Genomic DNA, 57,671 nt, shown 5'->3' with positions numbered 1-57,671 from the left:
TGAAATTCAAGCAACTAAACTGCTCAAATACGAATTCGCCCCAGGTCGAGAACGTTTGCATTTAGCTTTTCTTCATGGGGCTACACGTCAAGAACTTCGGGCACAAGGCTGGAGCCTAAGCGCATAGCGCCTAGCTCCGACATCCTTGCCACACACGTTTGAATACGTTGAGTGCTCATTCTTCAAAAACAACTTTGAACGGTCCTGCTATCAGCCGATAGCGGGGCTGTTCTGCGTTTGAACAAGGTGCAACACGTCAATGTGCGCACCCTAAACCGTAGAACTTTCTCACCCTAAAACTGTGGAGAACCCCGCAGACAGTTCAAAACACCTCTTTGAGGTGATTGCCCTATCCACAAATCGCTCCCATACAGTGCATTCTCACGCCAAAACCGGAACACTCAAAGTACCAACAGCCACCAAACTCCAACGGCTCAGGAAGAGAACACCGCATGAAAAGAGCATCACATTCGCATGAAACAATGCTTCTGAAAAAATTCCGTCCCCAATATGACACAACTACATCGGAAGATTTAGATACTTCACGAAAAATTACTGTCTTAGACGAAAAAACTGTGCACGAGATCTTCCATCTAGGAAAACTCGAACCATTACTTGATGAAGAAGGCTTGAGCGACATCTACGTCAACGGCCCACAAGAAGTGTGGATTGAAAAATCAGGTTCCCTTCAACACACCACCATAAGGTTTGACAACGAAGAAGAAATACGAGCTTTAGCGACCCGACTCATTGTCTCCGGAGGAGGACGGCTTGATGAAAGTAACCTCAGCACCGACATCACAAACTCGCGAGGACACCGTATTCATGCAGTACTACCACCGCTGTGCGAACGAGGGACACTCCTATCTATTCGAGTACAACCACCTCAACGGTTTTCCCTCACAGAGCTTGAAGCACAAGGGATGCTGACCTCACAGCTTACAAACGTTTTACGCTATATTCTTTCCCTCCGCGCCAATTTCTTAATCAGCGGTGGCACAGGAAGCGGAAAAACGACGCTGCTCAACGCAATGCTCTCAGAATGTCAGGACAACGAACGCCTCATCATGATTGAAGACTCAACAGAGCTGCGCCCTACACATCCACACACTATCTCTCTCCAAACCCGCCAACATAACAGCGAAAACAGGGGAGAAGTCACTCTCAGCACGCTCATCCGCCACGCTTTAAGAATGCGCCCTAGCCGACTAATCGTTGGAGAATGCCGTGGTGCAGAACTGACCGATATGCTCACCGCCATGAACACTGGACACACAGGAGCTGGAGGAACTATCCACGCAAACTCTGCTCAGGCAGTTCCTGCACGACTAATGGCAATGGGAGCCATGGGAAAAATGTATGAGAACGCCTTATGCTTGCAAGCAGATACTGCAATTGATTACATCATCCATCTGAGCCGTCGTGGGCGACAACGAATCTTGAGTAATATCTCAACCCTAGTTTTTGCACAGGGGCAACTCCGAACCTGCTCACTTTATACGGCACCTTCTGAAGGAGAGAACACCAGCGGAACATGGTCTGAAGAAGGTCATCTCTTTCTGAAAAAATATGCCAAATGGCACGACCGTATGCTTCAAACCACTGCACAAAACATCACTTCTGAGCATGACATGACGCAAACAGGTACTTTGATTGTTCAAAGGAATGCTCTATGTGGCAAAAATTGATGAGCACTTCCCCTTATCGAAGGACGAACTATCTTTTAGAGAGCACGCAACCAAGCGTCCAAGAACAAGAATTATGGCCAGATATCACCTGGCGTATGAGCTCTCTACTACGTGCAGGACTACGCCTACCTAACATCATCAAAATAGTGCATCAACACCTGACGAAAATGTTGACGGAACATCCTCTTCACGCTCAAAAACATGTTGTATTCCTAAGGCGAGAACAACGAGCTTATTACTTTGCCTTAGAAGATGCCGCACAACTATTGCAATGTATGTACCAGAGGGCATGTGCGGGATTACCGATGGTAACGCTTCTGCAAGATTTATCTCCGGCACGTTCTTACTCTCATCAACGGTGTATAGAACTGATTTCCTGCTGGTATATCGCGGAGAAAACAGGTGCGCCTATTGCTCAGGCTATAGAACGCTTAGCGCGTTTTTATGAAAGTGAAATAGATCTTGATCAGTCACGGAGTTCAGCAATGGCTGCTCCACAAACAACAGGGATGATTCTCTCTTGGCTTCCTGCCCTCGGTATTGCCTTAGGAATGTTGATGGGTGCTAAACCTCTAGTGATTCTTACACAATCATCTGGAGGGCTTTTGATAAGCCTCATCGGTTTATGGCTGGCTTTAGCCGGACGTTTGTGGACATCTAGACTCATCGCCCAAGCACAGAAAGGTCAAAAATGTTCTTCAACAATCCACTAAGGAACAGATCCCCCACTGCTGAAAATAGCTCAAGGCCAACCTCACGATGTCAGAGAAAAAGCGTGTTGATGTGTTCTTCTCAGAAAACTCAGGAAGCTTTTACTGTGCCAGATGCTTTAATCATCGATTTATGCACCGTGATGTTAGAAGCAGGTTTGGGACTACATCGCGTACTTGAATATATTGTTCAGCTCTATGAAGAAGTTCTTCACCAAGAAGATGAGGCCCAAGAGATACGGCAGGTTATCCAGCAGCTTTATCTCGGTCATTCATGGGCTATGAGTTGGCAGAGTGTACCAGACAGAGCACCTTTTACTGTTCTTGAACAAAGTTTGGGTTTCTTATCGGAAACAGGTGCTCCAAGTGCTCAGATTCTTCAAGTGGTATCAGATAGGTTGCGTCGTCAAGCATACCGTTATGCGGAGCAACAAGCTCACCGGCTAGGTGTACGACTTGTTCTGCCACTAGGGCTATGTTCTTTACCGGCTTTTATCTGTTTAGGTGTGATTCCTTTGCTTATATCTTTAATTCCGTCCTTGGGCTTTTAACCCATTTCCCCTTTTCAACCTTTATCTATTCAAGGAGAATATTATGTTCATGTCAGAATCGAACTCTACCCACGAACAACCTCTTTCGCCCGCTGCCCATCGAAGAAACCAAAAGTTAGAGGACTCTGTAGACATCCTTCATGATGGTGAAGCAGGCGCAACGACTGCAGAATATGGAATTGTCATGTTAGCGGCAGTTGGTTTTGCTGGTTTACTTGTTGCCATTTTGAAATCTGACGACGTGAGAGCCTTGCTCTTCGGCATTGTTCAGAATGCCCTGTCTACGGGTATGTCTTAGGCCTAAAGTGGCAGGTTCGTAGAGAAAAAAGAAGACTCTTCTACGAGCCTGTCACGGCAACCGATACAACAAAACGGTGAAAATATCATTGCAGGGAGAAGCTGAGACATCTATGAAACCCTCTCATACCGAAGAAGGTGCGGTAACCGCCGAATTTGCGGTGGCATTACCTGCCGTTATTTTTGTGCTGACGCTCGTTTTAGGTGCGTCTTCTCTTGGTCTTAGCCAAATGCAATTAGAAGACTGCGCTCGCGTTGCTCTACGGGCTGTTGTACGGGGCCAAAATCATGATGATATTATGCGGGTTGCTCATCAGAATGCTCCTCATGCAACAATTCGTCTAGAACAGCAGGGATATAACTACACGGTGCATGTGAGCCGTCCTGCCCCTGGGGTCTTAGGAGAGCTAACTGGATGGGTACTTGAGGCGGAAGCTCAAGGTACAGCAGAAAAAGCGTGGGCCAATGATGATGAATAAAAGAATTATCTGCCCACATAAGCTGACACCTGTCGTCAAAGATTTTTCAGACAGGGGTTCAGGGACGGTTCTGGCAGTGGGAATAATCTGTATTTTGCTGATGGTGTTCACGGGAGTTACCGGTATTGCATCTGTTTATCACAGTAAATATCAGGCAATGCGTGCAGCAGATATTTCGGCTCTCGCTGCTGCAGATACGTTGCGAGGCTTACGTGCCGGTGATCCATGTGATACCGCAGAACGTGTTGGGCAGGCACATGGTGCGGTATGGGTTCGTTGCGTTATCGTTGAGCATCAGCCCGGTTCTGTCGACGTTCGGGTGCGTGTGCCAATAGGAGGAGTTTTTTCTTGGCTTCAGGAGGTAGAAGCGACAAGCCGTGCTGGTTCTCCTGAGGTGTTGAAAAACCTATAAATTGCTCGTATGTTTTGTTCGTTCAGTTACAACATCACAGCCCCGTGAGTGTCTAAAATGAAGATGTGGCTCAAGAACGAATTATTTTATATTACTGCTTCGCCCCAGTTGGTGACCCTACTGCTGTGATGCTATGGCAGCGTGCACTTTGCGAGAAACTCGGTCTGACCGGACGTATCCTTATCTCTAAGCACGGTATTAACGGTACTCTCGGTGGCGATATTAACGCTCTTAAACAATATGGGAAGACGACCCGTCAGTATCCTGGATTTGGAAAACTTGAACTTAAATGGTCTGATGGGTCTGCTTCTGACTTTCCTCGTCTATCAGTCAAAGCTCGAGACGAAATTGTTGCTTTTGGTGCACCTGATGAACTCGTTGTTGACGAGAATGGTGTTGTCGGGGGAGGTGTTCATCTCAAGCCCGAAGAAGTTAACAAGCTGGTTGAAGAGCGCGGAGACGAAGTGGTGTTCTTTGATGGACGCAACGCTTTCGAAGCTAAAATCGGTAAGTTTAAGAATGCGGTTGTTCCCGATGTGAGAACTACGCACGACTTTATTCGTGAAATTGAATCTGGTAAATACGACGACCTTAAAGATAAGCCGGTAGTTACTTACTGTACTGGTGGTATTCGTTGTGAGATTCTTTCGGCTCTCATGAAGAACCGCGGGTTTAAAGAGATTTATCAGATTGACGGCGGTATTGTCCGTTACGGTGAAAAATATGGAGACTCTGGTTTATGGGAAGGGTCAATGTATATTTTCGATAAGCGTATGCACGTAGAATTTTCGCCAGATACTGTCACCATTGGAGAATGCGAACACTGTGGTGCTCCGTCTAACACTTTTGAAAACTTAGATGTTGAAGGACAACGTGACCTTGTTCTCTTATGCGCAGACTGTTCTGAGAAAGCTCTCGGAAAATCAGCTTTAGTAGACGCATGATGTGCAGATAGTGCACATGTTCCCCAAAAGGTGTTCAAAGCCTAAAAGTTCTTTGGCTTTGAACACCTTTTGGTTATGGTAGGTATTTTTAGGAAGAGAACTTAAGGACATGAAGAATATGGCAGATCCGTCGCTTATTGAATACGACGCCTTTTTGGTTGCTGGAATAAATGTTCCATTAACTCCTGGATACGACACTCGAGATCTTTGGCAACAACTCTATGATCGGTTGGGCTCAGAAAAATGTCGTTCTTTAGAAAAAATGCAACGCGTTGGTGTCATCATGCCTGATGCTGAAGATCAAGGGCTGACATATACTGCTGGATATATGGTTCGTAGCATTGCTGAGGTGTCTGCTTTAGGGCTTACCGGTGTGATTGTTCCTCGTTCGATGTATGCCACCGTTCTTATCAATGGGGCAGAGCAAAATGCCATAGATGAAGGATTTGATGTTCTTGCATCACAATTCATTCCTGCTAAAGCCTTGAGTCCAACGGGTGTCCGTCTTGAAGTGTATGGGCCAGCAGATATGGATCCTTCAGATTACCGGATGTACGTGTGGTCGGGTGTGACAGGGATGAGTGCTACACCGGAAGATGTATTCGCAGAGAACGTCGTGTAAGAGTTGAGAACGGTGATAAAAGAAAGTCCCAGTAGGGAGCTATCACATATAGGTGAGTAGATCCTACTGGGACTTATTGTTTCTTGGCGGCGCGTATGCCGTTCAAGATTTAGGCTTCTTCAGCCTTACGAAGATCTTCTTGCAGCTTAGCGATGATTTCTTGAATAACTTCTGGAGCGAAACCTGTGCCAGCGTCGAGCTTTGCTTGCCAGTCTGCAATAGATTTCTTGATATTTTCTATATTCTGTGCATCTGCCATACCGATAGTGTACGTTAAACCACAACTATTCTTTAGTGTCAGAATACTAATATTGAAAAAATTTTCTTAATATTTTTCTGACTAGGTGTTTTATAAATAATTCTTAACTTCTTTCGTGTCTTATAAGGTATTAAAGTTATAGAACAAGGTTATTAAAAAGTTAATAATAAGATCTCTCCTTGTTGAAAAATGATATACCTGTTACTCCACAAAGAGAACATCTTAAAAATAAAACATTTTTGTTCTTTTCTTCACGAAAACATCTACTCACCGGTACGGAAAAACACACAAAATCTCAAGATATGCCACAATGATGAACGTGATGACCGAAAACTTTTCCCAAACGATAAACGCCCCTCATAGCCATGACCTCAGCGCGATAGAAACCTTAGCGCAAAGATTAGACCAAGCACGTTACTACAACGACGCAATCACAGAACTTTTAGGGCTATCAGCAACAGAAGCCATCACACGCGAACAAATCATTCCCGGAAAAATTCGCATTGAACAAATCCTCAGCGACCAACACGCAACCACAGAAGAACAATCGTTAGCGTACCTTACCGGATTCTTTATGCTAGGACGCCAATGCACCGAAAAAGAACTAAACCAAGCATTAGGAGAGAACTCCCTACCTCTGCTGAAAACTCTCAACCTCGTTGAAGAACCAACACCACAACAATACCGTGCACTGATCGACCTAAGACCCCACGGTGCAGACGACGGCACCGAACTATGGGTTAGCTCCGATGTAAGGGCATACCAGCGTACTGGCGCCCTGCGTAAAGACCACGTTCTAGGTATCGGGCAAGCCTCTTTAACACTAGCTCAAATCACCGAACGCACCCCCATCAAACGTGCCTTAGACCTTGGTACCGGATGCGGTATTCAAACCTTCCACCTGCTTTCTCATGCAGAACACGTCACTGCCACCGACATCTCCGAAAGAGCTTTAGCCTTCACCCGCTTCAATATCTTGCTCAACGCCGAAGAACTTCACGTCGATCGGCATCATCTGCAGAACAGAGTCAAACTACTTCAAGGTTCTCTCACAGAACCCGTACAAGGGCAAGAATTCGACCTCGTGGTCTCTAACCCGCCTTTTGTTATTACGCCGCGCAAAGCAGAAGAAAAACCAGAAGACCAATTCACCTATCGTGACGGTGGTCTTGCCGGAGACCAACTCATCCAAACCCTCTTAAACCAGCTGCCAACAATCCTCGCCCCGAACGGGCGAGCTCAAATGCTCGCTAACTGGGAAATTTGGGAAGACTCCAAACACTGGGACCATCGAGTGCGCCAATGGACCAACAACGAACTTGACGTATGGTGTATCCAACGAGAAACCCTCAGCCCCGAACAATACGCCGAAACTTGGCTCAAAGACGCCAGCGAACAACGAGACCCACAACATTACGAACAAGCCTACAAAGATTACCTGCTTGACTTCGCGCAACGACGAGTAACCGCCATCGGGCTCGGCATGTTATGGCTTCGAAAACCAGCATCTTCCACACCAAAACAACAACAACCACTGCAACGCTATGAAGAAATCACCTACCCCATACAACAGCCCCTTGCCCCCTTCCTGACCGAAGCCGTAGAACTCTACGACCAGCTAAACCAGCTCACCTCAGAAGAACTCCTCAGCGCCCATCTAGAAGTCGCACAAGACGTTACAGAAGAAAGACACGCCCGACCCGGAGCGGAACACCCCGGAGTGATTTTATTGCGCGAAGGAGCTGGGCTCCGTCGAACAATCCTCGAATCCACTGAACTTGCTGGCTTCGTCTCTGCCTGCGATGGCGAGCTTAGCGTCCAACAAATACTCGGTGCGCTCGCAGTACTACTAGGCTGGGAAGACAACACTCACCAAGAAGAACTTCTTCAACAAATCCGTGAACTTATCGAAAAAGGATTCCTCCGCTTTACCTCAGCAGATTAGACTGGCGACATGGCAGAACAAACGAACCCTCCGCAACTTTTGACAACTCTTGAAGAACAGACGTGTTGGGATCTCATCAACTCTCACAATATCGGTCGGCTCTCCCTACAAATGGGGCACCGTATCGATATCTTCACCGTCAAATACGTGGTGGAACACGGGCACATATTCTTTCAAACACGTGCAGAAGAGACCTTTTCCTCTATTGTGGTCAGCAGGCAAGTAGCCTTTGAAGTCGGTGAAGTACATCAAGATATTGTGAAATCAGTCATCATCCACGGAACCGCACAATGGTACCCTTACGATATTGACCTCACTGCCGAACATAAGGCTCAATCTTCCCTCGCAGACCCACGTATTATGAACTGGGTGGAGGTCATCCCCGAAGAGATTTCTGGACGACAAATGAGCATCGTGCCGCTTGATGCAATGAACAGATAACTACTTCAAAAACTTTTGAAAAGGTGCTGACTCGTGAACAATGTCAGATAATCTGCGCTATTGTTATGCTGAGTCATCATTGACATCGAACATCATCTCAAGAACTTACGACACACAGGTCAAGGAGCAAAGTGCCAACCAAGGCTCAAAATACAGCAGAACATGGTAAATCCCTGCTCATTGTAGAATCACCCTCTAAGGTGAAGACCATTAGCGGTTACTTGGGAAGCGCCTATGAGGTGGAATCCTCCATGGGGCATATCCGAGACCTCCCTCAACCATCTGAACTTCCTGAAAAACTCAAAAAAACTTCAGTGGGTAAGTTTGCTGTAGACCTCGAAGACCACTTTGAACCGTACTACGTTATCAACGCCGATAAAAAGAAAAAAGTTGCTGAGCTCAAAAACAAGCTTCGAGACTCTGACGCGCTCTATCTCGCAACCGACGGTGACCGCGAAGGAGAAGCTATCGCATGGCACCTACTACAAGTTCTTAAACCCACTGTTCCTGTCTACCGTCTCACCTTCCCTGAAATTACAAAAGAGGCCGTCAACCGCGCATTTGACGAAATTCGTGACATCGACAATAACCTTGTAGACGCTCAAGAAACACGACGAGTACTCGACCGCCTCTACGGTTACGAAATTTCACCAGTGCTCTGGCGCAAAGTCTCACCAGGGCTATCCGCTGGACGTGTTCAATCCGTAGCAACTCGACTTGTGGTCGAACGCGAGCGCGAACGTATGGCGTTCTGTTCTGCTAACTATTGGGACCTAAGCGGAACGTTCCATACCTCAGCTGAAGAAACATTCTCCGCAAAACTGGTTTCAGTCGACGGCGCCCGCGTTGCCACCGGTAAAGACTTTAACGACGACGGCTCATTAAAACCTGCGGTAGCGACGAAAGTGGCACACCTTGATGAACAGAAAGCCCGTTCTCTTGCCGAGCAACTTGACGGCTCCGCTTTTAGCGTTCGAAGTTTAGAGACTAAACCGTACACGCGTCGTCCTGCTGCACCTTTTACCACCTCAACCTTGCAACAAGAAGCAGCCCGTAAACTGCGTTTTTCTTCTCGCTCGACGATGCAGGTTGCTCAGCGTCTTTACGAAAACGGCTATATCACCTACATGCGTACCGACTCTGTTGCTCTTTCAACACAGGCTATTTCTGCTGCTCGTGCTCAAGCGACAGAACTCTATGGCTCTGAGTATGTTCCTTCAAAGCCTCGCGTGTACGCCTCTAAATCAAAGAATGCGCAGGAAGCTCACGAAGCGATTCGTCCTGCCGGTGATTCTTTCCGCACACCGGCAGAAGTTCAAGGTTCACTAAGCCAAGATGAGTTCCGCTTATATGAGCTCATCTGGAAGCGTACAGTGGCTTCTCAAATGGCTGACGCTAAGGGCTCTACTGCTTCAGTTCGTATTTCTGCTACTTCTCGTGACGGACATAAAGTAGAGTTCGGTGCCTCCGGTACAGTCATTACGTTCCGTGGTTTCTTAGCCGCCTATGAAGAAGGGCAAGACGCGTCACGCAATGCTGAAGATACTGCCTCAGCTAAAGAAGATAAGCGTCTACCTCAATTGGCTGAAGGAGATGCGCTAACAGCTCAAGATGTTACAGCTCTTAGCCACGATACTTCTGCTCCTCCTCGTTATACGGAGGCTTCTCTTGTCAAGGCTATGGACGAGCTAGGTATCGGACGTCCTTCAACCTATGCTGCTGTTATCTCAACAATTATTGACCGAGGTTATGTGGAGAACCGTAGTGGTTCTTTGGTTCCTTCGTGGACAGCTTTTAGCGTGGTGCGTCTGCTAGAAGAACATTTCAGTAAATATGTGGACTATGAGTTCACCGCTCAGATGGAAGAAGACCTCGACGGTATTTCTCGTGGTGAGCAACAGCGCGCTACATGGCTTGAACAGTTCTATTTTGGTGGTGGCGATAAACGCGGGTTGAAACCTATTGTCGATAACCTTGGTGATATCGACGCCCGTGCTATTAACTCTATTGAAGTTTCTGATGGCGTTAACGTTCGCGTGGGACGTTATGGGCCGTATCTCGAGACTGAGCCAACCGTTAACGAAGAAACCGGTGAACTTTCAGATCCTATTCGTGCAAATATTCCGAGAGATCTTGCTCCAGATGAGCTTACGGCTGAAAAGGTTCAAGAGCTTCTCGAACAGGGCAAATCTGACGGTCGTGAATTGGGTGTAGACCCCGAGACGGGGCGTACCATCGTTGCTCGTGACGGTCGTTTTGGCCCGTACGTTACCGAGTTGATTCCTCAGATGTCTGAGGAAGAAATTCAGGCGTGGATGGATGCTCAGCCGGTGGAATATTATAAGAATGGTCGCCCGAAGCCTAAGAAGAAACCAAAACCAGAGAAGCCTCGTACAGCCTCTTTGTTCTCTTCAATGTCTTTGGCAACAGTGACTTTAGAGCAGGCTTTGCAGCTGATGAGTCTTCCTCGCCTGCTTGGGCAGGATGCTGAGGGCGAAGATATCACGGTGCAGAACGGTCGTTTTGGCCCGTATCTGAAGAAGGGGAGCGACTCTCGTTCTATTGGCTCTGAGGAAGAAATTTTTACGATTACTCTTGAGCAGGCGTTAGAGATTTATTCGCAACCTAAACAGCGTGGTCGTGCGGCGGCGAAGCCTCCTTTGGCGGAGCTGGGTGTTGACCCTGTTTCTGAGAAGAAAATTGTGATTAAAGATGGTCGTTTTGGTCCTTATATCACTGACGGGGTAACAAACATTACTGTTCCTCGTGGGGACACGATTGAGTCCATCACTCATGAGCGCGCGGTTGAGCTATTAGCTCAAAAACGTGCCAAGGGGCCCGTTCAGCGTAAGCGTTCTACGACAAAAAAGACTGCTACGAAGAAGAGCACCACCAAGAAAACTACAGCGAAGAAAAGCACCACAAAGAAAGCTAGTACGACGAAGAAAACTTCTGAGGCCTAGCCAAGGAGTATCTTTGTAAGCCCCCTGATGCAAAGGACCACCTACGATGGCAGAGAACAGAGCCCCTCATATAGGTATCGCATTGTCTACGTCCTGCCTTTTCCCACTGGGGGTGCCTGAAACATTTTCTACTGCCGCAGATTTGGGGTATGACAGCATTGAGGTGATGGTGACCGGAAATGCTATCTCTCAAGAGCCAGATGATCTTCGTGATCTTATTCAGAAATATCAGATTCCGATATCTGCTATTCATGCTCCCACCTTGTTGTTGACTCAACAAGTGTGGGGGCGTGCTTGGAACAAAATGCAGATGGCCGCAAAAATGACGAAAGCCGTTGGAGCTGATGTCATCGTTGCCCACCCTCCATTTCGGTGGCAGCGTCTGTATGCTAAAAATTTTGTTCACGGTGTTCGTGAAATATCTGAGCAAGAGAACGTGAAAATCGCTGTAGAAAATATGTATCCGTGGAGCGCTGGTGGTGCATCTGTGCAGATGTATTCCCCAGGGTGGGACCCAACAGAGTTTGATTATCAGTGGATGACATGGGACTTTTCGCATGCTGCAGCTGCTGGGGTTGATTCTTTAGAGTACGTCAAGAAAATTGGAAACCGTCTAGGACACGTGCACTTGACAGATGGTAGTGGCACAAAAGTTCTTGATGAACACCTACGCCCTGGATATGGTACTCAACCGGTAGCGCAAACTCTCGAGTATTTAGCTCAACAGCAGTGGAACGGCGTGGTTTGTGCTGAGGTCTCGACGCGTGGCGCTCGCGGAGCTGTTGAACGCGATGAGTGGTTGTATGAGACCCTGCAATTTGCTCGTCGCCATTTGGGTCAGATGTGAACATCTGAGCTCTGCAAATAGCCATTGGGTGCGTGTCTTATGGTGAAATATCGGTGTGAGTGCGCTGTTCTTATGTTCTTGCTCGGCTAAGCTGTGTGGTAGTTACGTCAAGATGATATGACGTGAGCGTTTTTTCTGACACTAGCTCAAGGAGTACATGATGAGTGCAATAGTCACTTTTTGCGGAACAGGGTCGATGAATGGTGCTATAGCTTCTGGATTGATTTCCGGTGGCTATGATTCTTCATCGGTACGAGTAACCGTATATTCTCAGGACAGTGCCCAGCGTCTTTCGTCAGCATGGGGAGTAGAGGGTTCTGAGGGGATTAGAGTTTTTTCGGTGGCTGAAGATCCTCAGGCTAATCTTCGGGCTGTTACTGGTGCGCAGGTGGTCATTCTTGGTGTGAAGCCTTATGCGATATTAGATATGGCGCGTGAGATTGCTCCTGCTTTAGAGCCTGATACTTTGGTGATTTCGGTGGCGGCAGGTGTATCTTTGGATGCGCTATCTGCTGTGTTGCCTGTGGGTCAGCCGGTGATTCGTTGTATGCCGAACACCCCTTCTCAGGTAGGTTGTGGGGTGCTTGCGGTCTCTTGTGGTGCTTCTGTCTCTGAACCGCAACGTGAGCTGACGTTGAAAATTTTAGGTTCGGTAGGGAAAGTCTTTGAGGTTGCTGAGCATCAGATGGACGCGGTGACGGCTGTATCTGGTTCTGGCCCCGCGTATTTTTTCTTGTTAGCTGAGATGATGATGAAAGCTGGGGTGCAACTCGGTCTTGACGCTGAGCTGGCTGAACAGCTAGCGGTGCAGACTGCTCGTGGTGCTGGTGAGCTTCTGGGTGCGCACGGGGATCCTGTGGCTTTACGCCGTGCGGTAACGAGCCCCGGCGGTACGACGGAGCAGGCTATTGAGAGTTTTTGTCAGAATGGGCTGGAAGAAATGACTGAGCAGGCGATGCGTGCTTGTGCTCAAAAATCGGCTCAGATGACTCGTGATTATTCGTAGAAGAGTAAAACAACGTTGTGCGGTCAAAGAAAACGCGTATTACCGGTTGATAACAAGTTGTTTTGAGGGCGTTGTGAATCTTTTCTGTCTTAAGAAGAACGTTTACACGTTAGTAGAATAGTTAGATGAAGCTAAGTTTGCGCTAACAAGAATACCAACATGAGTGCTTTGACCTTTTGACGAGTCGATGATTTGCAACAGTTATAGGAATAATATTTGGGTGTCGAGAGGGCTTTTTGAACCAGCCTTTATAGATTCCCTTGCGTTGCAAGGAATAATAGCGAGATGACTGCGGTCGATGAGCTGGCTATGAATACACTCAAAACTATATTGGTTGTTGTTTTCTTGTCCCATTGGGCAACTAGATAGCACAGGCCTAGACCTGTGCCCATCATGAGTCCGGAGATGACTGCAATGATGGGTAGGCCTGTTTTAACGGATGATATCAAAAGGAATAGTCCGTTGAAGGAAAGAATGATGGATAGGCTCAATATTCTGACGCGTTGTGTATCGAAACGGCAGATAGCGTTGTATAGGTTCCTCATGATGACCTCTAAATCGTGGATTGTCTGAACGTAATATCTATCAGTGCCACGTACCGCCGATAGCGAGAATTATTCCAGTTACGACTTCGCTAACGGGAGGGAGGGGTAAAGCACCTAGTTACAGCGTACTAGATATTTGCAATACCTCTTTCTTTTGTGCTTTTTCTGTAATCGTTCATGACGAAAGATATCTTGAACAGGTTGCTTTACTTTATTCTGATGATGGCGTTGGTGTCGTTGCACTGGATATCAGAAAATGTGGTGAGTTGAAAAACTTAACAGAAAAACGCCGGCTGTAGGGAATCAGCCGGCGTTTTCCAGAACACCAATATCTTAGAGATATTAGTATTATCAGCACGCTCACTTAGCTGGTGGTTTAGGGGGGACCACCTTGTTGCTAAATGCGCAAGCTGTTTTGAACGGGTTCGCAATCCGTCCAGTAATCACTCGCACCTTTAGAGGTGACACTATCATAAGCATGTTTCCTTAAATATGCCAACCTCAACCCGCAAAAATGTGACGATTACCAAATAAAATGTCTTCTAGCTGTAGATTATTTAAATAAAACTCCTAGTAAAAGCCCATAAATGCCTATTTTTCGGTTACGGACGAGCCGCAAAACGCTCAATAAGATCTACCTGCCCCGACACAATTAAAAGGTCTCTAGAGGTAACTTTTGTCTCCGGCGTTGCATACGTGAAATCTTCTCCAGGGGACTTCACACCCACAATCGTGACACCGTATTTTCCGCGTACATCAGATTCTGCCAAGGTAAACCCTTGAGTCTCCTTCGGTGGATACATTTTCACAATCGCGAAGTCATCATCAAATTCGATGTAATCCAAAAGACGACCCGAGACAAGATGTGCAGCCCGTCGACCAGCATCAGCCTCAGGGAACACCACGTTATGCGCCCCGATACGAGAAAGAATCTTGCCGTGCGCTGGGGTAATGGCCTTAGCCCAAATACGTTCAATTCCTAAATCAACAAGATTAGCGGTAATCAACACCGATGCTTCAACAGAAGTGCCCACCCCAACAACAGCTGACGTAAAGTCGCCAGCGCCAAGCTGTCGGAGGGCATCAATATCTGTGGCGTCAGCTTCAACGACGTGAGTGAGCAGACCCGCCCATTTTTGAACTTTGACAGCATCTTTTTCGACCGCCAAAACTTCTTTATTCTGACGTCTTAGCTGGGCAGCGGTAGAGGCACCAAAACGCCCTAGCCCAATTACTAATACGGGTGCATTATGAATGGTGCGTTTAGCCAATGATCGGTCTTTCTTCTGGGTACTTATAGAGTCGACGGCGAGAGCGCAAAGCTAAGCCGGTTGCCACAGTAATAATACCTATGCGCCCAATGAACATCAGTACAGACAGAACATAGATGCCAGCCGGAGGGAGTCTCGCTGATAGCCCCACCGATAACCCGCAGGTTGCATAAGCAGAAATTACTTCAAAAATTACCATATCGAGAGGCTCCTCCGTGAGAAACACGATAATAGAGGTGCCTAAGAAAACAATGATGAAGCTCATCATAATCACAGAAATCGCGATACGAAGTACTGAATCCGGAATGGTGCGGTTGAATGCAATCACAAATTGGTCGCCGCGCGCTTCTGCAAGAACTGCCAGAATTACCACGGTAATTGTTGTAATTTTGATGCCACCAGCGGTAGAAGCGGGGCCCCCACCGATAAACATCAATGCATCACTAATGAGCAATGTAATAGGGTTCGTATCGCTCATCTCTACGAGGTTAAACCCTCCAGAACGTGTCATGACTGAAGCAAATATGGCGTTAATAATTTTTCCGCCCAGAGACATCTCACCGATGGTCTTATCATTAGACCATTCGAAGAAACCCCACAATAAAGCGCCAATAAAAAATAATGCGACGGTTCCGATGATGGTCAACTTGGTGGTGAGGTTCCATCGGCTAAAGGCGAGAGGATTCTGTTGCATAATCAAAATAACGGGGAAGCCTAGAGAGCCAATAAAAACTCCCACACAAATGGGAATAAGAATCCATAAATCGTGAGAATATGGGACAAGACCTTGAGAGTGTGCGGTAAAACCGGCATTGTTGAACGCTGAGACAGAATAAAAAATGCTATGCCAGATACTGTTCTTAACTGATTCTCCCAACAAGATAAAACGCGGTAAAAGAATGAGCGCGATAGTTGCCTCAATAAAAATTGAGGTCACGGCTACGGTGCGTAATACGGAGCCGAGTTCTCCGAGCTTTCCGATATTCATTGCTTCTTGGGCAATGAGTTTAGAACGTAAGCCCAGTTTTTTACCGACTGCCATAGCTAGCAGAGAGGTCATTGTTAATGTTCCTAGACCACCAATTTGGAACGCCAGAAGAATCATTAACTGACCAAAAAATGACCATTGATCAGCGGTTGATACTGTGGTGAGTCCCGTCACGGTCACCGCAGACGTTGCGGTAAAAATTGCGTGGTGAATGGCTACACTATGACCGTCTTGAGAAGAGATAGGCAACGCGAGCATTGCGCTAAAAAATACAATAACCAATGCGAAGGCAAGAATCGCTACGCGCGAAGGAGAGGTACCAATGAGGGCGTCGACAAGGTCACGTAAACGAATGAGCATTGCCGATAAAGTGTGTGTACCCTCGGTCTCTTTAGGGTGTGCAGATGTTGATTCTCGCAACGCTGCTCTCTTTCTTCGGATGAAGGGACTATATGTAGCTTAGTCGTAATGTTTTCACTCAGCCGGATTATCCTTGTGATATAGGCTAAGAACCTGCAAAACAATAGATGCTTTTCTTTCTGAGTTTGAGAACCTTGAGGGGTAAAAACACGAGTGGAAATCTGCTAATAACACTGGTCAAAGCCTATATTTATAGGGTGGAATACATGGTTTTAAGCTCAAAATATGCTGAATCCTGCTGAGAATTCTCACTCTCTTAGTGTCGATACATTCGCCCACAGGTATATATGTCATGATGTATGTATGATTGATGACGTTTTTGCTGTAATCGCAGACCCTACCCGTCGTCAGATCCTACGAGTTCTTGCCGCAGGCAAACGCCCAGTTGGGGATCTGGTAGATGAGTTAGGCGTAAGTCAGCCTACGGTCTCTAAACACCTCAAAGTCCTAAGAAATGCTGGACTCGTTGATACCCAAGCTGTGGGGCAGAAACGTTTTTACTCGCTCACACCGGAGCCACTTGAAAATGTTTTGGAATGGATTAGAAGCCTCAACCAATGCCACACCCAAACACTGAACATTCTGACCCCTTGGAATAAAACAACAGACAAAGAGCAAACCGATGAGGTCTCAAACACTGTTGAACCAGCGCAAACAGCTACAAATAATAGTGAGCATACAGATCAACAATCTGACCCCGAACCAGTAGCCTCAGCTGCTGAAAAGACTCCCGTTGAGAAAACAGAACAAGACTTAGCGTCCTCTGACGTATCACACGAACAGCAAACACCTGATGAAGAGTGCACACCTGATATTTTTGAATTCGGTGAACTTGGAGACCCCCGACAGCGGGTACGCACATCAGAATCTCATAGCGCTATTAGTTTTACTCCGTTAATGCCCTTTGTTCCGCGTCCACTAGACCCTCCACCTGAGGATCTTGACGAACCAGAGAAGAACGAAGAACAACCCACCTCCACGGAGTATGCATCTTCTAACACCTTAGAAGAAACCACCGAAGAACATCCTCCAGCTTGGAAACAACAAGAATCAGAACACCTCACAGAATCTGAAACAGAAGATTCTCAGGTGCAGGTTCTTCCAGCGCTCCCCACTGCCGCTGAGATTTCTTCAGAAACGCAGAATAACTCCGCACAGGACTCGCGCGGATTATTCGCAACCTTGACCCGTTGGGGTCGTCGCCGTCCTCACTAGAATCACTATTGAAAGAATACGTAGAAGCTATCCATGTCTGTGTACCAGAAAATTCTTAACTGGCTTGAAGCAGAGCTTTTTGAAGGAAGACTGCACCTCGGGCAAAGCTTGCCCGATGATAGAAAACTTGCCGATATCATTCGTGCAAGTCACTCAAGTACCCGTGAAGCACTCAAATACCTTGAAACAATGGGGGTTTTGAGACTCTATGAGGGAAAGCGAAAAACTATCATTGCTCACCTCGTCAGCGAGCCTGCAGCCTCCGTCACCCCCGCTCTACGTCTACATATGGCAAGCTCTCGCTATCCGGTTCGTGACCTCATCCAAGCACGTATTCTGCTTGAAACATTCGCCGTTGAGAACGCAGACCCTACAAACCCAGCGATGGACGAGCTAGAACGCATCCTCGAAAAGATGCAATACGAGGGGACCACGCCTCACACCTTCCATCAACTAGAAGTAGATTTTCATATCGCTCTCACGAAACTCTCTGGTAACCAGCTCATAACAGGGCTTATGACGGCTCTGAGAACTTCGCTTACGGACTATCTACTCTCGATTATGGGACGTGTCCCTCTTTGGAGCGCGACAGCAACTCGACTACGCGCAGAATACCGTGCGCTACTTGAAGCTATCCGATACCGTGACACAACGCTAGCGAAACAACTACTCATCGCCAATATCGAACGCCAATACACTGAGGCAAGTCTTGACCTCAATGAAGAAACCGCTGTTGCTCATGAACTGCCAGGAACAGTGGTAGCAATGGAACCTATCGAAATTGATGATGACGACCTGATTCCCGATCACTGGGAAGAAGCTATCGCGCCTTCGCTCATCGAAGCTCTTGAAAATGTTGGAACTACACCGGCAACTACTGCAGAAACAACGAGTCCACAGGGGGATACTGCTTCAGAGAATCTTGAGAGTGAACCTTCCTCTGAACGGCCGAAAGTTCAAAGGTGGACTCTTGCACAAGAGTACGCTAAGGAACAACGCAAAGATGAGGTTTCTGCCGAAGAACAAGAACTGGGAACCTCAACTGAAGAGCACACCTCAATAAGTACCGGTGAAGAAAACAGCTCAGAGATTTCTGCGCAAGAAGAAACTCCCTCCCATAGCAAAACATCTGAAGCAGATAACACCTCAACCGCTGAACACAGCTCTGAGCATTCTTCTGCCGCTGTATCGGAGGAGAAAAAATCTGTTGTCCAGAACGATCCTCAACCACCTGTTCACAATGTTTTGCGTGCTCCAACAGCAGGACGTACACGTAAAGTACGAGGAACAGTAAGCGTTCCTGTCCATGCGACGGTTATCAAACCTATTTATCGCACCCCACACGGTGAAACGCCCATAAAAATACGTAAAAATGGCGATACGTCTTGGACGCAGCCCTCGTCAGACACTTTAAGGGCAAAACCGGTGGCACGAAAAGTTGTACCCGGATCACACCCGAGAGTTGAAGAACCTCAAGAGTCAACTTCGCAGTATCTGTCTTCTTCTGAACCAGAGAAAAAAGGAAATGCCATCGGTCGTTGGCTAGGTTTCGGTGTGCGCACTCAACAGGTTCAACTCGCTGTTGAACAAAAAATAACAGAACAAGCTAAAGACAATAGCGCAACACCATCTGCTGACACGCAGACTGCAGGTACCCAGTCTCAACTACAGAAAACTCAAACTCAAGAACAAACATCTGAACAATGTGCAACGGATGTCGTCTCTTCCGAAAAAAAGAGTATTTTCACAAAGCTCACTTTGAGAAAGGGGCGCAAACACGTCGCAGCTATTGATGAAATCGAAGAAAAAGCAGAATCATTATCTGCTGATGCTGACCCTCAGATGCTAGCACCCGAAGGATATGAGCTAGCACTTGACGACGCTAAAGAGCCTCAAATTATTGATGAGACACCGCGTCTATCACGAAAAGAACAGCGTGCCCTAGAAGAAGAACATTATTCTTCTTCCGCGGACTCCAGCTCTGAAGAGCCTCACGAACCGCAGAGCTCAACAACGCATACTGAAGAACCAGAGCTGAGCACCAAGGTGTACACCATTAACAAAAAAATTCAAAAGAAAAAGAAGAAGAAACGATAACATCTCAGCTTCCCTAAAATCTGAGGTCTGCATCTCATTCTTGAAGGTGCAGACCCAGATTTTAGCTTTTTATCCGAGAAAATGTTCATGAATCTGGTTCAGAATGCGGAAAATCTCGAGAATGCTTGTACTCTATACAGAGAGCGTTTTCTTCCGTTCAGGCATTTTTATGCCTGAATTGGTCTTTAAGAAGCGTTTATACCGGTATAAACCGCGCCCGGATAGCTAACATCTCATATCTACGATGGGTAGAGATGCCGGGTATCGAATGTAAGTGAGGTGAATCCTATGGGTTCAGTTATCAAAAAGCGTCGTAAGCGCATGTCCAAGAAGAAGCACCGTAAGTTGCTTCGTAAGACCCGCCACCAGCGTCGCAATAAGAAGTAAGTTCTTATGAGCTTTATGTGCCTCGTCCTCAACTGCTAACAGTAGGGGCGAGGCACTGTTTTTAACACACCTCTTATGACAAACCCATGCCCAGAAAAGACCCCAGATGAGCGAACAACTACCCGCTAAAACACCGATTGACATCACTTTACTCACCAAACCAGGCTGTCACCTCTGCGATAAAGCTCGTCACGTCGTTCATGACGTCACCGCACGCCTCGGGCTCACTTTCACCGAACTCAACATCGAAAACTCTCCAGAACTCAAAGCCCGCCACGCCATCGAAATACCGGTAGTTCTCGTCGACGGAGAAGTTAAAGACTTCTGGCAGATTAATCCACGACGCCTAGAGAAAATACTGCACCAAAAAATTACCCAAAATCACCAACGTTAAGAAATAACTCACCACTTGTTCTGACAATTCACAGGTTGCAGAATTGGGAATGAGACAAACTATTTGAGAGACTAGAACAATGAGCTCACTTCAGGTTAAAGTCCACCTTATGCGTCACGGGGAAGTCGAAAACCCTCAACGTATCGTCTACGGGCGTCTACCCAATTACCATTTGAGTCAACGTGGACGCCACATGGTTCGTCTAACTGCCGAAGAACTCGCACGCCAAGCACACAACGGCGCGAATATCGTCTACCTTGCCTGCTCACCACTAACACGTACCCAAGAATCAGCTGAACCGATTACCGAACTCCTCGGGCTAGAAGCACACCACGACCCTCGCGTAATCGAAGCAGAAAACTATTTTGAGGGGCTCCACGTCAACGCCCAAGAATTGATCACTCACCCAAAACACTGGTCTAAACTCTATAACCCATTACGTCCCTCTTGGGGAGAACCTTACCGAGAACAAGTCAAACGTATGGCACAAGCCGTACGCCAAACTGCTCAGCACGCCTACGATATCGGGGGAGAGAACGCCGAAGCTGTCATCGTCTCTCACCAACTTCCCATCTGGCTAGTACGACGTAGCATCGAAGGGAAAATGCTCCCTCACGACCCCAGAACTCGAGAATGCAACCTTGCCTCACTCACAACCTGCACATTTAGTGATTTAGACGGCAAAGAACGCCCACAGATTAGCTATAGCGAACCCGCCGCAGCACTCTACAACGGTGTTATACAGCTACCTGGAACGTGACAGAAAAAACCTTACCTCGTTTTTCCCCGAAGCCTAAGACCTTGAGCACACCCGAAAGAACACCATGCTAGACCCCTACCAAAGACCATATGAACAGCGACTGTCACGCCGTCATCTGCTGAGCTTAGGAGCCGCCGCCAGCCTCCTAAGCTTAAGTGCATGCTCATCGTCTGATTCTCTTTCTGCCCAAGCAGATGCGGGGGACTCCAAAGGATACATTGCAGGAGATGGGTCGGTCACAGAGTTTCCTCCAGAAAAACGAACAGAACCCGTACACTTTACCGGAACACTCTACGACGGCACCGAAATCACTGCAGAATCATTACGCGGAAAACCCTTACTACTGAACTTCTGGTATGCCGGATGCGCTCCTTGCCGAGCAGAAGCCCCCACCTTAGCTAAACTTCACAAAAAATTTGCGGACAAAGTACATTTCTATGGTGTCAACGTCCGAGACGAAAAAGCAACAGCAGAGGCCTTCGAACGTCGCTTCTCCATTGAATACCCAAGTTTTGAAGACTCAACCGGTCACGTCCTCTACGAACTATCACAAGTTGTCCCCGCACAAGCTGTTCCCACCACGCTCATCATTGACGCACAAGGACATGTCACCTCAAGAGTGTTAGGACAAATTGACGAATCCATCGTGAGAACACTCCTCGAGGACGCCCAAAAATAGTGAACACTTTCGGAGAAATCATTATTGACGGGTCGCTATGGTTAGCCATACCCCTAGCCGTATTAGCAGGTCTGGTATCCTTCGCCTCCCCTTGCGTGCTACCCCTCGTGCCAGGGTACATCGGGTACGTAACAGGATTATCTGGACACACCAAAAACACCAGTACCCGATACGCACTAGGCGCCGTCGCCCTGTTCATCCTTGGCTTCTCAACAATTTTCATTCTCTTGAGCGTGGTTTTTGCACAACTAGGTGCAGCCCCCTGGATCCGAGGGCAACGCTGGGTTGAAATACTCCTTGGTATGTTTGTCATCCTGCTCGGGCTGGTCTTCTGGGGCAAAATTCCTTGGCTACAAAGAGAGCGCAAACTCATCCACGCCCAAGCACCCACAGGGCTTTGGGGCGCACCACTATTGGGAATAACCTTTGGTCTAGGGTGGGCACCATGTATCGGCCCAACCTTCGCCGCAGTACAAACACTGGTCTACCTCGATGGGGCTAATACCGCAAAAGCAATAACTCTCACCTTCGCCTATTGCTTAGGGCTAGGCATCCCCTTCTTGATCGTCGCATTAGGTATTCTCCGCGGAACACAACGCTTACGGTGGCTTAAGCAACACCATCGAGGCATACAACAATGCGGATCCATACTACTGATTCTGATCGGGACACTCATGATAAGTGGCTTATGGAACTCCATCATCGCTTGGATACAAGCCACACTACCTACCTACGAACTACCAATCTAAAGCTAAGGGCACACTATGGGAGAACAAACAACATCTCAAGCACCAGCTCTTGGAGTTTGGGGAATGACAAAATGGGCGTGGACACAACTCACAAAAATGAATACCGCACTATTTCTGCTTCTTCTTTTAGCAGTAGCTGCAGTTCCAGGATCACTCTTCCCACAACGAATACAAGACCCCGTTAAAGTTAACGACTACATCGAAAACCACCCCACGTGGGGACCTATTGCAGATAAAATCCAGCTCTTTGACGTCTTCAGCTCCGCATGGTTTTCCGCAATATACCTTTTGCTCTTCATCTCCCTCATCGGATGCGTCCTACCACGAGCCAAAAAACACTACCAGATGTGGTGTAAACCCCCAGTACGCACACCCAAGAACCTCTCACGACTACCCGTACACCGCACCTTAGAAATACCCGTACCCCTCGAAGAATTTACCGCAGAAGAAGCAATCAACGATGCTTCCCGCATCCTCTCACGACGCGGATACAGAGTAGAAACCCACCCTGAAGAACACGGTCGCTACTCTGTCGCAGCAGAACGCGGGTACTTACGCGAAGTCGGAAATATTCTCTTCCACCTATCGATGATTGGTATTCTCATCGGTATTGCTATCGGATCTTTACTGGGATACCGAGGACAAAAAATCTTGGTTGAAGGAGACACCTTCGTCAACTCCCTCATCAGCTATGACTCTTTCACACCTGGAACAAACTACAACCCAGACTGGCTTACACCCTACTCGATAACACTTAAAAAATTTGAAGTTCAATACGATAGACAACATGAATCTGCTAGCTACGGCTCTGATATTGGGTACAAAGCAACCTTCAGCGTTACCGACCGCTCTGGAGAACACCGGAATGAAACACTCGAAGTGAACGAACCACTCTCCGTCGACGGTACCGATATTAACCTTGCCGGTAACGGTTATGCACCCGTTATCAAAGTGACAAACCCCGACGGAACCATCGCTTTTGAAGGCCCCGTCGTCGGACTCACCACTGACCCTAAATACAACTCATCTATCGTGCTTAAAGTTCCTGACGCACACCCCGACCAGCTCGGATTCGTCGGAATGTTCCTCCCCACAGGAGGCTACAATAGCGCTGGAGTCCCTGTCTCTCTTGATGCTGGGCCCTACAACCCTACACTCGTCCTACAGTCCTACTATGGCGACTTAGGGCTAGATAACGGTACCCCACAGAACGTGTATATTCTCGATACCTCAAAACTGACCGAAATGAACTCGATGGCCCAACAAAACGGTATCATCCTCACAGCTACGCACACCGAAGAAAATCTGCCAGATGGACGAGGAAAAATCAGTTTTGAGGGGTATAAGCGTTATATTGGTGTAGACATTCACTATGACCCTGGAAAAGGTATTGTTTTCTGGTCATTTGTTCTAGCCTTCACCGGACTGATTATCTCGTTATTCGTCCCTAGACGTCGTGTCTGGGTACGTGCTTATCGAGACGGCCAGAACCTCACCGTAGAATATGCTCTACTAGCACGAGGAGAAGACCCACGACTCCTACCGGAAGCTGATAAGCTCACAGAAGCTTTCGCTCACTGTTGGGAACTAGAATTTAGTGAAGCAGAAGACACCGAAGCATAAAACACTTCACCCCCCCCCATACCTGAAGGAAGAACTAGCAGATGATTAACGCATCCCTCGCTCAATGGAGCGAGCTGTTCATGTACATCTCAGCAATTATCTACATGATAGCGTTTATCCTATTCACCGCAGATATTGCCTCTCACTCGCGTACTGTCCGACAACTAGAACAACAGGACAACACCGCAGATAAACCTCTCGAAGCTGCCACAACAGCGCACAAACGTGCCTCCTATATTGACAGCAGTGAGAAAGGCACGGGCGCTCGCGGACTTGGCTATAAGCGCGCTGCAGAACGCAAACTTGAAGGTAAAGTTGCCGATAGTTCAATGCGTTGGGGTACTGATACGAGCCCCCGCCGTGCCGCTCGTATCGCAGTTGCCATCATGATTATCGGTGCATTAGTTCATGCTGTTGGTGTAGTGACTCGTGGTATTGCTGCTGATCGTGTTCCGTGGGGAAACATGTATGAGTTCTGCACAACTGGTGCGTTAGTTGTTTCTACCGTCTTTTTGATTCTTCTGATTTTCCGTGACGTACGTTTTGTGGGAATGTTAGTGTCGGGTCTTGCCCTTATTATGATGTGCGCGGCAACGATTGCGTTCCCTACTCCTGTTGGACATCTCAAACCTGCTTTGCAGTCGTATTGGCTTGTTATTCACGTTTCTATTGCTGTTCTTGCTTCGGGTATTTTTACTATTACCTTTGCGATGGCTATCCTTCAGCTTCTGCAGTCTCGTCGCGAAAAAGAAATTATTGCTGGGAAGAAGCCTTCGATGCCGTTTATGACGATGGTTCCTTCGTCTCAGACGCTAGAGAATTTTGCGTTTCGTCTTAACACTGTTGGTTTTGTGATGTGGACGTTTACTCTGGCAGCTGGCGCTATTTGGGCGCAGAAAGCGTGGAGCCGTTATTGGGGCTGGGACGTTAAAGAAGTATGGACCTTCGTGATCTGGGTTGTCTATGCCGCCTATTTGCACGCTCGAGCAACACGCGGCTGGTCTGGTGCACCTTCTGCATGGCTCTCTATCGTGGGCTATCTATGCATCATCTTTAACTTTACGGTAGTCAATATTTTCTTCTCCGGTTTGCACAGCTATTCCGGCCTATAACTGGTACTACCTATAGGGTTTTTATCCGTGTTTAAAGCTGTTGGGCTACCACTGATGTAAGTGGGTAGCCCAACAGCTTTAACTGAAGGTCTTGATGAGGCTACTGCTCAGCAGAATCCTCGTGAGTGTCTTCACCATTCGTATCTTCTGGGGGAGTAGTCTTGTCGTCTTTTTCTCTCATCTGACGTTTGGCACGCGCTTCAAGATATTTGAGGAATTCCTCATCATTATCGGGAGCTTTAGAGGAAAACTGTGAGCTGGCATGTTTTCCAAAGAACAACCATAATAAGGCTCCAGCAAGAGGGAAGATAAGGATAGCTAAAAACCATACGGGTTTAGGGAATACTTTGACTCGTTCGTTGTCTGTACGGATGCAATCTATGAAGGAATAGATGATGATGCCGATGAGCAGGGCGATAGAGCCGATAATCATTATTGCGCGAACCATAGATATTAGTGTTCCATGGATAACTGAATAATATCTACTTTATGGGACGTAAATTTCTGGAAGAACAGGATGAACTCAGAATAGTGCCTTTTGTAAGGGTATTCTCATGAATCTTGACACCTGTATGAGTGTGAGCAGTGCAAAATTTGGTGCTTATCGAACCGTTAGCGTTCTCCGTTAGACTAGTATCTATGAATCTGCTCAAATACACTTTTCTCCGTCTTGCACTCGTTTTTAGTATCAGCCTGATTTGTGTTTGGGTACTTAAAATTGCGGTGCTGCTCTCTATTATTTTTGCGCTTCTTATGTCTTTATCGTTGTCGTATCTGTTTTTCCCGAAACTTCGTGAAGCCGCAGGGGTTGAGGTTGCACAACTGTGGAGGAAACTCTTTCCAGCAAAGAACATTAAACATGAAGATACTCTCGTTGAAGACGAGTATGTAGAGCAGATGAAAAAATCACAGGGACTAGATTTTTAGTCTCGTATGATGCCCCTCGTATTAGAAACCGTTAAAGGTGGGTGCCTCTACGATGAATATATCGAGAGTTCCTAAATAAGCAGCAAGTACCAGAAGCAGGCTATATGCAAGGGTGACGAGCCCAGCTTGTTTGAGTACAGGGATGAGCTCTTTGCCATGAGTCGGAGCTAATATCACAAAACATGAGTGAAGTACGGGCCCTATCAGTACAAAAACTAACATGTACCAAGGATTCTCTGGAACAAGTATGAGAGTGATAGCTAAGGCACAGAGCATTTCAAGAACATAGATTCTGCGCGACCACTTCTGCCCAAGACGTACAGCTAGAGTATATTTTCCGCTTTCTTTATCGGTTGGGATATCTCGGATATTATTGGCCATCAATAATGCGCAAGAGAATAATCCAATAGATATTGCGCTCACCCAGCCGGTAGTACTTAAATGTGCGCTTTGGGTAAAGAGCGTACCAACTGTAGCAACAAGACCAAAATAGATAAAAACGTAGAGGTCCCCTAACCCCATATACCCGTAGGGGCGTTTACCTCCGGTATATCCCCATGCTGCAAAGACAGCTGACGCTCCAATAGCTAAAAACCACCATTGTTGCGCAAGGAAGACAAGGTAGAATCCAGCAACCATAGATAACGCAAAACAACTAAAAGCCGCGTATTTAACATGGCTCGGTTTCGCTACACCTGAACCTACCAGACGTAATGGGCCAACTCTTACTTCATCTGTTCCTTTGATACCGTCTGAATAATCATTGGCATAGTTGACGCCTACTTGGAGAAAAAAGGCGACAAGAAAAGCGAGAAAAGCTCTGAACGGGTTAAACTTTCCTAATTCAAAAGCTGCAACTGAACCGGCAATAATGGGTGCCACAGCTAGTGGCAAGGTGCGTAGACGCGCCCCCTCAATCCATTGAGCCGGAGTAGCCACGTATTATTCCTTTCTTGCGGTACAACATCTAGTGGTGCTAGAGCACCTCTCATTCTCTCATACTGAACGAAACAGGAGTTGTTCTTCTGCAATCCTTGATGAAGAAAAAGTTTATTGACCTCATCCTTCACGCAATAGTGTATGGAGCGCTTCTCGATCTGGTTTTCCTGTGGAAAGTAGAGGCAAAGTGCTGATAACTCGGAGATATTTAGGACGCTGTGCAGGTTCTAGATTCTGGCATAACTGCTGTAATTGGGGAGATAATCGTGCCGGTGATTCTTCAGGGGCGTAGACGACGCACCCTACCGCTTGCCCCCATCGTCGGTGAGGAACTGGAAAGACAAAAGCAGAAACGACCGCAGGATGAGCTTCTAAACATTGTGCAATAGGGGCGGGAGCAATTTTTACTCCACCGCTAATGATAATGTCATCGGCTCGACCGTGAACCTCTAAAAACCCTTGTGATAAAGAACCAATATCGTCGGTACGATACCATCGTGTCCCGTTGTTCTCGTACCAAAAATGTTCAGCGGTACGCTGCGGCTGATCAAGATATCCGTGGGCAACGTGTTCTCCACCTAACCAGATTCTTCCTGTTGTATCTTCTGGATGCTGTGTTTCAATACGAAGTTGAGTCGAGGACAGCGGGAGACCGTTATAGACGCAACCGCCTGCTGTTTCTGCACTTCCATAGGTGGTAAATATCTTAAGCTGATACTTTTGCGCTTTTTCACGTAATGAGCGCGAAGCTGGTGCCCCGCCTAGAAGAATGCCGCAGAACTCTTGTAAGAGTTCAAGGAGCTCTGGAAACCGTTGTGCATCATCAAGAAGCTGTTGTAACTGGGTTGGTACAAGTGACACCATTTTCGTCTTGGCTGTCATAGTGCGAGCACTTTGTAGAAAATCTTCACTACTAAAGTGTCTGTTGTGCATGATGGCATCAGTGATGACGGGGGTGGTGCCGTTGAGTACCGATCGAATGAGCACCTGTGCTCCGGCAATATAGTGCACGGGCAAGCATAACAACCATTGTGATTGCTGAGAGCCTGTTGCTTGAGCTGTCGCTTGAGCAGAATGGACTAATGCTGAACGACTAAGAACCGTTGTTTTAGGTGCGCCTGTAGAGCCTGATGTGCCCACTAAAAGCGCAATATCTTCTGAGGTGTGAGGTGTTGCGGCGAAATATCTGTCAAAAAAGTGTAGGACGTCTGTTGGCGAATACGCGCGTGGATGTTGTGCCTCTAAACGCAATGCTCGTGAAATATCGGGGGTTGGTAGCCTAAAAGGCTGCAGTTGTGATGGGTCAAAAGAGACAGTCATAGAGTGTTTTTCTGCAATGTTTTTCTAGACGTGTTGATAGAAGAAGACCTCAACGGCAGTCTTTTCTAACGTTTAGCGGTGGAGACTGCCGTTAAGGTTTCGTTCTTTTAGAAGTAGTAAGGGTACTCTTCCCAGCGGGGTTCACGTTTTTGGAGGAATGCATCTCGTCCTTCTACAGCCTCATCTGTCATATAGGCTAGGCGGGTTGCTTCTCCTGCAAAGACTTGTTGTCCGAGTAGACCGTCATCGGGAAGGTTGAAAGCAAATTTGAGCATGCGGATAGCTTGGGGGGATTGTCGTGCAATATGTGCCGCGTATTCTAGTCCTTTATGCTCTAGTTCTTGGTGTGGGACAACTTCATTAACAGCACCCATTTCATACATGCGTTGAGCGTCATATTCGCGTGCGAGGAAGAATATTTCACGAGCATTTTTTTGGCCGATTTGACGTGCTAATAGGGCAGAGCCGTAACCGGCGTCGAAGGAACCGACGGTGGCATCAGTCTGTTTGAACTTGCCGTATTCTTCGGACGCGATCGTGAGGTCTGCGACGACGTGGAGGGAATGTCCTCCGCCGGCAGCCCACCCCGAGACGAGGGCGATAACGACTTTGGGCATGGTGCGAATAAGCCGTTGAACTTCGAGGATGTGGAGTCGTCCGGCGCGTGCAGGGTCGATGCTTTCTGCGGTGTCTCCGTCTGCGTAATGGTAGCCGTCACGTCCTCGGATGCGCTGGTCTCCGCCGGAGCAGAATGCCCATCCACCATCTTTGGGGGAGGGCCCGTTACCGGTGAGCAGCACTGTTCCGACGTTGGAGGTCATTCGAGCGTGGTCGAGTGCACGGTAGAGTTCATCAACGGTGTGTGGGCGGAAGGCGTTGCGTACTTCTGGGCGGTTGAACGCGATACGTACAGCGGGGAGGTCTTTGATGTAGTTGCCGTTTTCGTCGCGGAGTACTTGCCGGTGGTAGGTGATGTCGGTGTATTCTTCAAACCCTTCGACGGTACGCCATTGTTGAGGGTCAAAAATATCAGATACAGTTTCGGGCAGTGTATAGGTCATGGGTTTAGTGTACCGTTGCGTTCTGTATCTTGGCTGGAAGATGAAGGATAAAGAACAGCTCAGGCGGCTACCACTGGTGTTTAGTGGTAACCGCCTGAGCTGTATTATGAGAAGTTTTAGTTCTTTGCCGCTAGCGCTGCTGCTTCGAACTCTTCTTCAATCTCTGGGTTGGGTGAGTATGTTGCATAAGAGATGGTTACAGCAAATACAAGGTTAACGATGAACCCTGGTGCAATTTCGTAGAAAGTGCTAGAGAGAGCTTCGTTATTTCCCCAGACAAATACGGTAATTGTTCCTGCAATGAGTCCGGCGATAGCTCCCCAGTTGGTGAGTTTTTTCCAGAAGAGGGATAGCAAAACGATGGGGCCGAAGGCTGCACCGAATCCTGCCCATGCGAAGGACACTAACTCGAGGATAGAGCTATTGGGGTTCCATGCTAGTACTGCTGCAATGATGGAGACTACGAGCACACCCATGCGTCCAAGCCACAGTCCTTTTGCTGCTTCGAGTGGTTTTTGTGTGACAACTCCGTAGAGGTCTTCGGCAAGGGCTGAAGAGCAGACAACGAGCTGTGAAGAGAGCGTGGACATAATTGCGGCAAGAACGGCTGCAAGAATGAAACCTGACACGAAAGAAGGTAGCAGTATCTGTGACATGTCGAGGAATACGGATTCTGCGTTTTTTGTGTCGGTGAGTGCCGCATCGGGGTGTTTTGCAAAGTATGCGATGCCGATTAATCCGGATGAGCAAGCTCCGATAACGGTGAGAACCATCCAGCCGATGCCGATACGTCGTCCTGCGATTGCGTCTTTAGGGGTGCGTAGTGCCATGAAGCGCACGATAATGTGTGGCTGCCCAAAGTACCCTAAGCCCCATGCTGATGCAGAGAGAATCCCGATGAAAGATGTTCCTGCGAACAGTGAGAGCGCGGTGGGGTTGACCGCTGAAATAGTTTCGTATGCACCGCTGGGCCCACCCACGTAGAACAGCGCCAAGATAGGCATGAGGATGAGCGCACCTAACATGAGGAATCCTTGAACCATGTCGGTGTAGGATGCGCCGAGGAACCCACCAAAGAGAGTGTAGAGGACGGTAATTCCTGCGATGAGTAGCATTCCGACGTGGAAATCTAAGTTGAAGGAGGATGCGAAGAATTTTCCGCCGGCTACCATGCCGGAGGATGCGTAGAAGGTAAAGAAAATGAGGATGATGAGGGATGAAATGATCCGCAGGAGTTTAGTGTTATCGCGTAGCCTGTTGTGGAAAAAGACTGGTACAGTGACGGAATTTCGGGAAATTTCGGTGTAGCTGCGTAGTCGTGGAGCGACAACTTTCCAGTTGATCCACGCGCCGATGGTGAGCCCGACGGCAATCCATGCTTCTGCTAGTCCGGAGATATATAGTGCGCCGGGGAGGCCCATGAGGAGCCATCCTGACATATCAGACGCACCTGCAGAGAGTGCGGCGGTGGTGGGGGAGAGTGACCTGCCGCCGAGGACGTAGTCGTCGAGATTGTTGTTTTTAGTTTTTGCCCAGAGTCCGATGGCTATCATGCCGGCAAAGTAGATGACCAGCGCGGCAATCTGGAATGTAGTATTGCTCATTGAGGAGCCCCCTAGAGAATTGGGTATGTGATGTATGTAATAATAGTGCTAGACCTGAGTGGTTAACAGTTCACCAATAGGTGTTCGGGTCAATTTTACTGTTAAGAATAACCGAGCATGATATTTAAGAAAAACTTAATTCTAGTATATGAGAAACGCGCTGACACTCTTTCTATAAGTCAGCGCGTTTGCTTCATTCTTCTTCGACCTAGAACTATTTGAGGTCCTTACTAATGATTGGTAACTGCTGAGTACGTGTAGAAACCACCACATCAAGTATCGCCGTATTAGCAGAAATCTTAATAGCCGATTTGTTCGTCTGCCAGACCAATAATGCGCCGGAACATGCAATCAATACGATGCCAACATAGGACCAAATAGAGAGTACCTGACCCAAAAGAAGCGTCCCAATAATTGCGCCGTTCACCGGATCCAAACTAAACAACACTCCGATAACAGCAGGCGAGGTAATACGGCCAGCAATCGCGTCAAAAGAATATGTTACGACAACGCCTAAGAAACCAACCATGACTAATAAGAACCAACCGTTGAAGTCCACTCTCGGAAATGACGGTGCAGACCACGGCGTCAGCAATAATGCCGAGAAACAAATAGAGAGTGACAAGCCTTTGAGCCCACTCACCGCTGGAGAACCTTTAGTGCCAAGGTGAGCTGACAAGAACGTATATCCACCCATACATGTTGCACTCATCACCGCAAAAAGATAGCCAATAAGATGGCTACTTTCAAAAGTCGGCCCAGCAATGAGGGCAACACCGATTAAAGCACCTAACGAGATGAAACTATCTCGAATACGTTTAACGCCCAAAAGAGAAATAGCAAAAGCACCCAGATACTCAACAGTGACCGCAATTCCTAACGGGATATAACTAACAGCCATATAAAAACTGCCGGTCATAAGAGACACAACAAGACCATAAAGCAACACCTGCGGCCAGTCAGAAGCTTTAAGTGCGAACGGATTAGGGCGAACAATCAAAAAGAGGATAACTGCCGCAACTGCCATACGCATTCCCGTGACCGCAATGGGAGTGAACTGCTGAAAGAGGTCTGAGGCGAAAGCAGTAGACACCTGCAGACTGATTGAGCCGAGCATCACGAGAGCTAGAGCAGCAGTTCCGCGGTGCTCAGAGGGGATTTTTGCTGCTAGGGCATCTACGGTGAACTTAGCCAATACCACTATCCTTTCACAAACGGGTCAATAACAACCCAGGGCTGCTGACGTATCAGCTGGGGAGAAAATACTGTGAGCATCTCTGAAGCATTCTTCGGCAAAAGGCCACCGTTTTGAGGTCCTAACCGCGGAAGCGGAATAGAAGAAGCGATAAGCCGTCCAATCTCATCAATGCTCACACCTTGACGATACAACTCGGGGATAGTAACAGCACCATCTCGTTTTGCAAGGCGCTGACCGGCACTATTGAGCGCTAAAGGAACGTGTGCGTACTGCACCGGAGAACATCCCAAAAGCTGCGCAAGATACGCCTGTCGTGGGGCTGAAGGAAGTAAATCATCACCTCGAACAACCTGTGTAACCCCTTGAAAATCATCGTCAATTACTACCGCTAGGTTATATGCAATAGTTCCATCGTTACGCACTAAGACGAAATCATCAACTACACCTGTGTATTCTCCGTAAAAAAAGTCATGAACCGTGTATTGAGAGCATTGAGAACGTAACCTCAATGCGGGGGTACGTACCTCTCGTCGGGCAGCACGCTCATCATCTGAGATGGAGCGACACGTTCCAGGGTAAGCCCCTGGGGCAGCATGAGGTGCCGTGGTTGCTTGCTGAATTTCTTTACGAGTACAAAAACACTCATAGACCATATGCTGTTCTTTAAGCTTTTCGACTGCTTGAAGATAGGCTTCTTGGCGTGTGGACTGGTAAAGCACCTCACCGGTATAGGTAATACCTAATTGGGTGAGGTCTTGTAATTGTCGTTGTGCAGCTCCTTCACGAACACGATCAAGGTCTTCGACACGCATGACCATATCTCCGCCTTGGCTATGAGCCATAAGCCACGCTAAAAGAGCGGTTCGCAAGTTCCCTAAATGTAAATCTCCAGAGGGGGAAGGAGCGTATCGTCCTCGTATAGGGGGCGTCGATGTTGTATCTGTTGAAGGAAAATTGCCGAAGTCTATCACGGTCTATATGGTATCGGTCTTATGAATAATTGGCGGTAAAGCCTCATAAAATGCTGTGAGATGTATTGCGACATGGTCTTTTATGGGTATAGAACACAACATATACCACCTAATGCAAGTACCGTAGAACACATGGCACGTACAAATGAAATATCAGACGGTGTGTACCTCATTAGCACGGATAATTACCGGCTGAACTCGGGTCTCATCGTCGGTGCGGAAAAAGCTATGCTCGTCGATACGGGAGCAGGGCCCCGTCAGGGAGCAGAGATTCTGCGTGCTGTTCGACGCATTACTGAACTTCCTCTGACGATTGTGAGCACACACGCTCATTTTGACCGTTTTATGGGAAATGCTGTTTTTGAAGCTGATGGTGCACAAGGTTTTTGGGCGCACCCTCGAGCTGCACGAGCTATTGAGCTTTATGGCAATCTACAGCGTTCATATGTTGAAGTTCTTGAACCAGAGATGGCCCATCAAGAAGGCCCTAATACACACCTTGTTGTTCCTCAACGACTCTTACCGGGAGACGGAACCCGCGCTTCATTTACTCGAGTTGAGTTAGGGGATCGTGCGGTAACACTCTTCTATCTGGGACTGGCACATACCGATTCGGACGTGTTGGTCGGTGTAGATGACGTTCTCTTCACCGGAGACGTCGTAGAACAAGGTTCTGACCCCGCTTTTGACGACTCTTACCCGCAACTATGGGTATCGACTCTGCGTCATTTAGCTGAGCTTGATAGATATCGGGTTTTTGTTCCGGGACATGGTATCCCCGTAGAGCGTACTTTTATTGTTCGTATGGCAGATACGATGCAAGATGCAATTGACCGTATTAAAGGTTCTGCTCTCAATACAAGTGCCGGCGTAACCACCGCTGCAATGTACCAATTACCGTACTCTGGTGGAGCAACCCGTATTCTTCTAGACCGCATGAAGTGGTTAGAGAATCAGGAACATAAAGGCCAAGGCTTGAGTCAGACGACTTTTGACGATCATCCGAGTGGGCTTACCGGCCCTATCACCACAGGACGTAGCTTATAGCGTGAGCTCTTGAGCTGTTAATGCGCATGGGGTGGGATAGAACATTCTTGTTCTATCCCACCCCATGTTTTTTAGTAGGTCCACACCTTCGTGTAATAGGGGGAACGTATCTTATTCTGTGGTCTCAAAAGAGTAACAAGCCATGATGTGCTAAACGAGATAACCGTAAGAATCATGCAGGTTGCTGCGCTAAGAGCACAACCGGGAAAAGGCGAATAAATCGTAATGGCGTAGAGCGCTAAAGAACAGAACCCAAGAAAAGAACCAGCAATGCTTAACAGGGGGATAAGAATTAAACCGCTCCGTTGAGTGTTACTCATATCGAGTTCCTCAGAACGCACAAAACGTAGAATGGCAAGGCCAATAACAGTCCAGAGGGATACTAAGAGAACTGCCGTGATAACGTCCGCTGGGCGGTGCCACCCATTGACGATAGTAGAAAACCCTGTCGCTGCGGTAAGAATTGCAGAGATCAGAGCGACTAGAGGCCGAAGTTTTTTAGGAGCTGCTAGAAAAAGTGCAGAGCCTGCAGCTGCTGCCACGGTGGTGTGCCCCGATGGTGCAGAGTTCAGAACGGCTTCTTGGATACCGTAGTTAGGTTTGGTAATGAGATGGTATTTGAGTAGATAGGCTGAGAGATAGGAGCACATCGCAATACCGAGGCCTATGAGTGAAGGCACAAAACGATGTTTCCAGATAACGACAAAAATCAGTCCGATGATAGCACTTATTACAGCGACAGTTGGAATGAAGTTGAGTATTCTCTCGGTAGGTTGTTGATAATCGGTGAGTTGGTAAGAAAACTCTGTAAAAGCGATTTCGTCGAGACGTTGGCCAATACTTGTTTTAACGAAGAAATAAAAAGAGCCAGTCAACGCAGTGCTGAGAAGAAGAAAAACAAATACGTGTTGCATCATTGCCCAGAAGGTGGGCCGTGTCCGTCGAAGGTGGCTTGGCGTCAGTTCTTTAAGTGCTGACGTGCTCAGGGCAGATGTGTGCTCTGTGGGAAAACGCGCTGTTGGTGTGGTGGGTAGAACCTGAGTTGTCTGGTCGCCATGATGGGATTGGCGGGGCTGTTCTTCTCTGTGCATAAGAGCGTACGAACTGCCTTTCTGCTGGTCTACGGTTGTGGTCATTGTGTTTGAGAGCCATCATTATTGTTGCAGAAAGTTTTGAAGTTTTCCTGACAAAATGGTGTGCGTTTCACGAACCCTGCTCCTAGGTGCTGTATTTAACGGAAATTTTAGTTTTCGGTGATTAGTTATGATGGGGATACGGAACTATTCTCTCTTTGGTGTACGAAATGAGTCTCATGGAACCTTCTGCGTCCTCTATCTGGAAGACAGGTACTTTGCCACAACTATCGGAGGTGCTTGCTCATAGCGTTGTGGTGCAAATACCAATGCGAGTGAAGTTTAGAGGGGTTCACTTTCGCCAGACGATGTTGTTTGAAGGAGAATCTGGCTGGGGTGAATTTGCTCCGTTTCTTGAGTATCCACCGGAAGAAGCTGCGTATTGGTTGTCATCAGCTTTAGAATCTGCATGGCTAGGGTTCCCCGAACCGATACATTCTACCATTCCTGTCAATTCAACGTTGCCAGCGGTGGACGCTGGGCAGGTTCCTGCGGTTCTTGGCCGTTATCAGGGGAAAATCCGCGAGGTGAAGATTAAGGTTGCGGAGCGAGGGCAGAGCTTAGCCGAGGACATTGCACGAGTTAGTGCTGTACACCGGTATGCTCCTGATGCGCGTTTAAAAGTTGACGCTAACGGAGGCTGGAGCATGAATGAAGCGTTTGAGGCAATACAACGTCTTGAAGAGTTTGACGTGTTGTATGTAGAGCAACCTGTTCAATCGGTCGATGAGATGGCGAGTTTGCACGCGAAGTTACGTGAGCAAGGTGTCGGTACGCTTATCGCTGCGGATGAATCGGTGCGTAAAGCGCAAGATCCTTTGCAAGTGGCTGAGCGTGGCGCTGCCGATGTATTGATTCTTAAAGCGGCGCCCTTAGGCGGTGTCAGACGCGCTCTTGAAGTGTGTGAGCAAGCCGGACTGCCGGTGGTCGTTTCTTCTGCTTTGGAAAGTTCGGTTGGTATTCGTTCGGGTATTGCTTTGGCAGCCTCTTTACCGGAGCTTCCTTTTGGCTGTGGTCTGGGGACGGTCTCTTTGATGTCTTCGGACGTGACACGAGATTCGCTGTGCGCTCGCGATGGGGTGATTCCTGTGTGTGATGTTGAGGTGGATAAAGCGTTAGTTTCTTCTTTGTCGGTGGACGAAGATGTGCGTCGTTGGTGGCATGAGAGGGTGCGTCGTTGTTATCGGGTGTTAGAAGAACGTTTGTGACGTTGTCTCGCTCGGTAGCACTACGACACCGCTTGTGTGAATAAAATCACTTTTATTGGTGTGGTGCTTTTTGTGCCCGCGTAAAAGGGTAGTTTTTCAATCTTTTTTTGATAGCTACATTATTTTATGTATTTGTCTATTATTTTTCATTGAAATGTTTTGATGTTGAGTTTTTAGCTCTAATTCGAAAGGTTTCATGGTGACATCTAGCCTCTTGAGGACTTTCGTTTTATTTAAACTTGCATAAGTTTCTTATGAATAGGGGACAACTGTCGCCTAGCGCTCCGCTTTTTTGGCATTTTTGTCCCCATAGAGGTCTACAGGTGGACGCATAACTGTGTTACTGTGGTTTTCGCAAGATAAATGCTTCACGGCAAAGAGGTCTTGGACGCATTCGAAGTTGGATGCCCCCAAATACCAGCGCCAATGCGTCAACCACGATATTAGAGGTAAAGAAAATGTTTCTACTGCAATCTTCCCCTAAAACTATGAAATCACACTCAGTAAGCACCAAGATTGTCAAGAACTTCAAACAGATTTTCATGACTCCCGAACTCACTGAAGAAGAACGCTGGAACCTCTATTACGACTACTCTGCGGTAACTGCCAAAACTGCTTCTTCATAAGGCAGGACCGGCAACATTATCACTAGCACTTTAATCCATGATTAGGGGTGCTTTATTAAAGTAAAGAAACTTTAATAAAGCACCCCTAACGTAGATTAAAAACATTTTTTACATATGAACTAACCCACAATAGTTCTTAAGAAAAACTCAACTTTTCGCGCACTCTCACCAGAGACAGTAGAATAGCAACGTGACTTCAGCCGACGAAAATGCTCCCATCCCAGAATCGCTTATCAGCGCAATCTCCGTTCTCGACTCGCTCGTTCGTGCTGGTATGGAACATATCGTACTTTGCCCCGGCTCACGTAGCGCACCCCTCGCCTACGCCATTGCTGCCCTTGAACAAGCAAATATTCTGCACGCACACGTCCGTCTCGACGAAAGAAGTGCCAGTTTCCTTGCGCTCGGAATAGCCAAAGCCACGCAACGCCCTGTCGCCGTAGTCACCACATCAGGAACTGCCGTCGGTGAACTACTGCCTGCAATGATGGAAGCCTTCCACAGCGGAATCCCTCTCCTCGCCTTAACCGCAGACCGTCCTCAACGCCTCCGCGGAACTGGCGCTAACCAAACCACCTACCAACCTGGTATTTTTACTGCATTTGTACGTGCTCAAGCTGATCTCACCCAATACCCAGAATCACCGGCTGGAGAACAAACTCAACATTTTTCAGAAGTCCTTGCAGCCCTCAGCGGACGCGACCCACAAAATTGGAATCAGCCCTCTCAAACACCCATCGGGCCTGCACATATCAATCTTTCTTTTGACACTCCGCTAACACCGCCTGCCGGCAGCGCACCATTGCTGAGCCAATGGGCTAACACCCTTAAAAACCGCCAAGAATACTCTCCTATTTCTCGCGTCGATACAACAGCAGAATCCTTCTTAGCTGAAGAATACCGCCCCCAAAACTCCTATAAAACAGTTGTTATTGCAGGAGACGGAGCCGGCTCAATCGCTGAAAAATTTGCGCGAAAACTTTCTTTACCTCTTCTTGCTGAACCATCCTCGCACGCTCGCTACGGAGAAACCGCTATCGAGGCATACCCGAAAGTGCTTGACACCTCTTTGAGCGAAGAAATAGAACGGGTCGTGCTTTTTGGGCACCCGACTCTCACTCGCCAAATTAGTTCTTTACTTCAGCGTCAAGACATCCGCAAAGCCATATATATGGAAAAACCTGCTAGCTGGTGTGAAACCTCAAAACGAGACGAAACAATATACACCACTCTCGTCGAACTAGCAGAATTCTCAGGGCATGGAGTAACAGAAACTGCTCAATCGGCTAAAAGCTGGCTACAACGTTGGAAAGACTCAGGTAGAGAATCTCGCCAACAATTGCTGAATTCTCTCGAAAACTACCGCAATAATGGAGAAACTCACGAACGCTTAAGCGGAATGTCTTTAGCTCTTGAAGCATGGAATAAGGCTCTTGAACATCATGAAATTCTTGTATGCGGATCATCAAACATCATCCGTGACCTTGACCTTATTGCCCCCAGCGCTTCAAAAACACCGAGAGTTTATGCATCTCGTGGATTAGCTGGAATTGATGGGATGATAGCTACCGCAAGTGGCATTTCTTTGGGCGGATATGGGAGAGAAACAGAATTCTCTACCGCTGAATCTGCTGACCCCGTGCACCTTATCTGCGGAGATTTAACGTATCTTTATGACGTGTCTTCTTTGAACATCGGCGCATACGAGCTGACTCCTCAACTGCATATTGATGTTCTTGACGATTGCGGAGGCGGTATCTTCTCAACGCTTGAACACGGAGAACTTGCGCAAGACCCTGCCTATACTCACACCGTAGAACGATTCTTTAGAACACCTCATCGTGTTCGACTCGAAGACCTTGCTCATGCTTATCAGCTCCCTGAGGGAATGAGCGTTACAATCCATCACGTGGAGGACTCATGGCAGGAACACATCAAGGGCAAGCCCTCATCTTCAAAGGATTAACAGAATTACTGCAACCATTAGAACATAAGGGTAGAGCACAAAAAATTGTGGATGCTCAGGGCGCTAGCGTGACGCTTCTTGAACTAGCACAAGGACAAAGCTGGAAAGAACATCACAGTATTCACCCCATTATTGTGCAAGTGCTCAAAGGAAAAGTACGGTTGACCGTTCGCGGGCAGAGCCGCACCTTGGTTCCTGGGCAGATAATTCATCTAACAGACCACCTTCTTCACCAAGTAGACGCTGATACACCAGCGACGGTGATGGTTATTATGCTTACGGGCGAGAACCTTGACCCCAAAATTCAGGTTCCTGCTGAGCAACTATAACCATTGCTGATAGCTGTTCAAAAATACTATTGAGCTCGAGTCTGCGTTGGGTGTAGAACACGAGATAAAAAGTCTTGAGTTCTCTCTTGTTGTGGGGAACCAATGACTCGTGAAGCTGGACCTTCTTCGACAACAACGCCTCGATCCATGAAAATGACGCGGTCTGCTACATCTCGTGCAAAGTCCATCTCGTGGGTTACCACAATCATGGTCATACCCTCTTCAGCAAGTTCTCGCATGATGGTGAGTACTTCACCAACTGTTTCGGGGTCTAGCGCTGAGGTTGGTTCATCAAAAAGCATAAGCTGAGGGTTCATCGAAAGTGCCCTAGCAATAGCCACTCGCTGTTGTTGTCCGCCAGATAGCTGTTCTGGGTATCGCTGTGCTTTATCTGCCAGACCGACTTTTTGAAGATTTTTAAGCGCGATGTCTTTGGCTTGTTGTTTGTCTCGTTTAAGAACTTTTTGTTGTGCAACAGTGCAATTTTCAAGGACTGTCAGATGAGGAAAGAGATTGAATTGCTGAAAAACCATCCCCACCGTCTGCCGTAGTGCGTTGATATCAACATCTGGGCTTAACACATGATGTCCGGCGACAATAATCTCTCCTTGTTCAGGAGTTTCGAGAAGGTTGACGCACCGTAGGAGTGTTGATTTACCAGAGCCTGAAGGTCCAATGAGACAGAGGACTTCTCCGGGCTGAACGTCGAGGTTGATACCTTTGAGCACTTCTACAGCACCATAGGATTTATGCAGATTAGAAATATGAACTGAGGATGCAGGGTATTGAGTCGTCATAGTATTTTTCCGATACGAGTTAGCGTCGTGTGGTGGTCTTGAAACGAGATTCAAAATAGCGGGCGAGGAAGCCTAAAGGAATAGTAATGAGCAGATAGCAGAACCCTGCTACGACAAGAGGTGTCAGCCCCGCGTTTGCGGCGGAGAGCCCTTCTCGGCCAAACTTGGCTAATTCGTATTCGGAAATAGACATCCCCAATAGATAGACCAGTGAAGAATCTTTGGTCAGGAGGATAATTTCGTTTGTTAACGGTGGTAGCACGATGCGGAAGGCCTGAGGGATGATAATGGTTACCATTGCACGGGGGTGGGACATTCCAAGTGAGCGCGCTGCTTCATATTGTCCACTAGGTACTGCTTGTAGCCCTGCTCTGAGCACTTCGCCAATGTATGCGGCAGAGACAATACCCAACGCCAGCATGATGGTGATATAGCTATTGAACCTTACGTGGAATGCAAGGGGAATGCCGTATCCAAACGCGAGGAATACTAATAGTGCTGGTATTCCGCGGAAAAGTTCAATATAAATTGATGCTATCCAACGGTAGGGCGCGATAGATGATATTTTCATCAAGGCCAAGACCACACCTAATGATAGTCCTAAGCTAAATCCTAACGCCGTATAAATAATAGTATTTTTGAGCGCGATGGTGATGACCGATGGGAATTGCTCTGCGATAACAGTTGGGTTGAAAACCTGTTTGTAGAGGGTATGCCAGTCTGCTAGGGCAGCGAGCACTAAGATGATGATTGCTAGTGCTGCATATTGAGCGTATCTGCTGTAGGTCTGTTTTTGACGTAAGGTCAATGCCATGGAATGTCCTTTATTCCCCGTGCGTAAGAGTGAGGTGCGTGAGCGCACCAATCTGAAAATGGTGTGGTTCGCGGGCTACTTTTGTGTGGAGACTCCGAGCCATTTTTCTTGAAGCTTTGCTAATTCGCCGTCTTCTTTGAGGGTGGTGATAACGTTGTTCGCTTCGTCGAGAAGTTTTTGGTTATCGGTGGCGACCGCTGCAGCAATTTCTTCGTGCGTGTTAATTTCTTCTGCAAGTTTCAAGGAATCATCTGAGGTGAGTGCTTGAGAAATCACGGAGATATTGGCGATGACAGCTTGTGCCTGACCTGTTTGTAGAGCTTGAATCATCAGCGCTGCGTCTTCGTATTGGACGGTGTCTGCGTGATGTTCTGTGGCGTATTTTTCTCCAGAGGTTGCTTGTTGTACTGCAACTTTTTGATCTTTGAGGTTGTCGGCGTTGGCGATTGTTGAATCTTTAGGTACGAGAATGCCGAGATTGTCGTTGAGATATGGTTCGGTGAAGCTCATTTTGGTGGCTCGTTCTTCGGTTTTAGTAATGCCGGAAATGGCGATGTCACATTGTCCAGAAGAGAGAGCTACTCCGGAGTCGAGTCCTTCAAAGCCGGTGTTGGAGATGTTGAGTTTAAGTTTGAGTTTGTCGGCGATAGCTTGTGCAATGTCCATGTCGTAGCCAACAATTTTTCCGTCTTGCTCAAACTCAAAGGGTTTGTAGGGGCTGTTGGTGCACACTGTGAGCTCGCCGCTGGTAACGAGTTTTGGGTCGCCTTCTGCGGTGGTTGAGTCTGTTGACTGGCATCCTGTGAGTGTTAGGGCGCTGAGTGCGAGAACGGTGACGGTGGTGGAGAGGGTCTTTTTCATGGTGTGTTCCTTGATGCGGGCTATGTTGTTTGACGCGTTATGCATGGTGTGTGCTCAACGGTGTTAAACATCCTAACGCAAAATTATGCATAGTAGTGTAAAAACATGCAATAGTGGGGAATGTGTCGAGGATAACGTAACCATAAGGTTTTTCAGCCCTTTAGCAAGAACATACGAGTGCCGAGATGAGCTTTCAACGAAACCATGAAACAATAGCAGATGTGAACCGAGCAGATCTTGATAAGAAAACAGCAGATATTGCCGCAATGTTCGATGACGTTGCCGACCGCTACGACCTCATGAACGGCATCGCATCCCTAGGTCAACACATCTACTGGCGAAAACAAACCGTCGCTGCACTCAACGTTGCACCAGGACAAAAAATACTCGATATCGCAGCAGGTACCGGAACCTCATCCGAACCCCTCGCCGACCGCGGCGCAGACGTCATCGCAGCAGACCTCTCCGAAGGAATGCTCGCCGTCGGACGTCGCCGCCGACCCGACATCTGCTTTATGCAAGCAGACGTCACCCAACTACCCTTCGATGACGAATCCTTCGACGCTGTTACCATGTCATACGGATTACGTAATGTCGCCGAATACCAGCGTGCACTACAAGAACTCTACCGAGTCACCAAACCCGGCGGCAGAATCGTACTCCTCGAATTCTCAACACCCACGTGGAAGCCCTTCCGCACCATCTACCAAAAATACATTATGCGAGCCATTCCGCCGGTTGCACGAGTCATCTCATCTAACCCAGAATCCTACGTCTACCTCGCAGAATCCATTCTGGCATGGCCCACACAAGACCAACTAGCACAAGAATTTGTAGCAGCCGGATGGGAAAACGTAAAATACCGAAACCTCAGCGGCGGCATCGTAGCTATACACCGTGGTTTTAAACCCGGTCGAGGCTTTACTATTGAGAAATAACACTCCGTGAGAAAAAAGAGACTATCTACCGTGACAGACCAAAATAAGTCCCCCGAGACGAACACCTGTGAGCCTAGCATGGTAAACGAACTATTCAACGACATCTCCTACAACCTCCCTAAAGGCTTCGACATCATCGCCCAAGACGAACACCTCGGGCCTCAGATTCTCGAATCCCTCAGCGAAATCGAACAACGCCTCTCCAAAGCCGTAACACAAACCTCCCGTATCGCAGATGTCACCTCGCGACACCTACTTAATGCCGGCGGAAAACGCATCAGACCCCTACTGACACTACTGGCAGCTGCCGCCGGTGGTGGAATCAACGACAAAGTCCTTGACGCCGCAGTCGTCGTTGAGCTCACACATCTTGCAACCCTCTACCACGACGACGTCATGGACGACGCCCCCAAACGCCGAGGCGTAGACACCGCACAAAACATCTGGGGTAACTCTGTAGCTATTCTCACCGGAGACCTCATCTTCTCCCGTGCCTCTCTGATTGTCAGCGACCTTGGCTCTCGCCCCATGTCTGTTCAATCTCAAACCTTTGAACGCCTCGTCCTTGGGCAACTATTCGAGACTTTAGGCCCCGAACCAGATGAAGATATCCTCAGCCATTACATCAAAGTTATTGAGGGTAAAACTGGTTCTCTCATCGCTGCCGCCGGTTCTTATGGCGGTATCCTCTCAGAAGCGCCAGAATCTACCATTCAAACTCTTGCACGATACGGAGAGCTTGTCGGTGTAGCTTTCCAACTAGCTGATGACGTACTCGACATTACCGGCGAAGGTAAAAAATCTGGTAAAACTCCAGGAACAGACCTGCGAGAAGGCGTTCCCACATTGCCGACTATTCTTCTAGAGCAAGAAGCTGAACGTCAAGACAGCTCAGCACAAGAAATCCTTGAGATGATTCGTGGAGATCTCTCGAGTGACGAAGCCTTAGAACAGGCGGTACAAGCATTATCTGCTCACCCTGTAACGGCGCGAGCGTGGAGCATCGCGTGCCAATGGGCTGACGACGCTGTTCAGGTGCTTAAATCCTTACCTGATTCGACAGCAAAAGAAGCGCTCATCTCCTTCGCTCACGCTGTTGTTCGCCGTGATTCTTAAACGAATACCAAACCTCTAATACTCAGACTCCTCTCATTCGCGGATGAGGGGAGTCTTTGGTGTGTATCATCCCCTGAAGTCTCAAATAATGAGAAATACCGTAGATTGTCGTTATTTTGACAATAAATCTGGCATTGTAAAGAGTAAATTTTTTACGCAAGCGCGTCATCTTCAGGCAACCTCACGTAAAACACACATACACACATTGACACAACGACTTGAGGATTACTCCATGGGAGCAACCGCAAAGGCACCAAAGAAACGCGAAAGTTTCTCTAGCCGAAAAGTATTTATCTTCGCCGCTATCGGCTCAGCAGTTGGACTGGGCAATATTTGGCGTTTCCCCTACGTCGCCTACGATCACGGCGGCGGCGCATTTATGATTCCATACCTCGTAGCACTACTTACGGCGGGTCTGCCCTTCCTCTTCTTCGACTACTCTATCGGCCACCGCGGGCGCGCATCCTCCCCACTCGCTTTCCGCCGACTCAACCGCAAAACCGAGTTCATCGGTTGGTGGCATATGGGTATCAACTTCATCATCGCCATCTACTATGCAGCTATTCTCGCATGGTCTTTGCGCTATATGCTCTTCTCTCTCAACAGCAGTTGGGGAGAGGACCCAGCCTCATTCTTTACGGGAGAATTCCTCCACGTAGGAGATCCTGCCCTATCCTTTGACTTCGTTCCAGGAATTCTCATTCCTTTAGCACTCATCTGGGCTGTTCTACTGATGGTGATGTCCCTCGGCGTTCAAAAAGGTGTCGGAGCAGCAAACGTTCTCTTCATCCCGCTACTGATCATCATGTTCGTTGTCCTTGTCGCATACTCTCTCACCCTTGAAGGAGCTTTCCAAGGACTTAACGCACTCTTCACTCCGAACTGGGCAGCATTGGCAGACCCCCAAGTATGGGTTGCCGCATACGGGCAGATTTTCTTCTCCCTCTCTGTAGGTTTCGGCATCATGATTACCTACTCTTCTTACCTCAAACCTAAAGCTGACCTCACCGGCTCTGGCGCTGTTGTGGGATTCTCAAACTCTGGCTTTGAACTTCTAGCAGGCATCGGCGTATTCGCGGCATTAGGTTTTATGGCAAATGCTGCAGGAACTGCCGTATCTGAGGTAGCGACATCAGGCATCGGACTTGCATTTATTGCTTTCCCCACCATCATCTCTCAAGCACCTGGCGGAACCATCATCGGACTGCTATTCTTCGGTTCGCTTCTTTTCGCCGGTTTCACCTCCATGATTTCCATTGTGGAAGTGATTGTTGCTGGTGTTCAAGATAAATTCGGAATGGCTCGACGCAACGCTACCGCATTAGTTATCGTGCCTCTTGCGCTCATCTCCACCGTCTTCATGTCTACAACCTCCGCGTTATACGTGCTCGACATCCTCGATAACTTCGTCAACACTTTCGGCATTCTTGCTGCAGGTCTTGTCGCGATCGTTACGGTCGCCTACTTCGTTCGTGGATTGCCGACTTTGCGTGACCACCTCAACCAACACGGTTCTATCAAAGTTGGTGGACTATGGATGGCACTACTAGCAGTCATTACCCCGCTAGTGCTGGGATACACGTTGATTACTACCGTCATCAAACTCATCAACACCCCCTACGAAGGCTACCCCGACTCACTACTGATTCCTTTCGGGTGGGTCATGTCCATCTTGCTCGTCGTCGTTGCTGTCGTTATCTCTCGTCTGCCCTGGTCGAATAGCTCACGAGCTGCGCTACAGCCACCAGCTCAGCCTGTTAGTGGTGGTGCGGTCATGACCGAATACGTCGACCCCACCCGTACCAACGCACAGAAAGAGGTCTAAAATAATGGAAACTAGCGCCGTTATGATGATGACAACTTCAATCCTCATGATTTGGGGAGGACTCGTTGCCGCAGCAATTAACCTCTCTCGTCACCCCGAGGAAGAAGAAGATAACATCTAATTATCATCGCGAATTCAACGCACATTAAATGGTGTGGGTGGGCTCTCTACAGAGAGCCCACCCACACCACTATGACAAGCAAAAGAACACTAAATACGCACAGCTTCTGCCACTTTTACCACTCTCTATGCAGCTTTAAGAACAGCACGCCTTCTCACCCGTGAATACCGAATTGCGTCAACAGTAAACAACGCAACTGCGATCCACACCAACATAAAACCAATCCAGCGCTCTGCCGTGAGCTGCTCATGAAATACCAAAATTGCAAGGAAGAACTGAATAGTAGGAGTCATATACTGAATAATGCCAACAAGACTCAACGGCAGTTTTGATGCAGCATCAGCAAAGAGCAAAAGGGGCAGCGTCGTCAAAATACCTGAGGCTGCAAGAATCCAAAAATGAGCAGTACCCTCCGACAATAACGTCAAATGATGTTGCTTCCATAGAACAGATAACACCACAACAGCTACGGGAGCTAAAGCTAACGTTTCAACAGTAAATGCTGCAATAGGTGGAACTTTCCCACCCAACTTATTTTTGACAAGACCATAGAACGCAAAACTAAAAGCAAGGCCCAACCCCAACCACGGAATCTGCCCATAAAGTACACTCATCACCAGCACTGCAACAGCTGCGATAGCCACTGCAACCCATTGAAGTAAACGCAACCTCTCCTGTAAAAAGAACACCCCTAGAAGGACGTTAACCAGCGGATTAATAAAATACCCCAGAGAAGCATCCAGCGTATGTCCGGTGGTCGTGGCAATAACGTAGAACAACCAATTGGCACCAATCAACACCGCAGCAATAGAAAGCACAAGAAGCGTTTTAGGGTTACTAAGAACCTGCCAAAATTTCTGGTACCCGCGCGGTATAAAATATAGAATGACCGCGCATAAAAGCAAAGAAAAAATAACACGGATTGAAACAATCTCGTAGGGGGTAGCTGGCAATGTCAATGCGAAGTACAGCGGAAACGTACCCCAGATAAGATATGCACTAATTGCAGAGACTAAACCAGAACGAGTTCTTGAAGTATGAGAAGCAGAGGAAACCTGCTGCATCGAAGGAGAAGACATAAAAGGTGCGTATTTCTATAAAAGAGGGTGAATAGAAACGGGGAAAAAGTTCCCCCGACTCATAAATATGAGCCGGGGGTACTGTACAAAGAAGAAAAAGACTAGAGCCCGAAGAAACGAGAGAAGAAACCTTTTTTCTCCTGCTGTTCTTTACGTCGTGGACGACGTGCTTCTTCGTGTTGTTCTTCTTCAAGGTCTGGAGCAGAACCTGCAACACGGAATGCACTCGGACGTTCTTCATGCTCTGCGGTGTCAGCATCGTTATCGTCGATAGGTTCTGCTGCCACAGGACGTTCTTCTTCTACGTCGCTGATAATTTCTTCTTCTGCAATTGCAGAAGTTGTAACGCGACCAGGCTGAGCGTCCTCTTTCGGATCTTGGTCGTAAGGCTTCTCGGTATGAGGGTAAACGCGGTCAGTAGTGACAACGCCTTCCACCTCTTCGAGAGTTTCTTCAACAACCTGCTCAGAAGATTCTTCAAGGTTTTGAGGAACTTCTTGTGTCTGAGTGGACTGTGCCAGCTGTTCTTGAGCCTCGCGTTCTGCTTGTTCTTGAACCGCTTGTTGCTGTTCTGCTTCACGAGCAGCAATTTGAGCAGCTGCTTCAGAAGCGGCAATACGCTCAACTTCTTGGCGTTCTGCTGCAGCCTGTTCACGCAATGCAATTGCTTGAGCTGCGCAACGGTTAAGCTCTGCAGAATCGACAACTGGCTCAGCTGCTTCAATACCTGAGATTTTTTGTCCGTCAAACCAGAGGCGGAGCGCCCCATCGGTGGTGGTGATAACGGCGGTAGCCTCAGTATCCCACGCGATATGAGCACCGCGTAGACGAGCATAGGAGTCTACGGCACGCTGATGGTTAACAGCGGTATTTGTTTGGAGAGCTTGAGCCATGACTCGTCCCATACGGTTAATCGTTGGCGCTTCGAGCTCTAAAGCATCACCATCGAGAAGAATCCACGCCTTAACACCTGCACCAGCAGTGATGGGGTAGTGCGCGTAGATACCGGTGAGGGCCTTGGCAGCAAGAGTTACTTGGCGTGCAATGCCGTCAGTAAGTGGAAGTTCATCTGTGGTCAGTTCACCTATAGAGTGCTGCGCTCCCGACTCTCGTGCCTGAATAGCTGCCGAAACTACAGAATCGGGGAAATGTCCCAGTTCTTGCCATGACCAAATCCAAGAACCGCGGTTTTCTGATTCAGTTCCTAAAAGATATGGTGTGAGTTTGACCGAGCTATCAGACTGGAGGGTGAAAGACGGTGCTGAAAAGTCCACAGACCACTCAGATCCGCCACTGAGCTCGGCTAGGCGTGCCTGGTATTCGGTGGAAATAAAGATTGATTCGTCAATCAAATCCTGCAGTGTTTTAGTCATGTGCTTAAGGCTAGCAAAAATTGTGTCTACTGAGCCCCTATTTTTGGTATTTATCTCTGCAAGAACCAGTGTTTTCATCATTTTTTAGAAAGAGAAACACAATTATGAAGAATATCTGACATATATGGATAAACACCTACGGGGTATCACCACCACCGCCCCATGCTGAAAGAGTACGCAAGAACACTCCATTATGAGGGGAATTGTCCCCATTTTAAAAATCTTATGAAGACTCAACAATGAGTAGATTCCGTCAAAAAGAGAAAAACTACTCAAAACATTGCTTTAATAAATGAGATAGAGAAACTTTAAAGGCAAGGAATACGAACTTCCCCTATCGGTATCACCTGCGCACTGAGCAAGAAAGACCACCTATGACGAACACACCTCGTTTTCGCAGAGAAGAACGCCCTGCGAAAGTTCAAGAAGCTCTCACCCGTATTGGTAGCTGGCTTCTGAACACGGTTAAAACTGAGCCAGGGTGGAATGAACTTGTCTTTGAACTCAAACCCTTGAGCGGAACCATCTTTGCTCGTATTACAGAAACTCGTGACGAACAAGATTACGTCGGCAGTGTTGGGCCCATTAAAGAAAGCTCCATCGTTATCCCTGAAATTGAGAACCTGCAACACGCTGCCTACGATGAACACGAAGGTACATGGTTTACTGCCACCGTTATTGTGACTGCAGAGAACTGGCCCGAACCTGACTATCAGATAGGGGCGGCCTATAATCGTCAAGATGAGCCTCAAGACTGGGAGGGGGAGGGGCGCATGTCTCGCCAAGACGTGCGATATCACCTCGAACACTTCCCTCGGCACGCAAGCCAGATTCCACAATGGGCACAATTGCGCTTATCAGGACGACTTAAAAGAGACCACGAACCCAACACGGACTCTTGTGAGGTTCCTAACCCTTACCTGAGCGAAGCTCTGTCTCAAGCTCGAGGCAAAGAACGTAGCGACGCTATTGTGGTCAACGTCCTCCGCGCATCTTTAGGCGGGGACTTCCTGCTAGATATTAGTGACTCAACTTTTGTTCCTGCTGGGTCACAGAAAATAGGGCCACGTTCTACAATCCGTTATCGTGTGCTACGCCTTGCAAACGATATGCGTGCTTTATGCCTTTATTCCAGCTCTAAATATGTTAAGGAATTCCATACTCGCTTCACTAAATCCTCTTCTGAACCCGAGATTCTTCGAGAACACGCTTTCAAGGTATATCTTGACTTTTTAGCTGATAAAACCTGTGATGTGGTTGTGATTGATCCGGGTACTGAACACGAGACATTTATTGAGAAACCACAGGTTGCGTGGGTACTGAGTACTCCTCACAACATTCACGTCAAAAGTGCTCTGTTAGATGGTGATATGCAACGTCTATTGGCGGCGCTCACCGCACCCAGCTCTGTCCTTTTGATGGGGGTAAGAGCCGGAGAAGAGGCCCCTCTCTTCATTCCTGTTCCTGAAGGACAAGAACCTCAGACAATGTTGGTATTTACCTCGGCTGCGGAGGTGGCTTCAGTCGACCCTCAATTACAGGTGCGTTCTGCTCCTGCGATGGAGGTTTTGGAATTTGCTCAATCTCTGGGTGCTGATGGTGTTCGTATTAACGCGTTGAGTCCGTCAGCTACGTTGCCGATGTCTCAGATTCAAGAGTTGCTCGAGATTGTACGTTCGGCTCAACATATCAGTAATTAGCGCGTGATACCGCTCTTTTGGGGACAAAAACATATACCATCATGCTAGGCCAAAAAATGGCAGTTAAAAACTATTAGGGGCGGTTTGTGGAAAGTATACTAAGGTGGCTAGGCATAACATGTTTTCGCCACTCAAAACTAGTTATCATTGTTTGGGTGCTCATCTTAGGTGTGGCCGGTATTTTTGCGGCGACTTTCTCTCAAGGCGCTCAAAGTAACTACGCTATCCCCGGTGCCACATTCGAAAAAGTTAACGAAAAACTTCACCATGCAATACCAGAAGCTGGCACCAGCTCTGCTTCTATTGTGCTCTCTCGACGCGACGGCAAACCCATTGATTATCAAGAACGTCGGAAGATTCGCCAACTCTCTCTTGAAGTAACAGACCTCCCTGAAGTCGCTTCAGCCTCAAACCCCTTCGAACAGCAAGAACGTTTAGACGATGGCGCTGAACTACTAGCCCAAGGCACACAACAGCTCACACACGCTAAAGAAGAACTAGCACAAGGACAACAAGCCCTTGCCGGAGCGCTCTCACAGCTTCCTGACTCATCACCCGAATGGGTGACACAAAATGCCCCTGAGCTTGCTCAACAGCAGCAACAGCTAGAACAAAGCCGTGACCGTATCAAAACAGAAGAACAAAAACTTGCTGAAGCTCAACGAGAACTCAACCTTGCCAACGGCGAACGAGTTCTCTCCAAAGAAGGCAATATTGCACTTATTACCCTCACCTTTACCGAAGACGTCCAAGCGCTCTCTAGCGAACAGCGTCAAAAAATCTTCGACATCTTCAACACCCTAGAAAACTATGGAATTGATGTCGACTACAGCAACGAACTAGCACAAGACGTCTCTGGGGTCTTTGGCGCCTCAGAAACTATTGGCTTAGTTGTTGCTGCTATTGTCCTACTCGCCACCTTAGCGTCTGTTATTGCTGCTGGTCTTCCTGTTCTCATTGCGCTAGTAGGTTGTGGTGTTGGAGTGCTACTAGTCTTTGCCAGCACACTCATCATCCCCATGACCTCAACAGACCCCGTTCTCGCGTTAATGCTCGGGCTAGGTGTTGGTATCGACTACGCATTGTTGATCATTCATCGACATCGAGAATTCCTCACTGAAGGAAACACACTCATCATTTCAGCTGTTAAAGCTAATATGACCGCTGGGCATTCCGTCGTATTTGCTGGTGCAACGAATATCGTTGCTCTATCTGCGTTGAGCCTGACAGGTATCCCTTTCTTGAGCATTATGGGGCTAGCTGGTGCTTTTACCGTAGGCGTTACCGTACTGGTAGCAATTACTCTTACCCCCGCACTGTTAGCTCTTGTTGGTGTGCGTATTCTCTCTGCACAACAACAAAAGACCTTAGGTCAGGGCCAGCCTCACGATAATAAAGAAGAAAAACTCGTGAAAGCTGAGCGCGGATGGGGCGCATTCGTGACTCGACACCCTGTTATGATGACCGTCTTATCATTGACTCTGCTTGCTCTAGCTATTATTCCCATGGGGACGTTGCGCCTTGGGCTGCCGGACGGCTCATATCAGAGTCAAGATAGCACCGCATACCGAAGCTACGAAAAAATTGCTGACACTTTTGGCCCTGGCGCAAATGGAAGAATCTATGCTGTGGCAACAACGCCTGTAGGCACAGATGCGGCTGGTGCTCATGCTATTGGCGTTGACGTTGCCGAACACCTCAAAATATCTGGTATTCGCTCCGCAGCAGTATCAGCCATTAGTAAAGACTCTTCAGTTGTCGTAGTGGCATTGACTCCTGAAACTGGCCCTGCCGATGAACAAACAGTCTCAACAGTTCATCAGCTACATAAGGATTTACCACAGGTAGAGAACCTGACTCGAACACAAATCGGTTTAAGCGGGCAGACCGTTGCCAACATCGAAATATCTGATCGTATTTCTCAGGCAGTACCCCTATATCTGACAGTTGTCTTGTTATTGTGTCTGATCATCATGACGGTAGTGTTTAAATCCTTACTCATACCGCTAATGGCAACCGTCGGATTTTTAATGTCTACCTTGGCTGCTTTTGGGGCAGTCGTGTTGGTCTACCAATGGGGCTGGCTTGGAATGCTTTTCGGTGTTACACATCCTGGGCCAATTCTTGCCTTTTTACCGATTCTTCTGGTGGGCGTACTTTTTGGGCTCTCTGTGGACTACCAAATTTTTATTGTTTCAGGAATGAGAGACGCTTATCGTGAGGGCTTCACCGCTCGTGAAGCTGTCAAAGTTGGTTACACTCAAGGCGGCAAAGTTGTTACGGCTTGCGGAATTATTATGATTTCTGTATTCGCAGGTTTCGTCTTCTCTCACCTGACGGTTGTTCGTCCTATCGGTTTTGCTCTAGCTATTGGCGTGGCAATGGACGCATTCTTGGTACGCACAACCTTCATCCCCGCAACAATGCATCTGCTGGGTGAAAAAGCATGGTGGCTACCAGCATCTCTCAAGAAGGTTCTGGGAACGGCAGAAGTTACGTCACAGAGCTTTGAGAATCTCGACGAATACGTACGAGAAAATAAACCTCGACATCTCAAGGGCTAGATTACCGGAAGAAGTTTAGCCTGCCGATAGATTGTGCCAACGACAAGGCCCTTGGCTCTTAGCGCATGCTCAAACGTCTTGGTTGCGAAAACAAAAACAGCTATCTAGCGTCAACAAGAACTACCAAAACTACAAGTTAAACTAAGGAGTGGCTGTCACAAGGAATCATCTTGTGACAGCCACTCCTTTTACCCTAAACGGTTAGGGTGAGTACACGAGCTTAGCTCATCTGAGCAATCGCTTCACGAACGCGTGCTCCAAGTTCCTCATGAACAGAATCCCAGTACTTCAACGCACGTTCGCGGATATCGTCATTGCGAACTGCGCCAACGTGTCCAGCGATGTTAGAAACGAGACGTGCACGTTCCTCATCGTTCATGGTTACAGCGTACAAAGAGCGTGCCTGACCGAAATCATCGTCTTCTGCGTGCAAGGATGCTGCCGCACGAACAAGCTCACCATCTGCTTCCCAAGAACCTTCGCCTGCACGCTCAGCATCAGCGTGAGGACCACCTAGGCTGTTTGGCGCGTAAGAAGGTACTGATGGATCGTTGAAGCTGTAACGCATGGTTCCATCTTGAGAATAGTTATTGACGGGTGCCGCCTTTGCAGAGTTAACAGGTAGCTGAGCAAAGTTGGTGCCAACACGGTAACGGTGCGCATCTGGGTAAGAGAAGATACGTCCGAGCAACATCTTGTCGGGAGATGCTGCGATACCGGGAACGAAGTTTGAGGGGGAGAATGCAGCCTGCTCAATTTCAGCGAAGAAATTCTGTGGGTTGCGGTTGAGAGTAAGAGTACCAACCTTAATCAGCGGGTAGTCAGAGTGTGGCCATACCTTAGTCAAGTCGAAGGGGTTGAAACGGTAGTTCTTAGCATCTTCATAAGGCATGATCTGAACATGCAAAGTCCATGAAGGGAATTCGCCGCGGTCAATAGACTCGAAGAGGTCACGACGGTGGTAGTCAGCGTCTTTACCTGCGAGTTCTTCTGCTTCTTGAGCAGTGAGGAAGTCGTTGCCTTGGTTGGTCTTGAAGTGGTACTTCACCCAGAAGCGTTCACCTTCAGCGTTAATCCACTGGAAGGTGTGGGAGCCGAACCCGTCCATGTGGCGTAGGGTCTTGGGGATACCGCGGTCGCCCATCAACCATGTGACTTGGTGTGCTGATTCGGTGCGAAGTGACCAGAAATCCCACTGCATGTCGTTATCGCGTAGACCGGTTTGGGGTAGACGCTTCTGAGAGTGAATGAAGTCTGGGAACTTGATAGCGTCACGGATGAAGAAGATGGGGGTGTTGTTGCCGACGATGTCGTAGTTACCCTCAGTGGTGTAGAACTTAACGGCAAAACCGCGAGGGTCACGCCAGGTATCAGGTGAGCCTTGCTCTCCTGCAACCGTGGAGAAACGTACGAGAGTTTCGGTTTCTACGCCGGGCTGGAAGAGTGCTGCACGGGTGTATGCGGAGACGTCTTCAGTTGTTTTGAAAACACCGTATGCGCCGGTTCCTTTAGCGTGGACAACACGTTCGGGTACGCGCTCGCGGTTGAATTGTGCGAGCTTTTCTACGGTGTATGCATCGTGAAGAACGATAGGGCCGTTGTTGCCTACGGTGAGGGAGTTGTTGTCGGAGGCGACGGGTGTGCCTGTGGTTGTGGTGGTAAAAGTTCCGATGGTTTCGGTCATGACTTTTCTTCCTTTATTTTTTGTGAGGTGTTGAGAGGGCCATATGTGGGGAAGGCCCTCTCTGTTCCTGTTGTGTGATTAGTGTGTGTGAAGTTCTGCTGCTTGGCGTTGTTGTTCTTGTGCCACGGAGCGTTCTTGCTCTGTTTGGCAGTCTTGGCAGATTCCTTGGTAGAGGACGTCTGCTGAGATTAACGCCATCCCGTGGTGGTCACTGGGCGTGAGGCACGGGGAAGCACCTATTGCGCAATCAACATCTTGAACTTTTCCGCATCGGATGCAGAAGGCGTGGTGGTGATTGTCTGCAGTACGTGTTTCGTAGAGTGCAGGTGTTCCAGGCGGTTCGAATTTGCGGAGCATGTTGATACTGACGAGGTCTGCAAGGATGACGTATACAGACTGGACAGTGATGGTTGGTAGCTCTTCTCGGACGGCTGCAACAATATCTTCTGCGGTAGCATGCGGGTGCTTATGTGCTGCTACGAGTACCGCTAGGCGTTGCTTTGTGACGCGACGGCCTTTGGTGCGTAGCGTTGCTGTCCATGCTTGTGTGAGTGACTCTCTGTCGAGGGTCTGCATGGTGTGATGCATAAGGTCACCTTTCATGGTCCACCTGAGTGTTTTATTCTGACTATTTCATAATAGCAGATATGACTTACTCATAATAGCAGAATGAGAAAAAAGTTTTCCAGCGCGAAGTTTTCCGCCGAAAACAAGAAAATCCAAAAAACTTTTTTCTCTATTACGCCTAGCCAAAAGCACTATTTTAGTGGGGCAGAATTTTTTTGGAAAGTTTTTTATTTTTTCGCGTCACGATTTGCCGTTCTTCCGCTCTTAATAAGTGACGGCGTAAAAACCGTTGAATCAGCAAAGAACGATGTTCGGATCGCAGCAGGCACAGAGCCTGTAAGCACCGGCGGTTACGAATCGATTCAGAGTGGAATAACTTAGGGAAGCCACTTGCTAAAACTTTGCTGAAAACAGTAAAGACGCTGCACGCAAGCTAGAGTCTTTGCAAAAGAAAAGGGCTGCAATGTCGGAATATCTTTAGGGAACCGAGATTGTCTATCGCATAACAAATAGTAGGTATCTGCATGGTAGGGCATGTAGTTTAGGGAATACCTACTCATATGGTGAGAGAACTATGAAAAGTTCCTTCATCAACACTGTAAAACGCCACCGGCAAGCTTAAGCATCACATTAGGGAGTGATGCGCTTGCCGGTGGTTGTGTTACTTACGCTGTATTTGCCGTAATATTTAGGTATAATCTAGATACTTTATCTAAAGTGGAAACTTCACATACGGTTTATTTCCCCAATAGATACCTCAAAGAAGTGGTGGAAAAGAACCATCGTTCTCAGCGCAACAAGACTTGGCGTGTCTGCGCTGCACTGAAATGCAGGAAACTGAACATGCAAAAGCAACATACTTTTAGCAACCCAGAAGAAACTGACGAGTTTCTTCTATCGCTCGTTCGCGATGGAGACGTTGAAGCTTATAGCAAGCTCTATAATCGTTATCACCCCATGGCGAGAGCTATTGCTTTTAAACATACTTCAGATGCCCACCGCGTAGATGATATCGTCTCTGAGAGTTTTACTCGGATCTTGCATGCACTCGAGAGCGGAAAAGGACCTCACTCCTATATGGGAGGCTACCTTGCCACAACTATCGCCCACCTAGCTGGCGAATTCGGGTTGCTCTCTCAACGTGAGATTCCTAGCGAAGAAGAACACCTTGAAGCTATGGGAACCCTCGACGAAACCGTCGTTAAACTCCATGATTCTGACGAAGTGATTTCTGCTTTCACCTCTTTGCCGGAACGCTGGCAGACTGTCTTATGGTTAACCGAAATCGAAGCAAAAAAACCTCAAGAAATTGCTTCTGCGATGAACCTGTCCCCGAACGCAGTCTCTGCTCTATCTCTTCGCGCTAAAACTAGCCTCAAAGAAGGCTTCCTACGTGCACATCAAAACACTCCTCAAACACCAGACTGTAAACGTTTTTCAAGCCATATTAGCCCGTACGTTCTCGGCTCATTAACCCAAAAACGTAGTGATGCTCTACGCCTACATCTTGAAGGTTGTTCTCACTGTACTGGTGAATATCTATCACTTGTTGACGTCAGCAAGTCCATGCGTAGCTGGGTCTTCCCTGTTCTCGCCGGTCTCTCTGTCTGGGGAACCGATGGTCTTGCGATTATCGCTCCAACCTTTACCGCTGCTGCCGGCGGTACGGCTGCCGGCGCTGGACTTATGGGAACCTCCGCTGCGGTAGCCAATAGCAGTGGAGCCTCCGGCGCTGGAACTCTTAGCTTTCTCTCTCCTAAAACGTGGGGAACCAAAGGGCAAGCTGTGGCAGGTGTTGCTGCTGCAACGGTAGCCGCAGTTGCGATTAGTGGGGGCATTATTGTCTCGAGCCAATCAACTTCTCGTGATTCTCAAGAGCCTGTTATCAGTGCTGAAGGAATTTCGTCTGCTCCAGCACCAACACCAATACCCGATGTTTCTGAACCTCCAGCAAAACCTGCAGAACCAATAACATCCCCCGAATCTTCCGCTGAAAAGAACGACGAATCGCCCTCTTCTGCTGGGGGTTCAACGCCGTCTCCAAATACTGAGCAAAAAACATCTGATGCTGCTCCTGCTAGTACCGCAACAATATCTCAACCAGTATCGGCACCATCTACACCTCAAAAATCTGCCTCTGTTCAGGAAGCTGTGCAGACCCCACCGACTCCGCGAATTGTTGAACTCCCTGTGATTGAAGCGCCTGCTCCTGTGCAGAAACAAGACGATGAGCCATCTGTCTTTGTCGATAATTCAGCTCCTGTTATTTCAGTTCGTAGTGGGGGGAGCTCTTCTGCTGTTTCAGAAGCTCCTCGTGAGCCGGTCAAGAAGGTACCGGAGGTTGTTTCTACCGCTTCTCCGGTTTCGGAGCCTAAAACTGTAGACACTACTGAAATGGCAGGTACTCATCAACCGCATTCTGTTGAGCCTGCTTTGGAGGATAATGTTCCTTCTCCTGTTGGAGGAGACCGTAGTGAGGAGGTAGTCCTTCCTCCTCCG

General features: G+C 48.0%; 55 protein-coding genes (2 of these 55 only partly in view). 36 read left to right on the top strand and 19 right to left on the bottom strand.

What is annotated here, in order from left to right:
• From nth to ACN084_RS01565, 9 genes are all read left to right on the top strand, one after another.
• Nucleotides 1-127 carry the 3' end of an endonuclease III gene (gene nth, locus ACN084_RS01605; RefSeq protein ID WP_419105680.1) on the top strand. Its footprint begins 764 nt before the window's first position, so 127 of the gene's 891 nt are visible here — the last part of the coding sequence; its start codon lies off the left edge, out of view; the stop codon is at nucleotides 125-127.
• Between the two features lie 325 nt (nucleotides 128-452).
• Nucleotides 453-1,688 carry a CpaF family protein gene (locus tag ACN084_RS01600; RefSeq protein WP_419105679.1) on the top strand — a complete coding sequence of 412 codons (1,236 nt, stop codon included), beginning with the start codon at nucleotides 453-455 and terminating at the stop codon, nucleotides 1,686-1,688.
• The gene (locus ACN084_RS01595; RefSeq protein ID WP_419100974.1) at nucleotides 1,688-2,401 is read left to right on the top strand and encodes a type II secretion system F family protein; all 714 of its coding nucleotides are present in this window, start codon (nucleotides 1,688-1,690) and stop codon (nucleotides 2,399-2,401) included. Before ACN084_RS01600 ends, ACN084_RS01595 begins: the two co-directional genes overlap by 1 nt.
• A gap of 68 nt (nucleotides 2,402-2,469) precedes the next feature.
• Nucleotides 2,470-2,949, top strand: a complete 480-nt coding sequence (locus tag ACN084_RS01590) for a type II secretion system F family protein (protein WP_419100973.1) — start codon at nucleotides 2,470-2,472, stop codon at nucleotides 2,947-2,949.
• Nucleotides 2,950-2,998: 49 nt separating this feature from the next.
• Nucleotides 2,999-3,247, top strand: a complete 249-nt coding sequence (locus ACN084_RS01585) for a DUF4244 domain-containing protein (RefSeq protein WP_419100972.1) — start codon at nucleotides 2,999-3,001, stop codon at nucleotides 3,245-3,247.
• Between the two features lie 112 nt (nucleotides 3,248-3,359).
• Complete coding sequence (locus ACN084_RS01580) at nucleotides 3,360-3,725, top strand: TadE/TadG family type IV pilus assembly protein (RefSeq protein WP_419105678.1); 366 nt, start codon at nucleotides 3,360-3,362, stop codon at nucleotides 3,723-3,725.
• Nucleotides 3,712-4,137 carry an Rv3654c family TadE-like protein gene (locus tag ACN084_RS01575; protein ID WP_419105677.1) on the top strand — a complete coding sequence of 142 codons (426 nt, stop codon included), beginning with the start codon at nucleotides 3,712-3,714 and terminating at the stop codon, nucleotides 4,135-4,137. The genes ACN084_RS01580 and ACN084_RS01575 overlap by 14 nt, the downstream gene beginning before the upstream one ends.
• Before the next feature lie 65 nt (nucleotides 4,138-4,202).
• Entirely contained in the window at nucleotides 4,203-5,081 is an 879-nt protein-coding gene (locus tag ACN084_RS01570) for a rhodanese-related sulfurtransferase (protein ID WP_419100969.1), read from the top strand.
• A gap of 118 nt (nucleotides 5,082-5,199) precedes the next feature.
• Nucleotides 5,200-5,703: a GyrI-like domain-containing protein gene (locus ACN084_RS01565; protein ID WP_419105676.1), complete on the top strand. Its 504-nt coding sequence runs from the start codon at nucleotides 5,200-5,202 to the stop codon at nucleotides 5,701-5,703.
• Between the two features lie 109 nt (nucleotides 5,704-5,812).
• Here ACN084_RS01565 and ACN084_RS01560 read toward each other — a convergent pair whose 3' ends face one another.
• Nucleotides 5,813-5,962, bottom strand: a complete 150-nt coding sequence (locus tag ACN084_RS01560; protein WP_419100967.1) for a hypothetical protein — start codon at nucleotides 5,960-5,962, stop codon at nucleotides 5,813-5,815.
• Nucleotides 5,963-6,284: 322 nt separating this feature from the next.
• Between ACN084_RS01560 and ACN084_RS01555 the strand changes: the two genes are divergently transcribed.
• The 5 genes from ACN084_RS01555 (at nucleotide 6,285) to proC (ending at nucleotide 13,164) form a co-directional block, all read left to right on the top strand.
• Nucleotides 6,285-7,907: a DUF7059 domain-containing protein gene (locus ACN084_RS01555; RefSeq protein ID WP_419105675.1), complete on the top strand. Its 1,623-nt coding sequence runs from the start codon at nucleotides 6,285-6,287 to the stop codon at nucleotides 7,905-7,907.
• Nucleotides 7,908-7,916: 9 nt separating this feature from the next.
• Entirely contained in the window at nucleotides 7,917-8,348 is a 432-nt protein-coding gene (locus ACN084_RS01550; protein WP_419100965.1) for a pyridoxamine 5'-phosphate oxidase family protein, read from the top strand.
• Between the two features lie 131 nt (nucleotides 8,349-8,479).
• On the top strand, nucleotides 8,480-11,311 hold the full coding sequence (topA, locus tag ACN084_RS01545; RefSeq protein ID WP_419100964.1) for a type I DNA topoisomerase: 2,832 nt from the start codon (nucleotides 8,480-8,482) through the stop codon (nucleotides 11,309-11,311).
• A 46-nt stretch (nucleotides 11,312-11,357) separates the two neighbouring features.
• On the top strand, nucleotides 11,358-12,158 hold the full coding sequence (locus ACN084_RS01540) for a sugar phosphate isomerase/epimerase family protein (protein WP_419105674.1): 801 nt from the start codon (nucleotides 11,358-11,360) through the stop codon (nucleotides 12,156-12,158).
• A 160-nt stretch (nucleotides 12,159-12,318) separates the two neighbouring features.
• Nucleotides 12,319-13,164, top strand: coding sequence for a pyrroline-5-carboxylate reductase (proC, locus tag ACN084_RS01535; protein ID WP_419105673.1), 846 nt, complete (start codon nucleotides 12,319-12,321; stop codon nucleotides 13,162-13,164).
• Between the two features lie 248 nt (nucleotides 13,165-13,412).
• On the opposite strand, the gene ACN084_RS01530 is transcribed toward proC, so the two are convergent.
• The 3 genes from ACN084_RS01530 to ACN084_RS01520 form a co-directional block, all read right to left on the bottom strand.
• Nucleotides 13,413-13,709 carry a hypothetical protein gene (locus tag ACN084_RS01530; RefSeq protein WP_419105672.1) on the bottom strand — a complete coding sequence of 99 codons (297 nt, stop codon included), beginning with the start codon at nucleotides 13,707-13,709 and terminating at the stop codon, nucleotides 13,413-13,415.
• A gap of 602 nt (nucleotides 13,710-14,311) precedes the next feature.
• Nucleotides 14,312-14,980 (bottom strand): potassium channel family protein, encoded by a 669-nt coding sequence (locus tag ACN084_RS01525; protein WP_419105671.1) that lies wholly within the window; start codon nucleotides 14,978-14,980, stop codon nucleotides 14,312-14,314.
• Nucleotides 14,973-16,328 carry a TrkH family potassium uptake protein gene (locus ACN084_RS01520; protein WP_419105872.1) on the bottom strand — a complete coding sequence of 452 codons (1,356 nt, stop codon included), beginning with the start codon at nucleotides 16,326-16,328 and terminating at the stop codon, nucleotides 14,973-14,975. Before ACN084_RS01520 ends, ACN084_RS01525 begins: the two co-directional genes overlap by 8 nt.
• 363 nt (nucleotides 16,329-16,691) lie before the next feature.
• Between ACN084_RS01520 and ACN084_RS01515 the strand changes: the two genes are divergently transcribed.
• The 9 genes from ACN084_RS01515 (at nucleotide 16,692) to ccsB (ending at nucleotide 25,404) form a co-directional block, all read left to right on the top strand.
• Nucleotides 16,692-17,603, top strand: a complete 912-nt coding sequence (locus tag ACN084_RS01515; RefSeq protein WP_419105670.1) for a metalloregulator ArsR/SmtB family transcription factor — start codon at nucleotides 16,692-16,694, stop codon at nucleotides 17,601-17,603.
• A 33-nt stretch (nucleotides 17,604-17,636) separates the two neighbouring features.
• Entirely contained in the window at nucleotides 17,637-19,700 is a 2,064-nt protein-coding gene (locus ACN084_RS01510; RefSeq protein WP_419105669.1) for a FadR/GntR family transcriptional regulator, read from the top strand.
• 288 nt (nucleotides 19,701-19,988) lie between these two features.
• Nucleotides 19,989-20,087, top strand: coding sequence for a 30S ribosomal protein bS22 (locus ACN084_RS01505; protein WP_005504750.1), 99 nt, complete (start codon nucleotides 19,989-19,991; stop codon nucleotides 20,085-20,087).
• A 106-nt stretch (nucleotides 20,088-20,193) separates the two neighbouring features.
• On the top strand, nucleotides 20,194-20,481 hold the full coding sequence (locus ACN084_RS01500; protein ID WP_419105668.1) for a glutaredoxin family protein: 288 nt from the start codon (nucleotides 20,194-20,196) through the stop codon (nucleotides 20,479-20,481).
• Nucleotides 20,482-20,560: 79 nt separating this feature from the next.
• Entirely contained in the window at nucleotides 20,561-21,241 is a 681-nt protein-coding gene (locus ACN084_RS01495; RefSeq protein WP_419105667.1) for a histidine phosphatase family protein, read from the top strand.
• Nucleotides 21,242-21,305: 64 nt separating this feature from the next.
• Nucleotides 21,306-21,920: a TlpA family protein disulfide reductase gene (locus tag ACN084_RS01490; RefSeq protein WP_419100955.1), complete on the top strand. Its 615-nt coding sequence runs from the start codon at nucleotides 21,306-21,308 to the stop codon at nucleotides 21,918-21,920.
• Nucleotides 21,917-22,669 (top strand): cytochrome c biogenesis CcdA family protein, encoded by a 753-nt coding sequence (locus ACN084_RS01485; RefSeq protein ID WP_419105871.1) that lies wholly within the window; start codon nucleotides 21,917-21,919, stop codon nucleotides 22,667-22,669. The genes ACN084_RS01490 and ACN084_RS01485 overlap by 4 nt, the downstream gene beginning before the upstream one ends.
• A 15-nt stretch (nucleotides 22,670-22,684) precedes the next feature.
• Nucleotides 22,685-24,292, top strand: a complete 1,608-nt coding sequence (resB, locus tag ACN084_RS01480) for a cytochrome c biogenesis protein ResB (RefSeq protein ID WP_419105666.1) — start codon at nucleotides 22,685-22,687, stop codon at nucleotides 24,290-24,292.
• Nucleotides 24,293-24,333: 41 nt separating this feature from the next.
• Nucleotides 24,334-25,404, top strand: a complete 1,071-nt coding sequence (ccsB, locus tag ACN084_RS01475) for a c-type cytochrome biogenesis protein CcsB (protein ID WP_419100953.1) — start codon at nucleotides 24,334-24,336, stop codon at nucleotides 25,402-25,404.
• A 100-nt stretch (nucleotides 25,405-25,504) separates the two neighbouring features.
• Here the strand turns inward: ccsB and ACN084_RS01470 are convergent, their stop codons facing one another.
• Nucleotides 25,505-25,852: a PLD nuclease N-terminal domain-containing protein gene (locus ACN084_RS01470; RefSeq protein ID WP_419100952.1), complete on the bottom strand. Its 348-nt coding sequence runs from the start codon at nucleotides 25,850-25,852 to the stop codon at nucleotides 25,505-25,507.
• Nucleotides 25,853-26,043: 191 nt separating this feature from the next.
• Between ACN084_RS01470 and ACN084_RS01465 the strand changes: the two genes are divergently transcribed.
• Nucleotides 26,044-26,331 carry a DUF4229 domain-containing protein gene (locus ACN084_RS01465; RefSeq protein WP_419105665.1) on the top strand — a complete coding sequence of 96 codons (288 nt, stop codon included), beginning with the start codon at nucleotides 26,044-26,046 and terminating at the stop codon, nucleotides 26,329-26,331.
• 21 nt (nucleotides 26,332-26,352) lie between these two features.
• Here the strand turns inward: ACN084_RS01465 and ACN084_RS01460 are convergent, their stop codons facing one another.
• From ACN084_RS01460 to gluQRS, 6 genes are all read right to left on the bottom strand, one after another.
• The gene (locus tag ACN084_RS01460) at nucleotides 26,353-27,270 is read right to left on the bottom strand and encodes a 1,4-dihydroxy-2-naphthoate polyprenyltransferase (protein WP_419105664.1); all 918 of its coding nucleotides are present in this window, start codon (nucleotides 27,268-27,270) and stop codon (nucleotides 26,353-26,355) included.
• A 120-nt stretch (nucleotides 27,271-27,390) separates the two neighbouring features.
• Complete coding sequence (locus tag ACN084_RS01455) at nucleotides 27,391-28,590, bottom strand: AMP-binding protein (RefSeq protein WP_419100949.1); 1,200 nt, start codon at nucleotides 28,588-28,590, stop codon at nucleotides 27,391-27,393.
• A gap of 107 nt (nucleotides 28,591-28,697) precedes the next feature.
• A complete protein-coding gene (locus ACN084_RS01450; RefSeq protein ID WP_419105663.1) occupies nucleotides 28,698-29,651 on the bottom strand; it encodes a 1,4-dihydroxy-2-naphthoyl-CoA synthase in 954 nt (317 codons plus the stop codon).
• A 116-nt stretch (nucleotides 29,652-29,767) separates the two neighbouring features.
• Nucleotides 29,768-31,255 (bottom strand): sodium/proline symporter PutP, encoded by a 1,488-nt coding sequence (gene putP, locus ACN084_RS01445; protein WP_419105662.1) that lies wholly within the window; start codon nucleotides 31,253-31,255, stop codon nucleotides 29,768-29,770.
• A 214-nt stretch (nucleotides 31,256-31,469) separates the two neighbouring features.
• Nucleotides 31,470-32,450 carry an EamA family transporter gene (locus tag ACN084_RS01440; protein ID WP_419100946.1) on the bottom strand — a complete coding sequence of 327 codons (981 nt, stop codon included), beginning with the start codon at nucleotides 32,448-32,450 and terminating at the stop codon, nucleotides 31,470-31,472.
• Between the two features lie 5 nt (nucleotides 32,451-32,455).
• Complete coding sequence (gluQRS, locus tag ACN084_RS01435) at nucleotides 32,456-33,424, bottom strand: tRNA glutamyl-Q(34) synthetase GluQRS (RefSeq protein ID WP_419105661.1); 969 nt, start codon at nucleotides 33,422-33,424, stop codon at nucleotides 32,456-32,458.
• Between the two features lie 132 nt (nucleotides 33,425-33,556).
• Between gluQRS and ACN084_RS01430 the strand changes: the two genes are divergently transcribed.
• Nucleotides 33,557-34,471: an MBL fold metallo-hydrolase gene (locus ACN084_RS01430; RefSeq protein WP_419105660.1), complete on the top strand. Its 915-nt coding sequence runs from the start codon at nucleotides 33,557-33,559 to the stop codon at nucleotides 34,469-34,471.
• A gap of 71 nt (nucleotides 34,472-34,542) precedes the next feature.
• Here the strand turns inward: ACN084_RS01430 and ACN084_RS01425 are convergent, their stop codons facing one another.
• A complete protein-coding gene (locus tag ACN084_RS01425; RefSeq protein WP_419105659.1) occupies nucleotides 34,543-35,607 on the bottom strand; it encodes a phosphatase PAP2 family protein in 1,065 nt (354 codons plus the stop codon).
• A 167-nt stretch (nucleotides 35,608-35,774) separates the two neighbouring features.
• On the opposite strand from ACN084_RS01425, the gene ACN084_RS01420 reads away from it, so the two are divergent.
• The 4 genes from ACN084_RS01420 to ACN084_RS01405 all read left to right on the top strand — a co-directional run bounded on the left by ACN084_RS01420 (nucleotide 35,775) and on the right by ACN084_RS01405 (nucleotide 39,733).
• Nucleotides 35,775-36,812 carry an o-succinylbenzoate synthase gene (locus tag ACN084_RS01420; protein ID WP_419105658.1) on the top strand — a complete coding sequence of 346 codons (1,038 nt, stop codon included), beginning with the start codon at nucleotides 35,775-35,777 and terminating at the stop codon, nucleotides 36,810-36,812.
• 458 nt (nucleotides 36,813-37,270) lie between these two features.
• Nucleotides 37,271-37,438, top strand: a complete 168-nt coding sequence (locus tag ACN084_RS01415) for a hypothetical protein (RefSeq protein ID WP_419105657.1) — start codon at nucleotides 37,271-37,273, stop codon at nucleotides 37,436-37,438.
• A gap of 190 nt (nucleotides 37,439-37,628) precedes the next feature.
• Nucleotides 37,629-39,404, top strand: coding sequence for a 2-succinyl-5-enolpyruvyl-6-hydroxy-3-cyclohexene-1-carboxylic-acid synthase (gene menD, locus ACN084_RS01410; RefSeq protein ID WP_419105656.1), 1,776 nt, complete (start codon nucleotides 37,629-37,631; stop codon nucleotides 39,402-39,404).
• Nucleotides 39,359-39,733, top strand: a complete 375-nt coding sequence (locus ACN084_RS01405; RefSeq protein ID WP_419105655.1) for a cupin domain-containing protein — start codon at nucleotides 39,359-39,361, stop codon at nucleotides 39,731-39,733. Before menD ends, ACN084_RS01405 begins: the two co-directional genes overlap by 46 nt.
• A gap of 26 nt (nucleotides 39,734-39,759) precedes the next feature.
• On the opposite strand, the gene ACN084_RS01400 is transcribed toward ACN084_RS01405, so the two are convergent.
• The 3 genes from ACN084_RS01400 to ACN084_RS01390 form a co-directional block, all read right to left on the bottom strand.
• A complete protein-coding gene (locus ACN084_RS01400) occupies nucleotides 39,760-40,530 on the bottom strand; it encodes an amino acid ABC transporter ATP-binding protein (protein ID WP_419105654.1) in 771 nt (256 codons plus the stop codon).
• A gap of 19 nt (nucleotides 40,531-40,549) precedes the next feature.
• On the bottom strand, nucleotides 40,550-41,344 hold the full coding sequence (locus ACN084_RS01395) for an amino acid ABC transporter permease (RefSeq protein WP_419100937.1): 795 nt from the start codon (nucleotides 41,342-41,344) through the stop codon (nucleotides 40,550-40,552).
• A gap of 75 nt (nucleotides 41,345-41,419) precedes the next feature.
• A complete protein-coding gene (locus ACN084_RS01390) occupies nucleotides 41,420-42,205 on the bottom strand; it encodes a transporter substrate-binding domain-containing protein (protein WP_419105653.1) in 786 nt (261 codons plus the stop codon).
• Between the two features lie 185 nt (nucleotides 42,206-42,390).
• Here ACN084_RS01390 and ACN084_RS01385 point away from each other — a divergent pair, with 185 nt between their 5' ends.
• From ACN084_RS01385 to ACN084_RS01370, 4 genes are all read left to right on the top strand, one after another.
• Nucleotides 42,391-43,143 (top strand): demethylmenaquinone methyltransferase, encoded by a 753-nt coding sequence (locus ACN084_RS01385; RefSeq protein ID WP_419100935.1) that lies wholly within the window; start codon nucleotides 42,391-42,393, stop codon nucleotides 43,141-43,143.
• Between the two features lie 78 nt (nucleotides 43,144-43,221).
• Complete coding sequence (locus ACN084_RS01380) at nucleotides 43,222-44,259, top strand: polyprenyl synthetase family protein (RefSeq protein WP_419105870.1); 1,038 nt, start codon at nucleotides 43,222-43,224, stop codon at nucleotides 44,257-44,259.
• Between the two features lie 232 nt (nucleotides 44,260-44,491).
• Complete coding sequence (locus ACN084_RS01375; RefSeq protein WP_419105869.1) at nucleotides 44,492-46,084, top strand: sodium-dependent transporter; 1,593 nt, start codon at nucleotides 44,492-44,494, stop codon at nucleotides 46,082-46,084.
• 4 nt (nucleotides 46,085-46,088) lie between these two features.
• Nucleotides 46,089-46,205 (top strand): methionine/alanine import family NSS transporter small subunit, encoded by a 117-nt coding sequence (locus tag ACN084_RS01370; protein WP_419100933.1) that lies wholly within the window; start codon nucleotides 46,089-46,091, stop codon nucleotides 46,203-46,205.
• A gap of 125 nt (nucleotides 46,206-46,330) precedes the next feature.
• On the opposite strand, the gene rarD is transcribed toward ACN084_RS01370, so the two are convergent.
• Together rarD and ACN084_RS01360 are read right to left on the bottom strand one after the other, a co-directional pair.
• Nucleotides 46,331-47,284 (bottom strand): EamA family transporter RarD, encoded by a 954-nt coding sequence (rarD, locus tag ACN084_RS01365; RefSeq protein ID WP_419105652.1) that lies wholly within the window; start codon nucleotides 47,282-47,284, stop codon nucleotides 46,331-46,333.
• Nucleotides 47,285-47,385: 101 nt separating this feature from the next.
• Nucleotides 47,386-48,657: a DUF6882 domain-containing protein gene (locus tag ACN084_RS01360; protein WP_419100931.1), complete on the bottom strand. Its 1,272-nt coding sequence runs from the start codon at nucleotides 48,655-48,657 to the stop codon at nucleotides 47,386-47,388.
• Between the two features lie 374 nt (nucleotides 48,658-49,031).
• On the opposite strand from ACN084_RS01360, the gene ACN084_RS01355 reads away from it, so the two are divergent.
• Together ACN084_RS01355 and ACN084_RS01350 are read left to right on the top strand one after the other, a co-directional pair.
• The gene (locus ACN084_RS01355; RefSeq protein ID WP_419105651.1) at nucleotides 49,032-50,357 is read left to right on the top strand and encodes an SseB family protein; all 1,326 of its coding nucleotides are present in this window, start codon (nucleotides 49,032-49,034) and stop codon (nucleotides 50,355-50,357) included.
• Between the two features lie 155 nt (nucleotides 50,358-50,512).
• Entirely contained in the window at nucleotides 50,513-52,921 is a 2,409-nt protein-coding gene (locus ACN084_RS01350) for an MMPL family transporter (RefSeq protein WP_419105650.1), read from the top strand.
• Between the two features lie 220 nt (nucleotides 52,922-53,141).
• Here ACN084_RS01350 and ACN084_RS01345 read toward each other — a convergent pair whose 3' ends face one another.
• Both ACN084_RS01345 and ACN084_RS01340 read right to left on the bottom strand, forming a co-directional pair.
• Nucleotides 53,142-54,605 (bottom strand): catalase, encoded by a 1,464-nt coding sequence (locus ACN084_RS01345; RefSeq protein ID WP_419100928.1) that lies wholly within the window; start codon nucleotides 54,603-54,605, stop codon nucleotides 53,142-53,144.
• Between the two features lie 78 nt (nucleotides 54,606-54,683).
• Nucleotides 54,684-55,193: a Fur family transcriptional regulator gene (locus tag ACN084_RS01340; protein ID WP_419100927.1), complete on the bottom strand. Its 510-nt coding sequence runs from the start codon at nucleotides 55,191-55,193 to the stop codon at nucleotides 54,684-54,686.
• Between the two features lie 822 nt (nucleotides 55,194-56,015).
• Between ACN084_RS01340 and ACN084_RS01335 the strand changes: the two genes are divergently transcribed.
• Nucleotides 56,016-57,671, top strand: the 5' portion of a protein-coding gene (locus ACN084_RS01335; protein WP_419105649.1) for a sigma-70 family RNA polymerase sigma factor. 999 nt of this gene lie beyond the right edge of the window; the window shows 1,656 of its 2,655 coding nt (coding positions 1-1,656); its start codon is at nucleotides 56,016-56,018; its stop codon lies off the right edge, out of view.

Source organism: Rothia sp. P7208 (assembly GCF_048512915.1).
GTDB lineage: Bacteria > Actinomycetota > Actinomycetes > Actinomycetales > Micrococcaceae > Rothia.
The sequence above is the reverse complement of the archived record's forward strand: the minus strand, read 5'-3'. Positions and strand labels throughout refer to the sequence as shown.

Coding starts and splice junctions, on each gene's coding strand:
- ACN084_RS01530 (WP_419105672.1), bottom strand. CDS start 13,709: ATGAGGAACCTATACAACGCTATCTGCCGTTTCGATACACAACGCGTC.
- ACN084_RS01595 (WP_419100974.1), top strand. CDS start 1,688: ATGAGCACTTCCCCTTATCGAAGGACGAACTATCTTTTAGAGAGCACG.
- rarD (WP_419105652.1), bottom strand. CDS start 47,284: ATGTCTTCTCCTTCGATGCAGCAGGTTTCCTCTGCTTCTCATACTTCA.
- ACN084_RS01385 (WP_419100935.1), top strand. CDS start 42,391: ATGAGCTTTCAACGAAACCATGAAACAATAGCAGATGTGAACCGAGCA.
- resB (WP_419105666.1), top strand. CDS start 22,685: ATGGGAGAACAAACAACATCTCAAGCACCAGCTCTTGGAGTTTGGGGA.
- proC (WP_419105673.1), top strand. CDS start 12,319: ATGAGTGCAATAGTCACTTTTTGCGGAACAGGGTCGATGAATGGTGCT.
- ACN084_RS01375 (WP_419105869.1), top strand. CDS start 44,492: ATGGGAGCAACCGCAAAGGCACCAAAGAAACGCGAAAGTTTCTCTAGC.
- ACN084_RS01515 (WP_419105670.1), top strand. CDS start 16,692: ATGATTGATGACGTTTTTGCTGTAATCGCAGACCCTACCCGTCGTCAG.
- ACN084_RS01430 (WP_419105660.1), top strand. CDS start 33,557: ATGGCACGTACAAATGAAATATCAGACGGTGTGTACCTCATTAGCACG.
- ACN084_RS01495 (WP_419105667.1), top strand. CDS start 20,561: ATGAGCTCACTTCAGGTTAAAGTCCACCTTATGCGTCACGGGGAAGTC.
- ACN084_RS01450 (WP_419105663.1), bottom strand. CDS start 29,651: ATGACCTATACACTGCCCGAAACTGTATCTGATATTTTTGACCCTCAA.
- ACN084_RS01340 (WP_419100927.1), bottom strand. CDS start 55,193: ATGCATCACACCATGCAGACCCTCGACAGAGAGTCACTCACACAAGCA.
- ACN084_RS01370 (WP_419100933.1), top strand. CDS start 46,089: ATGGAAACTAGCGCCGTTATGATGATGACAACTTCAATCCTCATGATT.
- ACN084_RS01565 (WP_419105676.1), top strand. CDS start 5,200: ATGGCAGATCCGTCGCTTATTGAATACGACGCCTTTTTGGTTGCTGGA.
- ACN084_RS01585 (WP_419100972.1), top strand. CDS start 2,999: ATGTCAGAATCGAACTCTACCCACGAACAACCTCTTTCGCCCGCTGCC.
- ACN084_RS01550 (WP_419100965.1), top strand. CDS start 7,917: ATGGCAGAACAAACGAACCCTCCGCAACTTTTGACAACTCTTGAAGAA.
- ACN084_RS01580 (WP_419105678.1), top strand. CDS start 3,360: ATGAAACCCTCTCATACCGAAGAAGGTGCGGTAACCGCCGAATTTGCG.
- ACN084_RS01395 (WP_419100937.1), bottom strand. CDS start 41,344: ATGGCATTGACCTTACGTCAAAAACAGACCTACAGCAGATACGCTCAA.
- ACN084_RS01420 (WP_419105658.1), top strand. CDS start 35,775: ATGAGTCTCATGGAACCTTCTGCGTCCTCTATCTGGAAGACAGGTACT.
- ACN084_RS01360 (WP_419100931.1), bottom strand. CDS start 48,657: ATGACTAAAACACTGCAGGATTTGATTGACGAATCAATCTTTATTTCC.
- ACN084_RS01500 (WP_419105668.1), top strand. CDS start 20,194: ATGAGCGAACAACTACCCGCTAAAACACCGATTGACATCACTTTACTC.
- ACN084_RS01560 (WP_419100967.1), bottom strand. CDS start 5,962: ATGGCAGATGCACAGAATATAGAAAATATCAAGAAATCTATTGCAGAC.
- ACN084_RS01405 (WP_419105655.1), top strand. CDS start 39,359: ATGGCAGGAACACATCAAGGGCAAGCCCTCATCTTCAAAGGATTAACA.
- ACN084_RS01490 (WP_419100955.1), top strand. CDS start 21,306: ATGCTAGACCCCTACCAAAGACCATATGAACAGCGACTGTCACGCCGT.
- ACN084_RS01425 (WP_419105659.1), bottom strand. CDS start 35,607: ATGACCACAACCGTAGACCAGCAGAAAGGCAGTTCGTACGCTCTTATG.
- ACN084_RS01575 (WP_419105677.1), top strand. CDS start 3,712: ATGATGATGAATAAAAGAATTATCTGCCCACATAAGCTGACACCTGTC.
- ACN084_RS01390 (WP_419105653.1), bottom strand. CDS start 42,205: ATGAAAAAGACCCTCTCCACCACCGTCACCGTTCTCGCACTCAGCGCC.
- putP (WP_419105662.1), bottom strand. CDS start 31,255: ATGAGCAATACTACATTCCAGATTGCCGCGCTGGTCATCTACTTTGCC.
- ACN084_RS01415 (WP_419105657.1), top strand. CDS start 37,271: ATGTTTCTACTGCAATCTTCCCCTAAAACTATGAAATCACACTCAGTA.
- ACN084_RS01345 (WP_419100928.1), bottom strand. CDS start 54,605: ATGACCGAAACCATCGGAACTTTTACCACCACAACCACAGGCACACCC.
- ACN084_RS01400 (WP_419105654.1), bottom strand. CDS start 40,530: ATGACGACTCAATACCCTGCATCCTCAGTTCATATTTCTAATCTGCAT.
- ACN084_RS01470 (WP_419100952.1), bottom strand. CDS start 25,852: ATGGTTCGCGCAATAATGATTATCGGCTCTATCGCCCTGCTCATCGGC.
- ccsB (WP_419100953.1), top strand. CDS start 24,334: ATGATTAACGCATCCCTCGCTCAATGGAGCGAGCTGTTCATGTACATC.
- ACN084_RS01600 (WP_419105679.1), top strand. CDS start 453: ATGAAAAGAGCATCACATTCGCATGAAACAATGCTTCTGAAAAAATTC.
- ACN084_RS01355 (WP_419105651.1), top strand. CDS start 49,032: ATGACGAACACACCTCGTTTTCGCAGAGAAGAACGCCCTGCGAAAGTT.
- ACN084_RS01590 (WP_419100973.1), top strand. CDS start 2,470: ATGTGTTCTTCTCAGAAAACTCAGGAAGCTTTTACTGTGCCAGATGCT.
- ACN084_RS01555 (WP_419105675.1), top strand. CDS start 6,285: ATGACCGAAAACTTTTCCCAAACGATAAACGCCCCTCATAGCCATGAC.
- ACN084_RS01455 (WP_419100949.1), bottom strand. CDS start 28,590: ATGACTGTCTCTTTTGACCCATCACAACTGCAGCCTTTTAGGCTACCA.
- ACN084_RS01505 (WP_005504750.1), top strand. CDS start 19,989: ATGGGTTCAGTTATCAAAAAGCGTCGTAAGCGCATGTCCAAGAAGAAG.
- ACN084_RS01510 (WP_419105669.1), top strand. CDS start 17,637: ATGTCTGTGTACCAGAAAATTCTTAACTGGCTTGAAGCAGAGCTTTTT.
- ACN084_RS01520 (WP_419105872.1), bottom strand. CDS start 16,328: ATGCTCATTCGTTTACGTGACCTTGTCGACGCCCTCATTGGTACCTCT.
- ACN084_RS01380 (WP_419105870.1), top strand. CDS start 43,222: ATGGTAAACGAACTATTCAACGACATCTCCTACAACCTCCCTAAAGGC.
- ACN084_RS01540 (WP_419105674.1), top strand. CDS start 11,358: ATGGCAGAGAACAGAGCCCCTCATATAGGTATCGCATTGTCTACGTCC.
- ACN084_RS01465 (WP_419105665.1), top strand. CDS start 26,044: ATGAATCTGCTCAAATACACTTTTCTCCGTCTTGCACTCGTTTTTAGT.